The sequence below is a fragment of the Pseudomonas sp. SWRI22 genome, from assembly GCF_014268395.2.
GTDB lineage: Bacteria > Pseudomonadota > Gammaproteobacteria > Pseudomonadales > Pseudomonadaceae > Aquipseudomonas > Aquipseudomonas paracarnis.
In genome coordinates this window covers 2,461,024-2,518,694 of the sequence record NZ_JABWQK020000001.1, presented here as the reverse complement: position 1 = coordinate 2,518,694, position 57,671 = coordinate 2,461,024, and the positions used below count along the sequence as shown (strand labels likewise).

General features: G+C 61.7%; 44 protein-coding genes (2 of these 44 only partly in view). 22 read left to right on the top strand and 22 right to left on the bottom strand.

From position 1 onward, the window contains the following. From HU730_RS11085 to HU730_RS11040, 10 genes are all read right to left on the bottom strand, one after another. A protein-coding gene (locus tag HU730_RS11085) for an acyl-CoA thioesterase (protein ID WP_034125591.1) crosses the window boundary here: on the bottom strand, positions 1-91 show its 5' end (the start). Its footprint begins 335 nt before the window's first position; the window shows 91 of its 426 coding nt (coding positions 1-91); it begins with the start codon at positions 89-91; its stop codon lies off the left edge, out of view. Further along, the gene (locus HU730_RS11080; protein WP_060764889.1) at positions 84-1,625 is read right to left on the bottom strand and encodes an aromatic amino acid ammonia-lyase; all 1,542 of its coding nucleotides are present in this window, start codon (positions 1,623-1,625) and stop codon (positions 84-86) included. Before HU730_RS11080 ends, HU730_RS11085 begins: the two co-directional genes overlap by 8 nt. Continuing rightward, complete coding sequence (locus HU730_RS11075) at positions 1,609-2,544, bottom strand: glycosyl transferase (RefSeq protein ID WP_186526767.1); 936 nt, start codon at positions 2,542-2,544, stop codon at positions 1,609-1,611. The genes HU730_RS11080 and HU730_RS11075 overlap by 17 nt, the downstream gene beginning before the upstream one ends. Then, complete coding sequence (locus tag HU730_RS11070) at positions 2,541-3,275, bottom strand: glycosyltransferase family 2 protein (protein WP_060764890.1); 735 nt, start codon at positions 3,273-3,275, stop codon at positions 2,541-2,543. The genes HU730_RS11075 and HU730_RS11070 overlap by 4 nt, the downstream gene beginning before the upstream one ends. A 161-nt stretch (positions 3,276-3,436) precedes the next feature. After that, positions 3,437-5,107, bottom strand: coding sequence for an AMP-binding protein (locus tag HU730_RS11065; RefSeq protein ID WP_186526768.1), 1,671 nt, complete (start codon positions 5,105-5,107; stop codon positions 3,437-3,439). After that, on the bottom strand, positions 5,104-5,649 hold the full coding sequence (locus HU730_RS11060) for a membrane protein (protein WP_014716602.1): 546 nt from the start codon (positions 5,647-5,649) through the stop codon (positions 5,104-5,106). Before HU730_RS11060 ends, HU730_RS11065 begins: the two co-directional genes overlap by 4 nt. Next, positions 5,646-5,900 (bottom strand): acyl carrier protein, encoded by a 255-nt coding sequence (locus HU730_RS11055; RefSeq protein WP_003187949.1) that lies wholly within the window; start codon positions 5,898-5,900, stop codon positions 5,646-5,648. The genes HU730_RS11060 and HU730_RS11055 overlap by 4 nt, the downstream gene beginning before the upstream one ends. 9 nt (positions 5,901-5,909) lie before the next feature. After that, positions 5,910-6,179: a phosphopantetheine-binding protein gene (locus HU730_RS11050; RefSeq protein WP_034125597.1), complete on the bottom strand. Its 270-nt coding sequence runs from the start codon at positions 6,177-6,179 to the stop codon at positions 5,910-5,912. Further along, entirely contained in the window at positions 6,157-6,969 is an 813-nt protein-coding gene (locus HU730_RS11045) for a lysophospholipid acyltransferase family protein (RefSeq protein WP_054896223.1), read from the bottom strand. The genes HU730_RS11050 and HU730_RS11045 overlap by 23 nt, the downstream gene beginning before the upstream one ends. Beyond that, the gene (locus tag HU730_RS11040) at positions 6,945-7,664 is read right to left on the bottom strand and encodes a beta-ketoacyl synthase chain length factor (RefSeq protein ID WP_060764891.1); all 720 of its coding nucleotides are present in this window, start codon (positions 7,662-7,664) and stop codon (positions 6,945-6,947) included. The genes HU730_RS11045 and HU730_RS11040 overlap by 25 nt, the downstream gene beginning before the upstream one ends. Positions 7,665-7,980: 316 nt before the next feature. Here HU730_RS11040 and HU730_RS11035 point away from each other — a divergent pair, with 316 nt between their 5' ends. Then, positions 7,981-8,751 (top strand): ParA family protein, encoded by a 771-nt coding sequence (locus HU730_RS11035; protein WP_034125599.1) that lies wholly within the window; start codon positions 7,981-7,983, stop codon positions 8,749-8,751. A 204-nt stretch (positions 8,752-8,955) separates the two neighbouring features. On the opposite strand, the gene trxC is transcribed toward HU730_RS11035, so the two are convergent. Further along, on the bottom strand, positions 8,956-9,390 hold the full coding sequence (gene trxC / locus HU730_RS11030; protein ID WP_186526769.1) for a thioredoxin TrxC: 435 nt from the start codon (positions 9,388-9,390) through the stop codon (positions 8,956-8,958). A gap of 217 nt (positions 9,391-9,607) precedes the next feature. Here trxC and HU730_RS11025 point away from each other — a divergent pair, with 217 nt between their 5' ends. Then, positions 9,608-9,904, top strand: coding sequence for a type II toxin-antitoxin system HigB family toxin (locus HU730_RS11025; protein ID WP_003187960.1), 297 nt, complete (start codon positions 9,608-9,610; stop codon positions 9,902-9,904). Beyond that, positions 9,901-10,302: a transcriptional regulator gene (locus HU730_RS11020; protein ID WP_034125602.1), complete on the top strand. Its 402-nt coding sequence runs from the start codon at positions 9,901-9,903 to the stop codon at positions 10,300-10,302. Before HU730_RS11025 ends, HU730_RS11020 begins: the two co-directional genes overlap by 4 nt. Positions 10,303-10,306: 4 nt before the next feature. Here the strand turns inward: HU730_RS11020 and HU730_RS11015 are convergent, their stop codons facing one another. From HU730_RS11015 to HU730_RS11000, 4 genes are all read right to left on the bottom strand, one after another. After that, entirely contained in the window at positions 10,307-11,770 is a 1,464-nt protein-coding gene (locus HU730_RS11015) for a protein adenylyltransferase SelO (protein ID WP_186526770.1), read from the bottom strand. A gap of 48 nt (positions 11,771-11,818) precedes the next feature. Next, positions 11,819-15,202 (bottom strand): mechanosensitive channel MscK, encoded by a 3,384-nt coding sequence (mscK, locus tag HU730_RS11010; protein WP_034125604.1) that lies wholly within the window; start codon positions 15,200-15,202, stop codon positions 11,819-11,821. Between the two features lie 49 nt (positions 15,203-15,251). Next, positions 15,252-16,994, bottom strand: a complete 1,743-nt coding sequence (locus HU730_RS11005; protein ID WP_003187967.1) for a potassium/proton antiporter — start codon at positions 16,992-16,994, stop codon at positions 15,252-15,254. Between the two features lie 242 nt (positions 16,995-17,236). Then, positions 17,237-18,862 carry a methyl-accepting chemotaxis protein gene (locus HU730_RS11000; protein ID WP_034125606.1) on the bottom strand — a complete coding sequence of 542 codons (1,626 nt, stop codon included), beginning with the start codon at positions 18,860-18,862 and terminating at the stop codon, positions 17,237-17,239. A 277-nt stretch (positions 18,863-19,139) separates the two neighbouring features. Here HU730_RS11000 and HU730_RS10995 point away from each other — a divergent pair, with 277 nt between their 5' ends. Continuing rightward, a complete protein-coding gene (locus HU730_RS10995; RefSeq protein WP_003187970.1) occupies positions 19,140-19,370 on the top strand; it encodes a hypothetical protein in 231 nt (76 codons plus the stop codon). Next, positions 19,367-19,660: a cell division protein ZapA gene (locus HU730_RS10990; protein WP_003187971.1), complete on the top strand. Its 294-nt coding sequence runs from the start codon at positions 19,367-19,369 to the stop codon at positions 19,658-19,660. The genes HU730_RS10995 and HU730_RS10990 overlap by 4 nt, the downstream gene beginning before the upstream one ends. A 271-nt stretch (positions 19,661-19,931) precedes the next feature. Here HU730_RS10990 and HU730_RS10985 read toward each other — a convergent pair whose 3' ends face one another. Together HU730_RS10985 and putA are read right to left on the bottom strand one after the other, a co-directional pair. After that, on the bottom strand, positions 19,932-21,734 hold the full coding sequence (locus HU730_RS10985; RefSeq protein ID WP_186526771.1) for an acyl-CoA dehydrogenase: 1,803 nt from the start codon (positions 21,732-21,734) through the stop codon (positions 19,932-19,934). A 231-nt stretch (positions 21,735-21,965) separates the two neighbouring features. Further along, on the bottom strand, positions 21,966-25,919 hold the full coding sequence (putA, locus tag HU730_RS10980; RefSeq protein ID WP_054896231.1) for a trifunctional transcriptional regulator/proline dehydrogenase/L-glutamate gamma-semialdehyde dehydrogenase: 3,954 nt from the start codon (positions 25,917-25,919) through the stop codon (positions 21,966-21,968). 461 nt (positions 25,920-26,380) lie between these two features. On the opposite strand from putA, the gene putP reads away from it, so the two are divergent. The 4 genes from putP to rlmJ all read left to right on the top strand — a co-directional run bounded on the left by putP (position 26,381) and on the right by rlmJ (position 31,763). Beyond that, on the top strand, positions 26,381-27,865 hold the full coding sequence (gene putP / locus HU730_RS10975; RefSeq protein ID WP_034125609.1) for a sodium/proline symporter PutP: 1,485 nt from the start codon (positions 26,381-26,383) through the stop codon (positions 27,863-27,865). Between the two features lie 217 nt (positions 27,866-28,082). Beyond that, positions 28,083-30,104, top strand: a complete 2,022-nt coding sequence (locus tag HU730_RS10970) for a type VI secretion system tip protein VgrG (protein WP_186526772.1) — start codon at positions 28,083-28,085, stop codon at positions 30,102-30,104. Then, entirely contained in the window at positions 30,104-30,829 is a 726-nt protein-coding gene (locus tag HU730_RS10965) for a DUF4123 domain-containing protein (protein ID WP_057975419.1), read from the top strand. Before HU730_RS10970 ends, HU730_RS10965 begins: the two co-directional genes overlap by 1 nt. Positions 30,830-30,926: 97 nt before the next feature. After that, positions 30,927-31,763: a 23S rRNA (adenine(2030)-N(6))-methyltransferase RlmJ gene (gene rlmJ, locus HU730_RS10960; RefSeq protein WP_032893901.1), complete on the top strand. Its 837-nt coding sequence runs from the start codon at positions 30,927-30,929 to the stop codon at positions 31,761-31,763. A gap of 127 nt (positions 31,764-31,890) precedes the next feature. Here rlmJ and msrA read toward each other — a convergent pair whose 3' ends face one another. From msrA to aceE, 4 genes are all read right to left on the bottom strand, one after another. Beyond that, positions 31,891-32,538 (bottom strand): peptide-methionine (S)-S-oxide reductase MsrA, encoded by a 648-nt coding sequence (msrA, locus tag HU730_RS10955; protein WP_186526773.1) that lies wholly within the window; start codon positions 32,536-32,538, stop codon positions 31,891-31,893. Positions 32,539-32,610: 72 nt separating this feature from the next. Beyond that, positions 32,611-35,304 (bottom strand): GGDEF and EAL domain-containing protein, encoded by a 2,694-nt coding sequence (locus HU730_RS10950; RefSeq protein WP_034125612.1) that lies wholly within the window; start codon positions 35,302-35,304, stop codon positions 32,611-32,613. A 416-nt stretch (positions 35,305-35,720) separates the two neighbouring features. Next, positions 35,721-37,373, bottom strand: coding sequence for a dihydrolipoyllysine-residue acetyltransferase (aceF, locus tag HU730_RS10945; RefSeq protein WP_186526774.1), 1,653 nt, complete (start codon positions 37,371-37,373; stop codon positions 35,721-35,723). An 11-nt stretch (positions 37,374-37,384) separates the two neighbouring features. After that, positions 37,385-40,030: a pyruvate dehydrogenase (acetyl-transferring), homodimeric type gene (aceE, locus tag HU730_RS10940; protein WP_186526775.1), complete on the bottom strand. Its 2,646-nt coding sequence runs from the start codon at positions 40,028-40,030 to the stop codon at positions 37,385-37,387. Positions 40,031-40,413: 383 nt separating this feature from the next. Between aceE and glnE the strand changes: the two genes are divergently transcribed. The 8 genes from glnE to HU730_RS10900 all read left to right on the top strand — a co-directional run bounded on the left by glnE (position 40,414) and on the right by HU730_RS10900 (position 50,533). Then, positions 40,414-43,353: a bifunctional [glutamate--ammonia ligase]-adenylyl-L-tyrosine phosphorylase/[glutamate--ammonia-ligase] adenylyltransferase gene (glnE, locus tag HU730_RS10935; protein ID WP_186526776.1), complete on the top strand. Its 2,940-nt coding sequence runs from the start codon at positions 40,414-40,416 to the stop codon at positions 43,351-43,353. Positions 43,354-43,574: 221 nt separating this feature from the next. Further along, entirely contained in the window at positions 43,575-44,609 is a 1,035-nt protein-coding gene (waaF, locus tag HU730_RS10930; RefSeq protein WP_186526777.1) for a lipopolysaccharide heptosyltransferase II, read from the top strand. 1 nt (position 44,610) lies between these two features. Then, positions 44,611-45,672 (top strand): lipopolysaccharide heptosyltransferase I, encoded by a 1,062-nt coding sequence (gene waaC, locus HU730_RS10925; RefSeq protein WP_186526778.1) that lies wholly within the window; start codon positions 44,611-44,613, stop codon positions 45,670-45,672. Beyond that, on the top strand, positions 45,672-46,796 hold the full coding sequence (locus HU730_RS10920; RefSeq protein ID WP_014716627.1) for a glycosyltransferase family 4 protein: 1,125 nt from the start codon (positions 45,672-45,674) through the stop codon (positions 46,794-46,796). Before waaC ends, HU730_RS10920 begins: the two co-directional genes overlap by 1 nt. Continuing rightward, on the top strand, positions 46,793-47,599 hold the full coding sequence (gene rfaP / locus HU730_RS10915) for a lipopolysaccharide core heptose(I) kinase RfaP (protein ID WP_186526779.1): 807 nt from the start codon (positions 46,793-46,795) through the stop codon (positions 47,597-47,599). The genes HU730_RS10920 and rfaP overlap by 4 nt, the downstream gene beginning before the upstream one ends. Beyond that, a complete protein-coding gene (locus tag HU730_RS10910) occupies positions 47,599-48,333 on the top strand; it encodes a lipopolysaccharide kinase InaA family protein (RefSeq protein WP_003187993.1) in 735 nt (244 codons plus the stop codon). Before rfaP ends, HU730_RS10910 begins: the two co-directional genes overlap by 1 nt. Next, the gene (locus tag HU730_RS10905; RefSeq protein ID WP_034125618.1) at positions 48,330-49,082 is read left to right on the top strand and encodes a lipopolysaccharide kinase InaA family protein; all 753 of its coding nucleotides are present in this window, start codon (positions 48,330-48,332) and stop codon (positions 49,080-49,082) included. Before HU730_RS10910 ends, HU730_RS10905 begins: the two co-directional genes overlap by 4 nt. Next, entirely contained in the window at positions 49,082-50,533 is a 1,452-nt protein-coding gene (locus HU730_RS10900) for a lipopolysaccharide kinase InaA family protein (RefSeq protein WP_186526780.1), read from the top strand. The genes HU730_RS10905 and HU730_RS10900 overlap by 1 nt, the downstream gene beginning before the upstream one ends. 98 nt (positions 50,534-50,631) lie before the next feature. Here HU730_RS10900 and HU730_RS10895 read toward each other — a convergent pair whose 3' ends face one another. After that, positions 50,632-52,719 carry a TonB-dependent receptor gene (locus HU730_RS10895; protein ID WP_186526781.1) on the bottom strand — a complete coding sequence of 696 codons (2,088 nt, stop codon included), beginning with the start codon at positions 52,717-52,719 and terminating at the stop codon, positions 50,632-50,634. Between the two features lie 189 nt (positions 52,720-52,908). Here HU730_RS10895 and HU730_RS10890 point away from each other — a divergent pair, with 189 nt between their 5' ends. The 5 genes from HU730_RS10890 to HU730_RS10870 form a co-directional block, all read left to right on the top strand. Continuing rightward, on the top strand, positions 52,909-53,235 hold the full coding sequence (locus HU730_RS10890; protein WP_127880472.1) for a YceK/YidQ family lipoprotein: 327 nt from the start codon (positions 52,909-52,911) through the stop codon (positions 53,233-53,235). Positions 53,236-53,291: 56 nt separating this feature from the next. Beyond that, positions 53,292-53,648 (top strand): YceK/YidQ family lipoprotein, encoded by a 357-nt coding sequence (locus tag HU730_RS10885; protein WP_034125622.1) that lies wholly within the window; start codon positions 53,292-53,294, stop codon positions 53,646-53,648. 142 nt (positions 53,649-53,790) lie between these two features. Further along, positions 53,791-55,548, top strand: coding sequence for a carbamoyltransferase (locus tag HU730_RS10880; RefSeq protein ID WP_014716634.1), 1,758 nt, complete (start codon positions 53,791-53,793; stop codon positions 55,546-55,548). Then, positions 55,549-56,445, top strand: a complete 897-nt coding sequence (locus HU730_RS10875) for a GNAT family N-acetyltransferase (protein ID WP_186526782.1) — start codon at positions 55,549-55,551, stop codon at positions 56,443-56,445. It abuts the gene before it with no gap. Continuing rightward, positions 56,442-57,671: the 5' portion of a PIG-L family deacetylase gene (locus HU730_RS10870; protein ID WP_186526783.1), read on the top strand. 177 nt of this gene lie beyond the right edge of the window; only the first 1,230 of its 1,407 coding nucleotides appear in the window; it begins with the start codon at positions 56,442-56,444; its stop codon lies off the right edge, out of view. The genes HU730_RS10875 and HU730_RS10870 overlap by 4 nt, the downstream gene beginning before the upstream one ends.

Genomic DNA, 57,671 nt, shown 5'->3' with positions numbered 1-57,671 from the left:
AATGCCCGTGCCACACCACGTTCATGGTGTCGATGTCGAAAAAAGGCACAAGGATTTCAGTGTCGCTGTGCAACACGCCGGGGCTACGCATGCAGCCTCCAGTGTTGCGCAGCGATGCGTTGCAGGCACAGGCGCAGTTCGCCTTCCAGGGCGCGGTCTTCGATGACCGGCGCAAAGTCCTGGGCCAGTTCGGCGTGCATCGCGGCCAGTGCCGGTGGCAGTGGGCGGGCATCCTCGGCCTGGGCGCGCAGCCACACGCCTTGGTTGGCGGCGAGCAAGGTCGCGGCGGCAACCTGTTCGGTCAACTCCAGCACGCGGATCGCATCGCGGGCAGCGATGGTGCCCATGCTCACCTTGTCCTGGTTATGGCACTCGGTGGAGCGCGAGAACACGCTGGCCGGCATGGTGTTTTTCAGCGCTTCGGCGGTCCAGGCGCTGGTGCCGATCTGCACGGCCTTGAAGCCGTGGTTGATCATGGCGCGGTCAGCCGGGGCGCCTGAGAGGTTGCTCGGCAGGCCATGGTTGTAGCGCACGTCCACCAACAGTGCGAGCTGGCGGTCGAGCAGGTCGGCAACGTTGGCGACCAGGGTCTTGAGGCTGTCCATGGCGAAGGCGATATGCCCGCCGTAGAAGTGCCCGCCATGCAGCACACGTTCTTCTTCGGCGTCGATGATCGGGTTGTCGTTGGCGCTGTTCAGTTCGATCTCGATGAACGAGCGCAGCCAGTTCAGGCTGTCCGCCAATACACCGAGCACATGGGGCGCGCAGCGCAACGAATAACGGTCTTGCAGGCGATGCAGGGGGGCGGTGGGCGCGTCGATGGCCAGGTCCTTGCGCAGCCACGCGGCGACTTGCATCTGCCCAGGGTGCGGCTTGGCGGCGAACAGGCGTTCGTCGAAGTGTTCCGGGTTACCTTGCAGCGCCACTACGTTGAGCGCGGTGATGCGCGTGGCCAGTTGCAACAGGTAGTCGGCGCGGGCAAAGGCCAGGCAGGCCAGGCCAGTCATCACCGCGGTGCCGTTCATCAGTGCCAGGGCTTCCTTGGGCCGCAATACCAGCGGCTCCCAGCCCAGCTCGCGGTGTACGTCGGCCGCCGGGCGGCGTTTGCCACGGAACAGCACTTCACGTTCGCCGGACAAGGTCGCAGCCACATAGGACAGCGGCGTCAGATCACCACTGGCGCCCACCGAGCCTTCTTCCGGGATCAGTGGCAACACATCGTTTTCGAGGAAGGCATGCAGGCGTTCCAGCAGTTCCACACGCACCCCGGACACGCCATGGCACAGCGACTGCAAACGCGCCGCCAGTACGGCGCGAGTAGCCTGGGCATCAAGCAATTTGCCCAGGCCGCAACCGTGAAAGGTGTACAGATGACGCGGCAAGGCTTCGACGTGCTCCAGCGGCACCGCCACTACGCAGGAGTCGCCGTAGCCGGTGGTCACGCCGTAGATCACGCCTTCCTTGTCCAGCAGCGAGTCGAGGAACTGCGCGCCCTTGGCGATGCGTTGGCGGTACGCGGCATCGTCCTGCAGGCGAGTGGGCACCTGGCGGTTGGCCAGGGCCAGCACGTCTTCGATGCGCAGGGGGCGTTCACCAAAGGTGATGGGCTCAAGAGGCGTCGTCATCGGTCTTCCAGAAAGGGTAAAAGTTGAACCATTGTTGGGGCGCTTGCAGGCAGAACTGGCCCAGGCGTACGGCGTAGCGGGTGGTCCATTCGGCAATGACTTGCTCACGGGTGCTGCGCTTCCATTCGATCAAATCGGCAAAGGGCTCGATAGTCAGGCGATAGCGACCCTGGTGCTTGAGACACATCAGCAGATTGACCGGGCACTTGAGCAAGCCCGCCAGCAGCCATGGGCCTTGGGGAAATGCCGCCGTGTGTCCGAGGAAGTCCACGCGCACCGTGCGCCCGCCGTGCAGCGGGATGCGGTCGCCGGCAATCGCCAGCCACTCGCCATCGTCCAGGCGCTGGCTGAGCAGCAGCATGGTGGCCGGGTCCAATTCGCTGACCTGGATCAGGCGCAAATGGGTCGCGCCGGCCTCGCCCAGCAGACGGTTGAAACGCTCGGCGTGCTTGGTGTGCACCAGCACATTCATGGTGACCTGCTCACCAATCTCCGCGAGGGCGCGGCACACTTCCAGGTTACCCAGGTGCGCACCCACCAGCATCTGCCCGCGCTCGCCACGCAGTTGACTGCGCAACTGCGCCGGGTCGTTGATCTCGATTTGCTCCAGGCGCAGCTTGCCGTTCCACACGTCCAGCTTGTCGAGCAGCGAATCGGCGAAGGCCATGAACTGGGCAAAGACTGTGCGGTGGCTCGGCAGCAAGTCATTGCGCCCGCTCCATTGCGCCAGCCGCTGCTGGTATTGCCAGGCGCTGTGGCGTGCGGTGCGGCCGAACAGGAAGAAGTAAAAGACGATGCTGTAGAGCAACGGGCTCAATAGGCGACGGCCGAGGACTTTGACCGCGACCGCGGTGAATTTCATCAGCCAGAAGCTGCCGCGTTCCTCGCGGTCGGCCCAATGCTTGGTGCTGTCGTTCATGCTTGCCACCGTCGCCACAGGATCATCGGCGCGCGCACGAGCATGCCGAAGAACAATCGCGTGTGCATGGCGCTGATGCGTAGGTTGTCACGCAACAAGCGAAAGTGCGACAGGCCGTCGGTGGGGTAGTGCACCTGGGTGGGCAGCCAGCGCATAGGCTGGTTGCGCCAGGCCAGGCGTACCAGGATGTCCGAGTCGAAATCCATGTGCGTGCCAATGTAGGCCGAGTCCATCAGCGCCAGGGTCGGCGCCAGTGGGTACACGCGAAAGCCGCACATCGAGTCGCGAATCTCAAGCGACAGGGTATTGATCCACACCCACACGTGGGTCAGGTAACGTGCGTACAGGCGACCCTTGGGCACGCTGTCGTCGTATTCGGGGTAGCCGCAGATGACGGCCTCGGGGTGCTGGCGTGAGGTGTGGATAAAGGTCTGGACTTCGCGCAGGTCGTGCTGGCCATCGGCGTCCACTTGCAGGGCGTGGGTATAGCCCTGCCGTGCTGCTTCGCGAAAACCGGCCATCACGGCGGCGCCCTTGCCCTGGTTGCTGGGCAGGGTCAGCAGGGTGACGTTATCCAGCGTCGCCAACTGCGCCAGCACGGCTGCGCACGCGGCGCTGCTGCCATCGTCCACCAAGAGGCAGGGCAGGCCGCTCTTCAGCACACTGTGGACCACGGCCGGCACGGCGGCTTCGTGGTTGTATACTGGGATCAAAGCGCAGGGGTTATGCATATTCAAAGCCTGCGCAAACCCCGTGGCGAGGGAGCTTGCTCCCGCTGGGCTGCGAAGCAGCCCCAATGGAGGCGACCGAGATCATCCTGGGAGTGGGTGATGCCTGGGTTGGGAGCGCTTCGCACTCCAGCGGGAGCAAGCTCCCTCGCCACAAGAACAGGTTATGCATACGCGGCCTCCAGCACGATCCGCCCGCTTGAGCACGCTGCAACCCCATTGCGATAGGCGAAGTACAGTTTGCTACGCTCCCGATCAAAGCGCAGGTGCAGTTCGATGTGATCGCCCGGGCGCACCAGTTGTTGGAACTTGAGCACTTCCATGCCGGCGAACCTGGTTGGCAGGTCAAGCAGTTGCTGGCCCAGGTTGAAGGCCCATTCCACTTGCACCACGCCGGGCAATACCGGCGTGACCGGGAAGTGCCCGCTGAAATAGGCCAGGTCCGGCGGAACGCTCAGTTGCAAGGTCCATTCACCCTCTGTTTCGACTTGCGCCAACACTTCTGGGCTCTTGGGGCGAGGCGCCAGTAGCAGAGCTTCGACATCGGCCTGGGGCAGCTTGCCCTGGCTGTTCAGCGGCAGTTGGCGCAACAAGCGCCAGCGGCGTGGCAAGGCCAGGGCTTCGCAGTGTTGGCTCAGGTGCTGGCGCAGGGTCTGGGTGAGCGTGCGGCGTCCCTGGTTGCGCAGGGCATGCAGCCCCGCGTCGGTGAGCACCACCACGGCACCCAGGGACGCACGGTTTTCCTGCACCACGCCCAGGCGGGTGTCGGCCACCCATTCATGGGCGATCAGCGCTTGTTCCAACATCGGCAGGGAGATGCGTTTTTCTTCCAGCTTGACGATACGGTCCAGGCGGCCCAGCAACTCAAAACGGCCATCGGCATGAATGCGTGCAGCGTCGGCAGTCTGTTCGATGTGCCCTTCGGGCAGGTATTTTGATGCGATACGCAGAGCGCCGTCGGCATCCTGGCTCAGTTGCACATCGGCAAACGGCTGCCAGGGTTGCGCGCCCTGGCGCCAGGCGATGCCGCCGGTTTCCGAGCTGCCGAGGATTTCTGTGGGCCATTGCTGTAAACGGTCGTAGAGGCTGCCGGCCGCATCAACCGGCAACGCGCCACCGGAGGAAAATACCCTTGCAACCTGGCTCAGTGCCGGCCAGTCGAGGTTGCCGCCCATACGCTTGAGCAGCGCCGGGCTGGCCACCCAGGCGAATTGCGGGTGCTCACGGCTGGCGCGCTGCATGTCTTCGGGGAACGCCAGTTGCTTGCGCACAAAGGTGCGGCCGGCACACAGCGGCCACAGCACGCGAAACAACAAGCCGTAGATATGCTGGGTGGCGACACTGCCGATGATGCAGGCGTCCTTGAGGTCTTTGCCCCACAGGGCTTCCAGCGCCTCCACCTCATTGGCCAGCTGGCGCAGGGACTTGTCGATGCGCTTGGGCTCGCCGCTGGAGCCGGAGGTGCAGAGGCTCAGTTGGCAGTTGTCCAGGTTGAGGGCGGCGGCGCTCAAGGGCGTTTGATACAACGCGTCCAGGTCGCTGGCATCGACCAGCCAGGCGTCCACGGCAGTGGCCCAGCGTTGGCGCGTCTGGGGTTGCAGGTCGGCGGGCAGCAGCACGCTCGCACCGGCGCGCCAGGCGCCCAGCAGTGCAATCGCCAGCAGGCCGGCGTCTTCCAGGTGCACGGCCAGGCGCCGGATACCCCGGGCCTTGAGGCCTGCGGCGAGGCTCAGGGAGTGCTCGCACAGTTGCGCGTGATTCATGAGGGGCTCGGCGGTCACCCCGCGATCTTGCAGTGGCTCAAGCAGCAAGTGCTCAAGTTTCAACCCTTTCATACGCGGCCTCGAACCCTTTGTCGTACCAGCCATTCCACGGCAAACAACAGGCCCATCAACCCGTAGGCGATCAGGCCGTTGTACAACGTCCACCAGCTCAGCGGCGCCCACAGGGTGAGCGCGGCGGCGAGCAGGCCATTACAGAGAAAAAACACACTCCACACCAGGGTGACCCGGCGGGTATACACCACCGCGTGGGGCGGCAGGTGCGGGTCGGTCATGCGTGCCAGGCGCTCGACCATCGGCGGGCCGTACTTCAGGCTCAGGCCGAACAGCGCCAGCATGAATCCGCTGACCAGGCTCGGGTACCAGCGCAGCCACTGGGGGTTATCGAACCATGCCAGTGCCAGGCAAAACACGATCACCACCACCGCCATCCAACGGCTGCCCGGGCGCCGCGCAGCGGTGAGCGCGCGCAACAGCCACAGGCTGCCCAGCAGCAAGCCGAACTGCCAAGGTGCAAAGTGCTCGGTGCCGTAATACACCGCGAAGGGGTACAGCAGCCCCGCCAATAACAGGCCAAGGCCGATCAGCCGGCTCATGCGGCGGGCTGGACCAGACGGTACACCGCCTCTACCACGTCGTTCACCGTGCGTACCGCCTTGAACTCTTCGGCGGCGATTTTCTTGCCGGTCTGGCGCTTGATGTGGTCGATCAGGTCCACGGCGTCGATGCTGTCGATTTCCAGGTCCTGGTACAGGTTGGCGTCGAGGGTGACGCGTTCCGGGGGCAGTTCAAACAGTTCCACCAAGGCGTCGCGCAGGGTGTTGAAGATATCGTCACGAGTTTGCATGGTACGGTCTCAAGCTGCCTGTCGGGCCGTGACGAACGCCGCAAGGCTGGCCACGTTGGTGAAGTGATTGCGGGTGTCCTTGGCGTCGGCATCGATTTTGATGCCGTATTTTTTCTGGATCGCCAGGCCCAATTCCAGCGCATCGACCGAATCCAGGCCCAGGCCTTCGCCAAACAGGGTCTGGTCGCTGCCAATATCGTCGGGGCTGATGTCTTCCAGGCCCAGGGCCTCGATGATCAGCGTCTTTATGTCGTGCTCAAGGCGGTGTTGGTCGCTCATCTTCGGCGAGCTCCTTAATGAAATAGTGATGCAGGTGATCGTTGAGCTTGCGTGAAGCCTGGGGCGCGGGCCCGACTGCGGCAAACGCTTGTGGCTCTATATCGGCGCCCACGCGCAAACTGAAGTGAAATCGACGGTGGGGGATGCGATACCAGGGTTCGGCCTTGGTCAGGGTGGTGGGGCTGACCTTGATCACCACTGGCGTGATGATTGTCGCACCGCGCAGCGCAATGGCCGCGCCGCCGCGATGAAAGGCCGGCGCTGCGCCCGGCGTGGTGCGTGTGCCTTCGGGAAAGATGATCAGCGTCTGGCCGGCGCGCAGGGCGTCGGCTGCGGCATCGAGCATGTCGGCACTGCCGTCGTTGCTGATATAGCCGGCATCGCGCACCGGGCTGCGGGTGAACGGGTTCTGGAACAGGCTCTGCTTGACCACGCAGTTGGTCTGGCGCATCAGGCCGATCAGGAACACCACGTCGATCAGTGACGGGTGGTTGGCGACGATCATCTGGCCAGGGCGGCCAAGCTTTTCGGCACCCTCGACGCTGTAGGTGAGAATGCCCAGGCCCTTCATCAGGCGAATGAAAAACCAGAACAGGCAACTGATGGTGTGGCGTGCGCGCCGTTGGTGCTGGGTGGCGTCGCCCGGCAGGCAACTGAGCAGCGGAAACACCAGCAAACGCAGGCACAGCCCGCCGATGCCGAACAGGCAAAAGCTGAGGGCCGTGGCGAACAGGCGCCAATAATAGGCCTGCCGTGGCTTGTGGGTCAGGGCTTGCGTTGCCAGTTCCATACTCGGTTCTTCCAGGCATGTTGGCAGGCGCCCTGTTCGGTCAGCAGGGTGCGCAGCAGGTTCAGGGCGTGGGGCCACTGGGTTTGAGTGAGTTGGACAGTGCTGGTGGTGAGTTCCAGTTGCCACTCGTCGCCCGGCGTGAGCAACAGGCCGAGGGCATAGGGGAAGGGCACATCTGTAATCCAGCTGGCGTAGGCGTGGGGCGGTTGTTCTTCGGTGATCACCAGCAATACGGCGGCGGCGCCTTCGTTGAGCAGAGCGGCGGCTTCGAGCAGGCCGTGTTCGAGGCCATCGCCGGCGGCGGCGAGGGCGGTCATCTCGCTGGTTTCATTGCGCAGGATCGACCACAGGCCAATTACCGCGTTATGCACCGACAGGCTGAACTGAGTCGGCGACAGCGGCTGCTCGTTGGCCAGGTCGCTGAGAATGTCCAAGGTGCGCGGGGTTTCACCGTGGCGGGAAATAAACACCATTGGCAGGTCTTCAAGGCCCTCGGCCAACGGCCAGCCGACGCTGAACGCCATGCGCGCCAGCCGGCTCAGACGACGGCGCTGCATGGCTGGCAAAAATGACACATCGGGGGACGCTTCGCTGACAGGCGGCAACACCGGGTCCCGGCACCAGGCGTACCAGTCGTCCGCACTCGCAAGGCCAGGAGCCCAGGCGCGCCATTGGGCGATGTTGAAGTTGATCACTGAGAAGTTATCCCGCCCCTGCGGGCTTCCATGTGCGGCCAATGGCCCCGGATTCCGGGACAGGGAGCAATGGCCGTATGGCGCGCATTATCCCGGTGCCGTGGGGTTCTAGCAAATAGTGGTGAAAGTTTGTTCACTATTGATCACAAATAAGTTGGAAGAATTTACAGATTATCGGCGAGCGAAGGCCGGACTCGATCGTTGCGCGGTTTCCATTCATTTGTGAGCCAGGCAGCGCGTAAGGATGAACGAGGTAGCTAACCGGCGCTTTTGCGCTCTACACTCGGGGGATTCATTGATACACGGAGGTTTTTCCATGCGGCGCGTGGTGTTCAATCAAAAAGGCGGTGTGGGCAAGTCCAGCATCGCCTGCAACCTGGCGGCGGTCAGCGCCAGCGAAGGTTATCGAACCCTGTTGGTGGACCTCGATGCACAGGCCAACTCAACTCAGTACCTCACCGGGCTGACGGGCGACGACATCCCCATGGGAATCGCGGATTTTTTCAAGCAAACCCTGTCGACGGGGCCGTTTTCGAAGAAAAACAGGGTAGATATCTACGAAACCCCGTTCGATAACCTGCATGTGATCACCGCCACCCCGGAACTGGCCGACCTGCAGCCCAAGCTTGAGGCCAAGCACAAGATCAACAAGTTGCGAAAGCTGCTGGATGAACTGAGCGAAGATTACGACCGAATCTACCTGGATACGCCTCCAGCGCTGAATTTTTACGCGGTTTCAGCGCTGATTGCCGCCGATCGCGTACTGATCCCTTTCGATTGCGACAGCTTTTCCCGCCAGGCCCTGTATGGCCTGCTGGCTGAGATCGAAGAATTGAAGGACGACCATAACGAAGGCCTGGAAGTGGAAGGCATCGTGGTCAACCAATTCCAGGCACGGGCGAGCCTGCCGCAACAGATTCTCGATGAGTTGATTGCCGAAGGGCTCCCGGTACTGCCGGTGTACCTGGCCAGCTCCGTGCGTATGCGCGAGTCGCACCAGGAGAGCAAGCCGCTGATCCACCTGGACCCACGGCATAAGCTGACGCAGCAGTTTGTGGACCTGCATAACCTGCTGGAAAACGCCTGACCCAACAGGCAACACCGAACACTGTGGGAGCTGGCTTGCCGGTTACGGCCTGACAGCCCACGCTGATCGAGATGAGGCACCGCGATCCAAATGTGGGAGCTGGCTTGCCTGCGAAGATATCGACTCGATGTGCCTGAATCACCGAGTCGCCTGAATCGCAGGCAAGCCAGCTCCCACATTGACCGAGTTGATTGAGGGGGATGTTTACACCCCCTGGCTGCTCAACCAACTCATCAACTGAGGCAACGAGAATGCCCCGCTCTGGCGCGCCACTTCGCGGCCGTTCTTGAACAGAATCAAACTGGGAATCGAGCGAATCCCCAACTGCGCCGACAGCTGCTGGTTAGCCTCGCTGTCCAGCTTCGCCAGCCGGCACTTGCCTTCCAACTGCCCGGCTGCCTGTTCGAATACCGGCGCAAACGACTTGCACGGCCCGCACCAGTCGGCCCACACATCGACCAGCAGCGGCAGGTCGCCCTTGATCTGGTTGGCATAGTCACCCTGTTTCAAATCAAAGGGTTTGTTCAGCAACACCGACTGCTTGCAGCGCCCGCACTTGGGCGCATCACCCAGGCGTTCGCCGGGGATGCGGTTGAGGCCGTTGCAATGAGGGCAGGGGATGACAAGAGGTTCGGACATCGGAGGCTCCTGGGGTTTGGCCAGTTGGGTATTTGGTGTCGAGACAGAGGTTTATCAAGGATATAGATACTTATTCGCTAACATTTTCGTCCTCGCCAGCGTGAACGGTGTGGCTAGGCTTTTTGTTGTGCACCACCGGTCTGTTTGCGGCTATAGCAAATTGCGATAGTTCGAATTCAGGTTTAACCTTCATAGCAAGATGCTATAAGGACGTTGCATGCGAGTCATCAGTGAAAGCAGGATCTGGGAAGCAAAAGGAAAATGGCCGCGCTCTGCAACAGCTCTGGATCAGTGGTATCGCGTGATCAAGCGCAACGCCCCCAAGGACTTTGCCGCAATGAAAGCCATGTTTCCCGCTACCGACAAGGTAGGTGAATTTCATGTATTTGATATTGGCGGTAACAAGCTGAGGTTGATTGCGTCGGTGCAGTATCGAATGCAGCGCGTTTACATCAAACACCTGCTTGACCACCGTGATTATGAGAAAAACAAATGGAAGGAAAAAATCAGATGAGCGCACTTATGCGAGTGGCGGCAGAGCACTGGCAGTTCGTTTCGCCTGTGCTGCGCAAGCCGGAAAACGAGGCAGACTACGACGCATTGGTATGCGGTTTGGATGAGCTATTGAGTCTGGTGGGTGAAGACGAGGATAGCCCGCTGATGAGCCTGGTCGACATTCTGAGCGACTGGATCGAAGCTTATGATCGTGAGCATCGCCCAATGCCCGTCGCCAGCGGGGTCGATGTGCTGCGCTACATGATGCGCGAGCACAATCTTACCCAGAGTGACCTTCCTGGCGTTGGGGCGCAATCGGTTGTCTCGGAGATACTGAGCGGAAAACGCCAGCTCAACGTGCGCCAGATTCGTTGGCTGGCCGAGCGTTTCGGTGTGTCGGTGGAGACCTTTATCTAAGGGGTCACGACGAACAACTAATCTCCAAATGCTTACCCCAATCCGGCGGCCGTTGCGCGTACTGCTCCATGCCCGCTTGTTCCTCAAACGGCCTGGTCAGCACGTCATGCAGCCGCCGCACTTCGCTGTAGTCGCCTGATTCGGCGGCGGCGATGGCGTTTTGGGCCAAGTAGTTGCGCAGGATGTACAGCGGGTTGACCGCGTGCATGCGCTCACGGCGCTGTTCCTGGGTGTAATCCCCATCCCGTGCAACACGGGCCTTGTACCGCTCGGCCCAGGCATCAAACCCGGCCATGTCGACAAAGTCATCACGCAACCGCGCCACGGCTAACGTCGCCGATTCGTCGCCCAGGCGGCGGAAGAACAGCGTGTAGTCCACACCGCTGTTCTGCATCAGCTTGAGCAAACCCTCCACCAGCGTCTGGTCGTCTTCTTCGGCGGTGGTCAGCCCCAGCCGGCGGCGCATCAGGTCCAGGTAGTGCGCTTGATACAGCGGCAGGTACAGGCCGAGGGCTTCCTTCAGTGCCTCAACGCTGATGAATGGCGTGAGCGCCTGGGCCAAGGCGCTGAGGTTCCACTGCCCGATCGGCACCTGGTTGCTGAAGGAGTAGCGGCCTTCATGGTCGGAGTGGTTGCAGATGAAGTGCGCGTCAAAATCATCGAGAAACGCGAAGGGTCCGAAGTCGAAGGTAATGCCCAGGATCGACATGTTGTCGGTGTTCATCACGCCGTGGCAAAAACCATAAGCCTGCCATTTGGCGATCATTTCGGCGTTGCGCTCGACGATTTCGCGGAACATCGCCAGGTAAGGCTCGGGTTGCTCGCGGCATTCGAGGTAGTGCAGGTTCAGCACGTGCTCGGCGAGTTCGGCCTGCTGCTCAGGCTTCTTGGTGTAGTAGAAATATTCGAAGTGCCCGAAGCGAATATGGCTGTGGGCCAGGCGTAAAACCATCGCCCCGCGTTCCTGTTTCTCCCGCCATACCGGCGTGCTGGAACCGATCACGCACAGGGCGCGGCTGGTGGGGATGCCTAGCGCATGCAGGGCCTCGGAGGCGAGGAATTCACGAATCGAAGAGCGCAACACGGCACGCCCGTCGCCCATGCGCGAGTAAGGCGTCATCCCGGCGCCCTTGAGGTGTAAATCCCAATGCTCGCCGGCCTCGTTATAGACCTCGCCCAGCAATAACCCGCGGCCATCGCCCAACTGCGGGGTGTAGCCGCCGAATTGATGCCCGGAATACACCATCGCCCGTGGTTCTGCCTCGGCCCACAGCTTGTGGCCGCCGAACAGCTCGGCAAATACCGGGGTTTCGGCCACGGCCGGGTCGAGGTCGAGCAGGGCCATGGCGGCCTTGCTCGCGACGACCAAGCGCGGCTCGTCGAGGGGCTCGGGCAGTACGTGGGTCGAGAATGCGTCGCCCAGGCGTGCGAAGCGGTTGTCGAAGGTCAGTTCGTCGAGGGCTTTCACCGGCCATCTCCAGCAGAATGTCCGAGCATTCTGCTGGGGATAGGGCGTTTAGTCGAGTTTGCTGGGTGGCGGCTCTGGCGCATCCGCCACTTTGCCTGCGGGAGGCTCCGGGGCGTCGGGCTTGTCGATGGGCTCGGCGATGGTCTTGCGCTCGTCTTCGGCCGGCACCAATTTGTATTCCTGGCCGTGAAGATTCTTCAGGTAGATTTCCATCTGCCGGAACGAGATGTTGATGTGCTGTTTCTTGAATTCACGATTGATATAGCGGTTGACCTCGTCCAACACCGGGTTGCGGTCGCCCAGGTCGCGAACATGCATGCGCAGCTCGTGGTCGAGGGTGCTTTCGCCGAAGTTGAGGAAGTACACGTGGGGTTCCGGCTCTTTGAGTACCCGTGGGTTCTCTCGCGCCGCCTTGAGTAGCAATTCCTTCACCAGGTCCAGGTCGGAGCCGTAGTCCACGCCGAGTTTGAGGGTCACCCGAGTGATGGTGTCGGTCAGCGACCAGTTGATCAGTTGCCCGGTGATGAAGGTCTTGTTGGGGACGATGATGTCCTTGTTGTCGAAGTCGGTGATGGTGGTGGCACGAATGCGGATCTTGCTTACCGTACCCGACAGGTTGCCGATGGTAATGGTGTCGCCGATGCGCACCGGGCGTTCGAACAAAATCATGATGCCGGAGATGAAGTTGGCGAAGATCTCCTGCATGCCGAAACCCAGGCCCACCGACAGCGCGGCCACCAGCCATTGCAGTTTGTCCCAGCTCACACCGAGGGTGGAAAGGGTGGTGACAAAGCCCACGCCGGCAATGATGTAGGACAGCAAGGTGGTGGTGGCGTAGGCGCTGCCTTGGGCCAAGTCCAGCTTGGACAGCACCAGCACTTCCAGCAGGCCGGGCAGGTTGCGCGCCAGGGCGAAGGTGATACCGATGATAATCGACGCGCCCAGAAGGTCGCCGATGCTGATGGGCACCATGCTGATATTCGCACCGGTACCGCTGGTGTATTCGTACAGCGTGACGTTGTCCAGGTAGGAAAATACCGAGATCAGGTCCGACCACACCCAATACAACGCCGCGATAAAGCCGCCGAGCAGGGCCAGGCGGATCAGGCGCATGGACTGTTCGTTGACCTGCTCGATGTCCAGGGTCGGCTCTTCGATCACCGCTTCGCCGTCACCGGCCTCCTTGGCTGCCTGGCGTTTGGCCAGGGCGCGGGCGTAGGCCAGGCGCCGTGCGGCAACACCCAGGCCGCGCACGAAGGTGGCTTCGATCACCAGCCAGAACATCAGCAGGTACAGGGTATTGATCAGCCGGTCGCTGAGTTTCAGCGCGGTGTAGTAATAGCCAAAGCACACGGCAATAAACAGAGCGATGGGCAGCGCGGTGAACACCACCCCGATAGCTTTGCGAAACAACGAGGCCTTTTCGTGGGTTGGGCTGTTCAGCAGCAGGCGGCCCAGCAGCCAGGCCATCAGCCCGTAGCAGGTCAGTACCACGGCGATACCCAACACGTCGTCAGCCAGCGCCGCCGGTTGATGTTCGGCAATTGCGACCACGGCCACCAACGCCAGTACCACCAGCCCGAGCTTGCGTATCCAGCCTTGCAGGAATTCGACCTGCGGCCTTTCCCAGCGAAAGTGCAGCTCCGCCACGCCGCCCGGCGCGAGGATGCGGTAGGCGGTGTAGAACACCAGCCAGGCTTGGGCGATCTGCAGCAAGGCCGCGCCCAGGTTGGCGTTTTGCCCGCGGGCGTCGATCTGCAACGCGTAGCCGCACAGCGCCAGGCCAAGGGCCACGGGCATCGCCAGCAGGATGTTGATCAGGATGGCCTGCGGCGTATGCCACTGGCTGTCGCGCTTGAAGTGGCCGATGTCCTGGTGAACCTTTTTCAGGCGCACATACAGCGCATTGCGTCGCCACAACAGCGCGCCGATCAGCAACAGCAACGGCAGGAACAGCAGTGGGCGTTGGGTCAGGCCGTCATACAGCTCACTGACGCTGGACGCCCAAGGCAGGGTGGTGACCTGTTTGCTCAGATGCGCCGGTACGGTTTCCAGCCATTCAGTGTCCAGCGGCTTGTTGCTGGGGATCCAGAACATTTGCTCGTCGAGCGTGGCCCGCAGGGTGCTGGCGGTGCTGAGCAGTTGTTTCTGGTTCAGTTGCAGGGTGATGGATTCGTTGAGCAGTGCACTCAGCTCGCGGCTCAGACGCTCCAACAGGTCGCTGCGGGTGATCGCCACTTCCAGCAAGGTGCGGCGCAGTTGCGGGGTGACCTCATCCGGTGGCTGGTTCGCCAGCAGGTTGTCCACATAGGCGCTTGGGGAACTGATCAGCTCACGCTGTTGGTTGACCTCGAACTGATACAGGCGAATGTTGGCGATGTCGTCGGCCAGGTCTTTGTCCACGGTGAGACGCGGCAGGGCCTGCTTTTGTTTATAGAGAATCTTGGACAGCAGCAGGCTGCCCTTGAGCACGTTGATCTGCTCGTCCAGGGCCGAATCGCTTTGGGTCACGGTGTCCAGTTGCTGCTTGGTCTGCAGGTTTTTCTGGGTCAGGTCGTTGAGGCGGTCGGTGCTTTTGAGCAGGTAGTCGGACAGCTTCAGGTTGTCTGCGCTTTCCTTGGCAAGGATGCTACTGCCGCCGGCTTTCTGCGCTTCGATGGACTGTTGGGTCACCGTCTGCTGGGACTGGGCCAGGCGTTTCTGGTTGATCAGGGTTTGCAGGTCCTGAATTTCTTGCTCCAGGCGTGCGGTTTTTTCCTGGATCAGGTCGTGCTGGCTGTTGCCCAGGTCTTGCAGCTGGCTGTTGCCGGCCAATTCCTGGCGGCGCAGGGGAATCAAGGCATTCAGGGCCGCCAGTTCGGCGTTGAGCTGGTTGCGCTGGTCGCCGCTGAGAGGTTTGCCATTGTCTTTGCCAAGCTTGAGCGTCGCGTTGATTTGCTGGATGCGCGTCTGGCTGCTGCTGATCTCGGTCTGGGCGCGCTCGGGGCGGGTCTGGGCGGCGATGGTCAGGCTGTTGGCGTCGGCCAGTTCTTTTTGCAGGTCGCCTTGCTGGGTGCTGCGTTGCACCAATAACTGCTCAAGCTGCGGCACCGGCAGGCTGGCGTAGCGTTGGGCCACCGGAATGATTTTGGTGGCCTTGAGGCGCGCCAGCTCACGCTGGTTCTCATTGGTCTGGCGCGGGGCCTCTTCCAGCTGGCGCTTGAGGTCGGCCAGGCGCTGCTCGTAGTCCTGCTGATTGCCCAGGTAGGTCAGGGTCTGTTGCAGGGTCGCCTGCAGCGCCTTCATGTCGGCGTCAGGCAGCTTGCGGTCGGGCAGTTTATCCAGGCTTTGCTGGACGGCTTCGGCGCTGGGCGGGTCGGCGGCGTATACGCTGCCAACACAAAGGGTCAGGCCCAGCAGGGCAGTGGCGAGAAAAGTACGCAGGGTTGGCATAGAGACCGGTCTTGCAAAGTGAAGAATCGGGGCGTCGTTGTCCCGCAGTTTAGAGGAAGAGTCCGGGGCCCGGGCGACTTCCTTCGGGGAATCTGACGCCGACTTTGCCAATCTTGTTCCCGTCCATGACGGCGACGGTCCAGATGGTGTTGTTCCACTCCACCTGGTCGCCGACTACCGGTGCACCGCCAACCTTTTGGGTAATGAAGCGGCTCAATGGCATGTCCGGGTCGATACCTTCAAGCTTGAGCCCGTACAAGGCGGAAACCGCGCCCAGCTGGGCGTCGCCTTCGAGTACGAAGTCGCCGAAGAAGCGCAAATCGAGTCCCCGTTGCGGCGCCTGGCTGAACAATTTGCCCAGGGCCGGCAGGTTGTGTTCGTGGCCGATCACACAGAGCAAATCGCCGACTTCCAGCACCGTACTACCCGACGGATGGAGCAGTTGCTGGCCACGAAACAGCGCGGCGATGCGCGTGCCTTCGGGCATTTTCAGCTCGCGCAGGGCCGCGCCGATGCACCATTTTTCGGCGCCCAGGCGGTAGACGAACAGCTCCCACTCGCTGGTAACGTGCACTTCCAGGGCCGCGCGGGAGATCGGTGCCGGGTCTGGCGGTACGGTGACTTTGAGCAATTTGGCCACCCACGGCAGGCTGGTGCCCTGCACCAACAGCGAGACCAGCACGATAAAGAATGCCAGGTTGAAGTACAGCTGCGCATGGGGCAGGCCGGCCATCAGCGGGAACACCGCGAGGATGATCGGTACCGCGCCGCGCAGGCCCACCCAGGCTATAAAGGCTTTTTCGCGACCGTGGAACGCCTTGAATGGCAGCAGGCCAACCATCACCGACAGCGGTCGGGCAAACAGGATCATCCACAGCGCCAGGCCCAGGGCGGGCACGGCGATGGGCAGCAAATCGTGAGGCGTGACCAGCAGGCCCAGCACCAAAAACATCCCGATCTGCGCCAGCCAGGCCATGCCGTCGAGCATATGCAAAATGCCATGGCGGCTGCGCACCGGGCGGTTGCCGATCACCAGCCCGCACAGGTACACGGCGAGGAAGCCGCTGCCGTGCAGGGCGTTGGTCAGGGCGAATACGAACAGGCCACCGGCGATCACCAGGATCGGGTACAGGCCGTTGGCCAGGTTGATGCGGTTGACCAGTTGCAGCATCAGCCAGCCGCCGCCCAGGCCTACCAGGCCACCGATGCCGAATTCGCGGATCAGGTGCGTGAGCAGGCTCCAGTGCAGGCCGGTCTGGCCGCTGGCGAGCATGTCGATCAGGGTGACGGTGAGGAACACCGCCATCGGATCGTTGCTGCCGGATTCGATTTCCAGGCTGGCGCTGACCCGTTCGTTGAGGCCCTTGCCGCCAAGCAGCGAGAACACCGCTGCGGCGTCCGTGGAGCCGACGATGGCACCGATCAGCAAGCCTTGGATGATGTTGAGGTTAAACAGCCAGGCCGCGGCCATCCCCGTGAGGCCGGTGGTAATCAACACCCCCACCGTGGCCAGGGACAAGGCCGGCCACAGCGCCACGCGGAAACTCGCCACCCGGGTGCGCAAACCGCCGTCGAGCAGGATCACGGCGAGGGCGAGGTTGCCCACCAGGTAGGCGGTCGGGTAGTTATCGAAAATGATGCCACCGCCATCGACACCGGCGGTCATGCCCACGGCCAGGATAATCACCAGGATGGGGATACCCAGGCGTGACGAAAGCGAACTCACCAGAATGCTCGCAGTCACCAGCAACGCGCCGATCAAGAACAGGCTGTTGATGGTCGTCGCATTCAAAGGCAGTACTCCAGGGCAGGGGGAAGACAGGACGCAAACTGACCATGCAGTCTGCGTGCCAGGGATTCTAACCTGTTGAATTGCTGCGCTGTCAAAAAGCTTTTGTGGCTGCACATCGCTCAAATGTAGGAGCTGGCTTGCCTGCGATTGCGGTGTGCCAGGCGCTATGGGCGTTAGCTGACAGATTGCTATCGCAGGCAAGCCAGCTCCCACAAGCTATGCGGTGTGAGCAAAGGCTTATGTCAGAGGCGGAACCTTCCGACCATCCCATTCAGATCCACCGCCAAGCGCGACAACTCACCGCTCGCCGCACTGGTCTGGCTAGCGCCCGTGGCCGATTGCACCGACAGGTCACGGATATTCACCAGGTTGCGGTCCACTTCCCGCGCCACCTGGGCCTGTTCTTCCGCCGCACTGGCGATCACCAGGTTGCGCTCGTTGATCTCCACAATCGCCGTGTTGATAGTGTCCAGCGACAGGCCCGCGCCTCGGGCGATGTTGAGTGTCGATTCGGCGCGCTCGGTGCTGTTGCGCATCGAATCCACCGCGTGTTCAGTGCCTGTCTGGATGCTGCCGATCATGCGCTCGATTTCGCTGGTGGACTGCTGGGTGCGATGGGCCAGCGCCCGCACTTCATCGGCCACCACGGCGAAACCACGCCCGGCTTCCCCGGCTCGAGCTGCTTCGATCGCGGCGTTCAGGGCCAGCAGGTTGGTCTGGTCAGCCAGGCCACGGATCACGTCCAGCACTTTACCGATATCCCGCGATTCATTGGCCAGGTCGCCAATCAGGGAAGCGGTGGCCTGCACGTCGGTACTCATGCGTTCGATAGCGCTAACGGTTTCCTGCACCAGGTCGCGACCGTCACCGGCAGAGGTGGTGGCATTGCGCGAGGCTTCGGAGGTGCTCACCGCGTTGCGTGCGACTTCTTCTACCGCACTGGTCATCTCGTTGACGGCAGTGGCGGCCTGTTCGATTTCGTTGTTCTGCTGGGTCAGGCCACGGGCGCTTTCGTCGGTGACCGCATTCAGCTCTTCAGCGGCAGACGCCAGCTGGGTAGCGGAGCCGGCGATACGTTGCAGGGTGTCGCGCAGTTTGTGTTGCATCTTGGCCATGGCCGCGAGCAGGCGCCCGGCTTCGTCGTTGCCGTCCACACTGATCGGGCGCGTCAGGTTGCCTTCGGCCACTTCTTCGGCGGCTTCTAGCGCCTGGGCGATGGGCAGGGTGATGCTGCGGGTCAGCAACCAGGCAAACAGCAAGGTCAGCGCCGTGGCAATCACCAGCAGGCCTACCACCAGGTCAAAGGCCATGTCGTATTGGTCTTTGGCGCGCTGGTTGGTGGCGTTGGCGTCGTCGTTATTGATATCCAGCAAGCGGGTCAAGACCGCATTGACCTGCTCGGAGTTGTCCAGCAACTCGGTGTTGAGCAGGCTGCGCAGCTCGTTGACCTGATTGGCGCGAGACAGGCTCTTCATGCGCTCTTCAATCTGGCGGTACTGGCCCAGCAAGCGGACGTACTCGTTGTAGACGTTGCGCTCTTCGGTGCTGGTGATCAGTTTTTCGTAGATGTCCTGGGCTGTGCGAATCTGCTGATTGCGCAGTTCAAAGGCTTCCAGGGTCTTTTGCTGTACATCCGGCTCGCGGTTGGTCAGCAAGCGGTACGACAGCACGCGCAGGCGCAGGGTCAGTTGGGTGAATTCATCCAGGGCGCGAATGCTGGGCACGCTGGCCGAGGTGATGTCTTCGGTGGCTGCACGAATTTTGCTCATCTGGTTCAGAGCGAACACACCGAGCAACAACATCAAGGCGCCAATAAACGCGAAGCCGAGGAAGGCCCTCGGGGCGATATTCATATTACGAAGAGACATGCTGGAGTCCTGGGGGAGGCGCTATCCATGCGGCCATGAGACGAGGTGTGCCCGCCTTATCGGCCATGCGACTAAAGTCTTAAGGGGGCGCGCGCTTTTGTCGCATCGGACCAGGGGATGGGTGAGTTCAGGAACCAGATCGGGTAAATGCAGTCACTAAGGCTCGAAAGTGCGGCCCGGCCTTGCATCATCTGGCTGCGCGGCCAGGGATAACCCTGGCATCCGAGGTGAATTTTCTTTATCGTCACCGCCCTTTTTAAAAGCCCGAGAAATCAAAATGTTAGAAGCATCCCTCAGCCAATTGGAACAACTGGTCAGCGACCTCGTACAGCAGAATCAAGAATTGCTGGGCAGCAACGAATCCCTCAAGGCCGAGTTGGCCCGCGCCAAGGACGAAAACGACAGCCTGCAACTGAACCTGATGGAACAGGAAGAAAAGCACGGCGCCACCGCCGCCCGCATCCAGGCGCTGGTTGAGCGTGTAAGTGCAGGGCCTGTCAGCGCATGAGTGAGGGCATAAAGGTCGTTTCGATTCTCGGAGAGGATTACTCGATCAAGGCACCGGCCGGCGAAGATCAGACCTTGATGCATGCCGTGACCATGCTCAAGGCCTCCCTGGCGGTTACCAAGAAAAAGTACCCGACCCTGATCGGTGACAAACTATTGGTACTGGCCGCGCTGAACCTGTGCGCCGAGCAGATTGAAATGCAACAGGCTCACCAGCAGGAACTCGACCGTTACCAAGAGCAAGTCAGCGCCACGGTCGATGTGATCTCCAAGGTGATCGGTCAGCCCTGAGGGCTAGGGGGCGCTCTCAATTAGTTTCCCCACCGCGTTGTCGCCTTAAAGCGGGCCAGGCAAGGCGCAGGCCGCTGGGAATGGTTGTTCCCTTTCCAAGGCCTGCAACGCAGCATGGCCCGCTTTAAGGCACAACCCGAAGGGCCGGGCCTGCTGCTGTGCAGGGCTGCGTTGCTCGAAGCTTATTTGGAATGACCAAACCACGCTTCTCGCGCCTTGCCCTGCACAGCAGCAGACCCGGCGCGGTGGGGAAACTAATTGAGAACGCCCCCTAGAACCACTCGTCTTGCATGCCCAGGCACGTATCGTCGCGTGCCTCCAGAATCGCCAGTTCATGATGGCAGCTCGGTACTTCCCAGGTCAGGAAGTACCGGGCGGCCTGGAGCTTGCCCTTATAAAAGGCCGCGTCAGCCGCGTCACCCTTGGCCAGCCCTTCTTCGGCGCGGATCGCCTGTTCCAGCCAGCGCCAGCCAATCACCGTGTGCCCGAACACTTTCAAGTACAGCGCCGAGTTCGCCAGGCTGCTGTTGACCTTGCCTTGGGCGAGATCGGTCAGCAGGCCAATCGTGACGCTTTGCAGCCGGTTTACCAGTTGCTCCAGAGGCTCTCGCAGTGCCGTGAGTGAAGGGTGCTTTTGCGCCCGGGCTCCGGTTTCGGCGATCAGGCGGATCAATTGCTTTAAGCCGGCGCCGCCGTTCTGCGCCAATTTGCGCCCGAGCAGGTCCAGGGACTGGATGCCGTGGGTGCCTTCATGGATGGGGTTCAGGCGGTTGTCGCGGTAGTACTGCTCCACCGGGTATTCGCGGGTGTAGCCGTGGCCGCCGAGAATCTGGATCGCCAGCTCGTTGGCCTTGAGGCAGAACTCCGACGGCCAGGATTTGACGATGGGCGTGAGCAGGTCGAGCAGTTCGTGGGCTTGCTTGCGCTCGGTGTCGGTTTGCAGGGTGGTGGTGTCGTCGAATAGCCGCGCCGCGTAGAGGCCGAGGTCAAAGGCGCCTTCCACATAGGCTTTCTGGGTCAGCAGCATGCGCTTGATGTCGGCATGCTGGATGATCGCCACCGGTGCGGTGCTCGGGTCTTTGCTATCCGGCAGGCGCCCCTGGGGCCGTTCGCGGGCGTAGTCCAGCGAGTAAAGGTAGCCGGCGTAACCGAGCATCACCGCGCCCATGCCTACGCCGATGCGTGCCTCGTTCATCATCTGGAACATGCAGCTCAGCCCCTGGTGCGGCTTGCCCACCAGGTAGCCGACACAGTTGCCGTTATCGCCAAAGTTAAGCGCCGTGGACGTGGTGCCGCGCCAGCCCATCTTGTGGAACAGCCCCGCCAGCAGCACATCGTTGCGAGCGCCCAGGCTGCCGTCATCGTTGACCAGGAACTTGGGCACGATAAACAGCGAAATGCCCTTCACGCCTGCGGGAGCGTCCGGCAATTTGGCCAGCACCATGTGCACGATGTTTTCCGACAGCGAATGGTCGCCACCGGAGATAAAGATCTTGTTGCCCTTGAGCCGATAACTGCCGTCAGCCGCGGGTTCTGCACGGGTCCGAATGTCCGACAGGGAGGAACCGGCATGGGGCTCGGTCAGGGCCATGGTGCCGAAGAAGCGCCCGTCGATCATTGGCTGCAGGAAGCGTTGTTTCTGCTCCTCGGTGCCGAAGCTCTCAATGAGGTTGGCGGCGCCCATGGTCAGGAACGGGTAGGACGTCGAGGCGGCGTTGGCCGATTGGAAGTGCGCGAAACAAGCCTGGGACAACAGGGTCGGCAGTTGCATGCCGCCTGCTTCAAAGCTACGTGCTGCGTTGAGGAAGCCGGCTTCAAGGAAGGCGTCCACGGCGGGTTTGACCTCCGGGATCAGGATCGCCTGGCCGTTTTCATAGCGTGGCTCGTTTTCGTCGTTCTTGCGGTTGTGAGGGGCGAAGTACTTTTCTGCGATGTTGCGCGCCGTGCTGATCGCGGCATCGAAGGTTTCGCGGTTGTGTTCGGTAAACCGCTCGCGCTGGGTCAGGCCCTCGGCATCGAGGACTTCGTACAGCTCGAAAGCCAGATTGCGGGAACTGAGCAGCGTCTCGGACATGGCGGCGTACCTTTGAAGGAATTGGCCTGAGTCTAAGTCCGCGAATGGATGGTGGATAGCAAGATTGATTTAAGTGATAGAAGGGCAGAACGCTGGCGAGGCATCGAGATCGTTCCCACGCTCTGCATGGGAACGCCTCTTTTGACGCTCCGCGTCACGCTTCTGGACGCAGAGCGTCCTTGAGCTGCATTCCCACGCGGAGCGTGGGAACGATCAGCCGCGTTGTATCAGTTAGCCGATGGTCATCAGGCTGGCGTTACCACCCGCTGCAGCGGTGTTGACGCTCAACGCACGCTCGATCACCAGACGCTCCAGCGCAATCGCCGTTTCGCCTTGCGACATGCCATGCACCCCAACAATCGCCCCACCGCGCTGCGCCACTTGCTGGCACACCGCACGCAGTTGGTCGGAATCACCGTGATGCAGCACAGCGTCAAACACCACGTCGTCCTTGGACCAGTCGGCCACGCGCTTGATCTTCGCCTGAATCTCTTTAGGCAGGCGTGGGAACAAGGCCTTGGTCAGCTCGGTTTCCGGCCATACCGCCGAACCACCGACGGCCAATACCGCCGCCAGTTGGGTCAGCAGGTCGCCTTCCACTTCGGCCAGGCACAGCACGTGCTCGCGCGGCAGGATGGCGTAGCTGTTGCGCTCGCCGGTCGGGCCGGCCAGTTGGCGGGTGATACCGCTCTGCGATTGGGCGGCGAACTGCGTGCACAACGCGCTCAGTTCGCTGAACTTATTGCCGTCGGCCCAGGTTTTCAGGGCGGTCAGCGATTGGCTCATGGCATCACGCAGGCGCACGTCCGGCGCGGCCAGCTTGTCGCCCCGTACGAAGGATTGCTCGATCGCATCGGTAGGACGAGTCGACAGCAAGCGGTACAGGTACAGCGGGCCACCGGCTTTGGGGCCAGTGCCGGACAGGCCTTCACCGCCGAACGGCTGCACGCCGACCACGGCGCCAACAATGTTGCGGTTGACGTAGACGTTACCGGCATTGACGTTGTCGATCACCTTGGCGATGGTCTCGTCGATGCGGGTGTGCACGCCCAGGGTCAGGCCGTAGCCGGAAGCGTTGATCTGGCCGATGAGCTGGTCGATCTCTTTGCGCTTGTAGCGCACTACGTGCAATACCGGGCCGAAGATCTCGCGTTGCAGCTCGTCGAAGCTTTCCAGCTCGATCAGGGTCGGCATCACGAAGGTGCCGCGCTTGATCTCTTCACCGTCGGCAATCGCCACCTGGTAAACGTTGCGGCCTTTGTCACGCATGGCCTGGATGTGTTTCTCGATGCCGGCCTTGGCTTCGGCGTCGATCACCGGGCCGATGTCGACCGACAGGCGTTCCGGGTTACCCAGGCGGCATTCAGCCATGGCACCCTTGAGCATTTCGACCACACGGTCTGCCGAATCTTCCTGCAGGCACAGTACGCGCAGGGCCGAGCAACGTTGACCGGCGCTGTCGAAGGCCGACGATACGACGTCGATCACCACTTGTTCGGTCAGCGCCGAGGAATCGACGATCATCGCGTTCTGGCCACCGGTTTCGGCGATCAGCGGAATCGGGCGACCCTGGGCATCCAGGCGACCGGCGACATTGCGTTGCAGCAGGCGCGCCACTTCGGTGGAGCCGGTGAACATCACGCCTTTGACGCGATCATCACCCACCAGACGGGCACCGACGCTTTCGCCCTGGCCTGGCAGCAATTGCAGCACACCTTCCGGAATGCCGGCTTCAAGCAGGATGCGTACGGCCTGGGCAGCCACCAGCGGCGTCTGCTCGGCAGGCTTGGCCAACACCGGGTTACCGGCAGCCAGCGCTGCAGCTACCTGGCCGCTGAAGATGGCGAGCGGGAAGTTCCACGGGCTGATGCACACCACCGGGCCCAATGGGCGGTGGGCGTCATTGGTGAAGTCGTTGCGCGCCTGCACTGCGTAGTAGCGCAGGAAGTCCACGGCTTCACGCACTTCGGCGATGGCGTTGGCGAAGGTCTTGCCTGCTTCGCGGGCCAGCAGGCCCATCAGCGGCTGGATCTCGCCTTCCATCAGGTCGGCGGCGCGTTCGAGGATGGCAGCGCGTTCGGCGGGCGGGGTGGCCTGCCAGATCGGTGCGGCGCTGATGGCGCACTGGATGGCGTTGTCGACGTCTTCGACGGTGGCTTCCTGTACCTGGCCGACCACATCACGCAGGTCGGACGGGTTCAGCACCGGTTGAGCCGCTTCATTGCTGGCGGCGCAACCGAGCATCGGTGCGGCTTTCCAGTTGTTGTGAGCAGTGGCGAGCAGGGCGCAGGACAGCGAGGCCAGACGATGTTCGTTGGCCAGGTCGATACCGGCCGAGTTGGCGCGGTCGCTGCCGTACAGGTCACGCGGCAAAGGGATGCGCGGGTGCGGCAGGCCGAAACCGCCTTCCTGGGTTGCCATTTGCTCGATACTGGCCACCGGGTCGGCTACCAATTCCTGGATCGAGATGGACTGGTCAGCGATACGGTTGACGAACGAGGTGTTGGCGCCGTTTTCCAGCAGGCGGCGTACCAGATAGGCCAGCAGTGTTTCGTGGGTACCAACCGGTGCGTATACACGGCACGGACGGTTCAGCTTGCCTTCGGAAACCTTGCCTACAACCTGTTCGTACAGCGGTTCACCCATGCCGTGCAGGCACTGGAACTCGTACTGGCCGGGGTAATAGTTCTGACCGGCGATGTGGTAGATAGCCGACAGGGTGTGGGCGTTGTGCGTGGCGAACTGCGGGTAGATGACTTCCGGCACCGACAGCAGTTTGCGTGCGCAGGCAATGTAGGAAACGTCGGTGTATACCTTGCGGGTGTAGACCGGGTAGCCTTCCAGGCCTTCGACCTGGGCGCGCTTGATTTCGCTGTCCCAGTACGCGCCTTTTACCAGGCGGATCATCAGGCGATGGCGGCTGCGGCGGGCCAGGTCGATGACGTAGTCGATCACATACGGGCAACGCTTCTGGTACGCCTGGATCACAAAGCCGATGCCGTTCCAGCCAGTCAATTGCGGCTCGAAGCACAGGCGCTCGAGCAGGTCCAGGGACAGCTCCAGGCGGTCGGCTTCTTCGGCGTCGATGTTCAGGCCGATGTCGTACTGCTTGGCCAGCAAAGTCAGCGACAGCAGGCGCGGGTACAGCTCATCCATCACACGCTCGTACTGCGCACGGCTGTAGCGCGGGTGCAGGGCGGAGAGTTTGATGGAGATGCCCGGGCCTTCATAGATCCCACGGCCATGGGAGGCTTTGCCGATGGAATGAATGGCTTGTTCGTACGAGGCCAGGTACTTCTGGGCGTCGTGTTCGGTGAGTGCGGCTTCACCGAGCATGTCGTAGGAATAGCGGAAGCCCTTGGCTTCGAATTTGCTCGCATTGGCCAAGGCTTCGGCGATGGTTTCGCCGGTGACGAACTGCTCGCCCATCAGGCGCATGGCCATGTCGACGCCCTTGCGGATCATCGGCTCGCCGCTCTTGCCGATGATGCGGCTCAGGGACGAGGTCAGGCCTGCTTCGTTGTGGGTGGACACCAGCTTGCCAGTCAGCAGCAGGCCCCAGGTAGCGGCGTTGACGAACAGCGATGGGCTGTTGCCCAGGTGGGGCTGCCAGTTGCCGGTGCTGATCTTGTCGCGGATCAGCGCATCGCGGGTGCCTTTGTCCGGGATACGCAGCAGCGCTTCGGCCAGGCACATCAGCGCCACGCCTTCCTGGGACGACAAGGAGAATTCTTGCAGCAGGCCCTGAACAATACCGGCACGGCCGCCGGCACTCTTCTGATTGCGCAGTTTTTCGGCAATGCTCGCGGCCAGCTTGTTGGTGGCTTCGGCCATCGGTGCCGGCAGGCGCGCCTGTTCGATCAGCATCGGTACCACTTCCGGCTCGGGGCGGCGGTAAGCGGCGGTGATTGCGGCACGCAATACCGATTGCGGCAGGATGCTCTCGGCGAACTCAAGGAAGCACTGATGGGCGTGGTCGGCCTGGACCTCGCCGGCATCATCGGCCTCCTTGGTGCTCAAGCCATTGAGCTCGGACAGGGTTGCACCACCCTCGAGTTTCTCCAGGTAATTGAAAATCGCCTGCTTGATCAGCCAGTGCGGCGTGCGATCAATGGAGGTCGCGGCGGCCTTCAGGCGTTCGCGGGTCGGGTCGTCGAGTTTGACCCCAAGGGTGGTCGTTGCCATTTTTTTATCCTCATGGGTGCCACTACCGAGTGGCATCTGCTGGCGGCAAGATTAGCTTTGCCCATCCTGAGGTGCAACCGGGTGCAACCCTTTTGTTGGTTAAATATTCGACGCTTGATCGGAAAAAAATAAACACACGACCGAATCCGCTTCGCGTTGGTGCATTTGCTTCTGAGATCGGCTGTTCTTGCTCCGAAAAGGAGCAAAAAAAGCGCGTTTGTCCTAAAACATACTTGGGTGCAACTTAAACGGCAGAAACTGGTTGCACCTTATTTGCTTTGTTGAATAGCATTCGCGCACCAAGGTGCAACCAACCCTCTGGGTGGGTTCATCGGCTGGCGGCTTTCCTGGGGAAACGCCAGTCATAAATGCGCGGCATGCAGGTTCGTCTATCCGGTTATCCACGGGTGGCCGTCCCCATGACCGTCGCTACATAAAAACAAAGCCAGGGCGTCACTCCTATGAGCGTTAGTAATCCAACCCTGATCACGTTCGTGATCTACATCGCAGCAATGGTGCTGATCGGCCTTATGGCCTATCGCTCTACCAACAACCTTTCCGATTACATCCTGGGCGGTCGCAGCCTCGGTAGCGTGGTGACAGCCTTGTCCGCCGGTGCTTCCGACATGAGCGGCTGGCTGTTGATGGGCTTGCCGGGCGCGATCTACATGTCCGGTCTGTCGGAAAGCTGGATTGCCATCGGCCTGATCGTCGGTGCCTACCTCAACTGGTTGTTCGTGGCCGGTCGCCTGCGCGTGCAGACCGAACACAACGGCGACGCCCTGACCCTGCCGGATTACTTCTCCAGCCGCTTCGAAGATAAAAGCGGCCTGCTGCGGATCATCTCCGCCGTGGTGATCCTGGTGTTCTTCACCATCTACTGCGCCTCCGGCATCGTCGCCGGCGCCCGCCTGTTCGAAAGCACCTTCGGCATGTCCTACGAGACCGCGCTGTGGGCCGGTGCTGCGGCGACTATTGCCTACACCTTCATCGGTGGTTTCCTGGCAGTCAGCTGGACCGACACCGTGCAAGCCACGCTGATGATCTTCGCGCTGATCCTCACGCCGATTATCGTGCTGCTGGCCACCGGCGGCGTAGACACCACCTTCCTGGCCATTGAAGCCAAGGACCCGACCAGCTTCGACATGCTGAAAAACACCACCTTCATCGGCGTTATCTCGTTGATGGGCTGGGGCCTGGGCTACTTCGGCCAGCCGCACATCCTCGCGCGCTTCATGGCGGCGGACTCGGTTAAGTCGATCGCCAAGGCGCGTCGCATCTCCATGACCTGGATGATCCTGTGCCTGGGCGGCACCGTGGCGGTGGGCTTCTTCGGTATCGCTTACTTCTCGGCGCACCCGGAAGTGGCAGGCCCGGTGACTGAAAACCCAGAGCGTGTGTTTATCGAGCTGGCCAAAATCCTGTTCAACCCATGGGTTGCTGGTGTGTTGCTGTCGGCCATTCTGGCGGCTGTGATGAGCACCCTGAGCTGCCAACTGCTGGTGTGCTCCAGCGCCCTGACCGAAGACTTCTACAAGGCGTTCCTGCGCAAAGGCGCTTCCCAGCTTGAGCTGGTATGGGTCGGTCGCATCATGGTGCTGGTAGTGGCCTTGATCGCCATCGCCATGGCCGCCAACCCAGAAAACCGTGTACTGGGCCTGGTCAGCTACGCCTGGGCCGGTTTCGGTGCAGCCTTCGGCCCTGTGGTACTGATCTCGGTCATCTGGAAACACATGACCCGCAATGGCGCCCTGGCCGGCATCCTGGTCGGCGCGATCACCGTGATCGTGTGGAAGCACTTCGAATTGCTGGGCCTGTACGAAATCATCCCAGGCTTCATCTTCGCCAGCCTGGCGATCTACTTCGTGAGCAAGATGGGCGCACCGACGGTGGGCATGGTCGAGCGTTTTGATGCTGCGGAAAAAGATTACAACTTGAACAAGTAATTCGCTGGGCGTTTAACGCCTACTGAACGAACAAGAAAGGCCCACGTCCGAAGGACACTGGGCCTTTTTTTGTGTGGGCTGATTGGTGCAATTGCCGTCGATGCCCGTGGGTTCCAGCGGCGCTCACGTAGGACCTTACTTATTTGCCGAGGCAGCGCTCGGCGAGGCGAACGGCTGGTGCAGAATCGACCGCCCACCCTTCGCAGAGAAACACCGGATGTTCGCTCCTGCCAACCAACCTGCATTTACCCTGGCCCTGGATGGGGCGCCGAGTGATTTCGAGGTGTTCGCGTTCGACGGCACCGAGGCCATCAGCCAGCCCTATCGTTTTGAACTTGAGTTGGTCAGCGAGCAGCCGGATATCGACCTGGAGGGCTTGCTGCATCGCCAGGTGTACTTGGGCTTCGACGATCAGGGGCATGGCGTTCACGGCCTGGTGTATCGGGTTGCCCAGGGCGACTCGGGCCGGCGCCTGACGCGCTACCAGCTCAGCCTTGCGCCGCATCTGGCGTACCTGGCACACAGCAGCCACCAGCGCATTTTTCAGCATAAGACGGTGCCGCAGATTGTTGCCCAAGTGCTGGCCGGGCAGGGGATTCACAGTGACCGCTTCGAGTTCCGGTTGAGCGGTGATTACCCTGAGCGTGAATATTGCGTGCAGTTCGGCGAGAGCGACCTGGCGTTCATCCAGCGCCTGTGTGCCGAGCTGGGGATTCACTATCACTTCCAGCATTCCCCCGCAGGGCACCTGCTGGTGTTTGGCGATGACCAGACCGTATTTGCCCAGGCAGATCAGCCCACGCCGTACCGGCCTGGTTCGGGAATGGTTGCTGCTACCACTGCGATCAAGCGCTTCACCTTGCAATTGGCGACCTGCACCACGGCGTTGAATCTTCGCGATTACGACTTTCGCAAACCCCATGTCGAGCTGGAAAGCGCAGCCGTCGACAAGTCATTGCCCAAGCTTGAAGCGCAGCACTACCCCGGCAACTTTTCCGACCGAGCCCAAGGCAGATGCCTCGCCCAGCGTGGCCTGGAGCGGTACCGCAGCGACTATCGTAGTGCCCATGGCCAGGGCGATGAGCCGGCGTTGGCCAGTGGCCGGTTTCTGCAGTTGCGTGAGCACCCCCGCGAGGACTGGAACGACCTGTGGCTGGTGACGCAGGTGCGCCATGAAGGCAAGCAGCCTCAGGTGCTGGAGGAGGCGGTCACCGAGGAGGACGGAGGGGAACTGCGCCAAGGGTATCGCAACGCATTTGTCGCCGCGCCATGGGATGCGGTGTTTCGTCCGCCCTTGCCGGAGCAGCCGCGCCCGACGGTATCGGGATATCAAAGTGCAGTGGTCACCGGCCCGGTTGACAGTGAGGTTCACTGTGACGAATACGGCCGGGTCAAGGTGCAACTGGCCTGGGATCGTGTCGGCGAGCACAACGACCATTCCAGTTGCTGGCTGCGGGTCGCCAGTGGCTGGGCCCATGACCGTTATGGCGTGGTGCTGATACCCCGGGTGGGCATGGAAGTGCTGGTGGGGTTCGTCAATGGCGACATGGATATGCCGCTGGTGGTGGGGTGCCTGCCCAACGCCGCCACGCCTGTGCCCCTCGACCTGCCCGCGGACAAGACCCGTAGTCTCTGGCGTAGCCAGAGCAGCCCTGGCGGTGGTGGCTACAACGAACTGCGTATCGAGGACCGCAAGGGCGCCGAAGAAATCTACCTGCGCGCCCAGCGGGACTGGACCCAGCATGTGCTGCATGATCAACAGGTACAGGTCGATAACCAGCGTCGCGTGCAGGTGGGCGGCGAGTCGCGCCATGAGTTGCAGGGCCAGGAGCAGCGCATCACCCACGGCAACCGTTTGACCGAGCTCAAGCAGGATGACCATCTGGTGGTTGGCGGTTCGCAGCACATGCGTGCCGGGCAAATCATTGCGCTGGGGGCCGGGCAAAGCATCATCATTGATGCGGGTGCCAGCGTGACGATCCAGGCGGGCGGGCAGTCGATCACATTGTCAGCGGGCGGGATTTTCAGCAGTGTGCCGATCCAGCTCGGCAGCGCGCCTGCCCCGACGCCGGCGCCGTTAATGCCTGGGTTGAAAGAGGCTGTATTGGCAGCGGTTCCCGCGCCGTTAAGCCGTGCACAAGTGTTCAGCCTCAAACGCAGCGCGCCGTTCTGCGAAGAATGCGAGCGCTGCAAGAACGGCCAGTGCGACATCGACGCCCATACACGGAGTGCGTCCTGATGCCCGCGCTCTTGACGCCCAATGCCTGGCTGGCGCAATACCCGTTGCAGCCTGATGAACAGCTGTACGCCGTGCTGGGCAATGCCAGCGACGCCAAGCCGCTCGCCGCCTGGCAAGCCACGGCCGCTGCAAAGATGCCGCGACCGATCTGGGCGGGCACGGCCTACGCTGACTGGGATGAGGTCATGCCCTACGTTGGCGTCGTTGAGCCGAGCAGTGCCTTTCTCGATTGGATAGCCACCACCCAAGCGTCGGATTGGGGCTGGCTGGCGGTCTCGTCCAGCCCGCTGGAGGTGGTGATCGCGCATTTTAAGGGTTTGACCCAGGTGTACCTCTCTGAAAACCAGCCGGTGTTTTTGCGTTTCTGGGATGGCGCGCACCTTTTGCCGATGTTGCAGTCATTAGGCGACGAGGCCGGGCGCGTGTTGCCAGTGTTCCAGCGCTACTTGATCAACGGCCAGCCGCTGTCGGTGGCGGCCAAACCAGTCACTGCGGCCCCAGCCAGCCCCTGGTGGCAGGTGCCGGAATCGTTGCTCAAGCATATGGCGCAGCAGTCACCGCAGGTGCTGGTCGACAACCTGCTGCAATGGCTCCAAGAGCAGCGTCCTGACCTCTATACCGCGTTTACGCCAGCAACCTTGCAGCATAAAGTCGCCTACTTCGCACGCAGGCCGCAAATCAGCCATGGTGCACTGGCTGATTACCTTGCCTCGCAGCTCAGTTGAGCCCCTGGCGATAGCGTCACTTCCGTGCCGCCCGCCATGCGGCCCTGCACCTTTGCATCGGTAGAAGGTAAACTTCGCCCCCTGCGCAGGAGCAACCATGAATTATCGTCACGCCTTTCACGCCGGCAACCATGCCGATGTCTTCAAACACCTGACCTTGACCCGCCTCATCGCCCTGATGTCGCGCAAGGAACAGCCGTTCGCCTACCTCGACACTCACGCAGGCATTGGCTTGTATGACTTGCAGGGCGACCAGGCCAACCGCACCGGTGAGTACCTGGAAGGCATCGCCCGCCTGTGGGGCGCAAGCGACCTGCCGCCGCTCACCGCCGACTACATGCGCGTGTTGCACGAGATGAACCCGGATGGCCAGTTACGCTACTACCCGGGCTCGCCGGAACTGGCGCGCCGCCTCACGCGGCCCCAGGACCGTGTGTTGCTCAACGAGAAGCACCCTGAAGATGGCGTGCTGCTCAAGGACAACATGAAGGGTGATCGCCGCGTCAAAGTGCACCTGGGCGAAGGCTGGCACGTGCCACGGGCCTTGCTGCCGGTACCGGAAAAGCGCGCGCTGATGCTGATCGACCCGCCGTTTGAAAAACTCGACGAAATGCAGCGTTGCGCCGCGTCCCTCAAGGAGGCTGTTAGCCGTATGCGCCAGACGGTGGCGGCGATCTGGTACCCGGTGAAAGACCAGCGCATGTTGCGCCGTTTCTACCAGGACCTGGCCGGTACCGGTGCGCCGAAGCTGCTGCGTGTGGAGTTGCTGGTGCATCCGCTGGACACGCCCAATACCCTCACCGGCTCGGGCCTGGCGATTGCCAACCCGCCGTGGGGCCTGGAAGAGGAATTGCGTGAGTTGCTGCCATGGTTGTCCAAGCAACTGGGCCAGACCCAGGGTGGCTGGCAGATGGATTGGCTGATCGCCGAGTAACCGATCGTTCCCGCGCTCCGCGTGGTAACGCAGCCTGTGACGCTCCGCGTCACGATGTTAAAAGCGGACGCGGAGCGTCCAGTACGGCATTCCCACGCGGAGCGTGGGAATGATCATGGCACAAGGGTCAGATCGGGCAGGTCACGCCCGTGCCGCCGATCCCGCAGTAGCCCTGGGGGTTCTTCGCCAGGTACTGCTGGTGATACGCCTCGGCGAAGTACACCGTCGGGGCCTCTTCGATTTCCGTGGTGATCTCACTCAGGCCGGCCTTGCTCAGCTCTTGCTGATACGCCTCGGCACTGGCCTTGGCTGCCGCCAGTTGCTCAGGCGTGGTGGCGTAGATCACCGAACGGTACTGGCTGCCGATGTCGTTGCCCTGGCGCATGCCCTGGGTCGGGTTGTGTAGTTCCCAGAACATTTTCAGCAGGTCTTCGTATTTCACCTTGGCCTGGTCATACACCACCAGCACCACTTCGCTATGGCCGGTCAGGCCCGAGCAGACTTCTTCATAAGTGGGGTTAGGCGTAAAGCCGCCAGCGTAGCCGACCACGGTGCTGACCACGCCGTCGCGCTGCCAGAACTTGCGTTCTGCGCCCCAGAAGCAGCCCAGGCCGAAGATCGCAAAGCCGACGTCATCCAGGAACGGGCCCAGCAGTGGGTTGCCGTTGACGAAGTGCGTTTCCGGTAACTTCATCGGGGTTTCACGACCAGGCAACGCTTGTTCTTGAGTAGGCAGCACGTTTTTGTTCACCAGAATTTCCGAGCGCAAGACCATGATCAGTCCTCTCGTCAGGTTGAGTAACAGTAAATTGTCAGACAGCCAGTGTGCCCGAGTGTTACAGCGCTGTCAGGCGATTGGCCCGCGCGGGTAGCGTTTAAGCCTCTGCATCAGCTCGGCACCCGGGATCGGGCGGTCGAACAGGTAGCCCTGGCCCACGTCGCAACGGTGCCGGCGCAGGAACGCCAACTGCTCAGCGGTTTCGATGCCTTCGGCCACGACCTTGAGTTTGAGGTTGTGGGCCATGGCGATCACCGCCGAGGTGATTTCCATGTCGTCCTGGTTGTCCGGGATTTCATGGATAAAGCTGCGATCAATCTTAATGATGTCGATGGGGAATTTTTTCAAGTAGCTCAGCGACGAGTAACCGGTGCCGAAGTCGTCCATCGCCAGGGTCAGGCCAAAGCTCTTGAGCTGGTCCAGTTGCAGGCGCGTATCTTCAGTGGCTTCCAGCAGCAAGCCTTCGGTCAGCTCCAGCTCCAGCAGGTTGGCCGGCAGCTGTTCCTCCTTGAGGATGGTGGCAATCGAGGCCACCAGGTCCGGGTCGGAAAATTGCTTGGGCGACAGGTTGATGGCCACCTGCAAGTTGCCCAGGCCTGCGGCCGTCAATTGCCGGCTCATGCGGCAGGCCTGGCGCGCGATCCATTTGCCGATGGGGATAATCAGCCCGGTTTCTTCAGCCACGCTGATGAACTGGTCGGGGCGGATCATGCCTTTTTCCGGGTGGTTCCAGCGCAACAGCGCTTCCATGCCCAGCAGACGACCGCTGCGCAGGCATAGCTTGGGCTGGTAGAACACGTCCAGCTCGTTCTGGGTCAGGGCACGGCGCAGGTTGTTTTCCACGAACAGCTTGTAGCTGGCCTCGGCATTCAGCGCTTCGGTAAACACTTGCACCTGGTGCTTACCGTTGGCTTTGGCCTTGTGCAGGGCCAGGCCTGCGTTGCGCATCAGGGTCTGCGGGTCGCGGCCATGCAGCGGCGCGCAGGCCAGGCCCACGGAACCGGTGACGCTGATCAACTGGTTGTCGACGAACATCGGCTTGTCGAGGGTGGTCAGCAACTGGCTGGCCACCTGCTGGCCGGTCTCAAGGTCGGCATCGTCCAACAGCACCGCGAATTCGTTACTGGCAAAACGCGCCAGGCTGCCGCCGCTGCTCAAGCTGTTGCGCAGGCGGCGCGCCAGGCTGATCAGCAACTTGTCGCCAGTCTGGTGGCCGAGGCTGTCGTTGATGCGCTTGAAGTTGTCGATGTCCACCAACAGCAGGCTGATCGGGCTGTCGCTGTCGCGGGCAAAGCGCTCGTCGAGGTTGCGAATGAACGCCGGGCGATTGCCCAGGTTGGTCAGGTTGTCGGTGTAGGCCAGGCGTTCGATGCGCTGTTGCGCCAGCTTGGTCTGGGTGATGTCTTCGTAGATGCCGATGTAGTGGGTCAGCTCGCGGTTGTCGCCATACACCTTGGAAATCGACAGCTGGCCCCAGTACGGTTCCAGGTTCTTGCGGCGGCTCTTGAACTCGCCTTGCCAGCTGTTGCTTTTGGCCAAGGCCGAAGGCGCGTCGAACAGCAATTCGCTGAGGTTTTCCAGGGCTGGCAGTTGGGCCAGGCGATGGCCGTGGACTTCTTCGGCGCTGTACTGGGTGATCGCGGTGAAGCTGGGGTTGACGTACTCCACCACGCCGTCGCAATTGACCAGCAAGAACGCGTTGGCGCTTTGCTCCACGGCGCGCTGGAACAGGTGCAGGGCGCTGGTGGCAGTGCGGCGGTTGTGGTTGTTGATGACTTGGGCGAACTGGTCTGCCAGCTCGCCGGCGAACGCGATTTCATCGGACTGCCAGGCGCGTGGGCTGCCACCTTGCTCCAGGCACAGCACGCCGACGACCTGGCCGTCGACACGGATGCTGGCGTCGAGCATCGCGTGGATGTCCTTGGCGCGCAGGCTTTCGGCCATTTCCCGGGTGCGTGGGTCGCGCAGGGCGTGGGTGGCGTCGATGGCGCGGCTGGAGTGCAGGGCCTCCAGATAATCCGGGAAGCCGCTGGCATCAATGGCTTCAGGCAGATGGTGTTGTTGATCGGCGCGGTGATAGGCGGAGATCGGTACCAGATGATGGCCTTCGAGGTTCCAGATGCTGGCGCAGTCGATCTGGTAAATGTCGCAGGCGCTGCGCGTGATCAGTTCAGCGGCTTCTTGCAGGGAATTTGGCGTTGTGTAGCGTTGGCGCGCCAGCAGCAGGATCAATTCCTGCTGGGCGCGCACTCGTTCCAGATGTTGCAACTGCTCCTGCTGCGCTCGCTGGTTGAGCTCCAGGGCGATTTGCAGGCGGCTGTTCTGGTTTTCCAGGTCGACCGTCGGGGCGGGTGCGCTGGTCTCGCTGAACAGCCCCTCGACCACCATCAGGTAGCCGCGCACCAGGTGGCGGTTATGTTGTTTGTAGGCCTCGCCCATCTCCAGCACGCTCAGCGGGCCGTCATGGGTGTGCAGGTTGTAGCGCACCAGATAATGGGGGCTGTGGGCCAGTTGCTGCTGGATCGCATCGTGCAACTGGTAGCGCGCCTGGGGTTCCATCAGGCTGGCGTAGGGCGTGCCGATCAAGGCGCAGAGTTCAACCGCCGGCAGGCCGAACTGGCGTTCGCAATTGGGATCGAGGTAGAGCAGGGCCCAGCTTGCCTCATTAAGCCGCTCGAAACGCAGCATACCGAGGCGCGAAGGCACCGGTAATTGCGTCACTACCTCGGCCGCCATACGGGCGACATCGGGTTGGCTTTTCATGGGGAAACTCGCTTGGGAAAATGCGCACTGCGCTGGGCTCACGCCCTCTTGACTGTCGACTGCGGCAAGGTTGCATCATGCAGGACGCAGTGACAAGAGAGGATGAAGGCTAAGTGCTATAAGCCTGTTATCGGCCGCGCGAGGGATTTCTGTAATTGGGGTGATCGATGGTGCGTTGACGCAGGTAGGGTGCTTGCGTGTGGCGAGCAAGCTTGCTTGCGCTGGGCTGCGCAGCGGCCCCAAAATCTTGGGAGCGCTTCGCACTCCAGCGGGAGCAAGCTCCCTCGCCACAGCAAGCTCGCTCCTACAAAATACAGGCAAAAAAAGCCCCGCCAAGTGGCGGGGTTGAGGTACGAGCGTGGCGCTCGGAAATCGGTGTGGCAAGGGCCTTCCAGGTAAAAGGAAGGCCCTGCGACTTACAGCAGGATGGTGCGGATGTCGTTCAGCAGCTGGCTCAGGCGCTGGGTGAAGCGCGCAGCCGCAGCACCGTTGATCACACGGTGATCGTAGGACAGCGACAGTGGCAGCATCAGCTTGGGTTGGAACGCTTTACCGTCCCACACAGGCTGGATGGTGCCCTTGGACACACCCAGGATCGCCACTTCCGGCGCGTTGACGATTGGCGTGAAGCCAGTGCCGCCAATGTGGCCGAGGCTGGAGATGGTGAAGCAGGCGCCCTGCATGTCGTCCGGGGTGAGCTTCTTGTCGCGGGCCTTGGCAGCCAGCGCAGCCGCTTCGCCAGCGAGTTGCAGGAGGCTCTTCTGATCGACGTTCTTGATGACCGGTACCAGCAGGCCATCCGGGGTGTCGACCGCAAAGCCGATGTGCACGTACTTCTTGCGAATGATCGCCTTGCCGCTTGGCGCCAGCGAGCTGTTGAAGTCCGGCAGTTCCTTGAGCAGGTGCGCGCAGGCCTTGAGCAGCAGTGGCAGCACGGTCAGCTTCACGCCGGCCTTCTCGGCCACGGCTTTCTGCGCAACGCGGAACGCTTCCAGGTCGGTGATATCGGCCTGGTCGAATTGAGTCACGTGCGGGATGTTCAGCCAGCTGGCGTGCAGGCCTGCCGCGCCGATTTGCATCAGGCGGGTCATCGGCACTTCTTCGATTTCGCCGAAGCGGCTGAAATCTACGGTACGGATCGGCGGAATGCCCGAACCACCGGTAGCGCCGCCGGCAGCCGGAGCTTCCTTGGCTTTTTGCATCATGGCTTTGACGTAAACCTGCACGTCTTCCTTCAGCACACGGCCGTGAGGGCCGCTGGCTGCAACAGCGCTCAGCTCGACGCCAAATTCACGGGCCAGCTGACGCACGGCTGGGCCGGCGTGAACCTTGGCACCGCTTGGCGCAGGTGCGGCAGCCGCAGGGGCGGGCGCAGCTTCGGCTTTTGCGGCCGGTGCAGGGGTAGCAGCGGCAGGTGCCGCTTCAGCCTTGGCAGCCGGAGCAGCAGCCGGTGCTGGTGCTGGTGCGGCGGCTGGCGCAGCACCTTGTACTTTAAGCTTGAGGATGAAGTCACCGGTGCCGACTTCGTCTTCCAGCTTGACCGCGATGCTTTCCACCACGCCGGCAGCCGGCGACGGGATTTCCATGGAAGCCTTGTCGGACTCCAGGGTGATCAGCGACTGGTCGGCTTCGACGGTGTCGCCGACCTTGACCAGCAGCTCGATGATCTTGGCCTTGCCCGACGAACCGATGTCCGGGACGTGAATGTCCTGGACGGTCGCGGCGGCCGGTGCAGCGGCCGGGGCTGGAGCAGCCTCGGCAGCGGCAGGCTTTTCAGCAGCAGGTGCAGGTGCAGCGGCGGCCGGAGCAGCGGCCGCAGGGGCTGCATCAGCAGCGCCTTCGATTTCCAGCTCCAGCAGTTCGTCGCCTTCCTTCAGACGGTCGCCCAGCTTCACTTTCAGGCTTTTGACCACGCCGGCCTTGGGAGCAGGGATTTCCATGCTCGCCTTGTCCGACTCGAGGGTCAGGATGCTCTGGTCGGCTTCGACGGTGTCGCCGACCTTCACAAACAGCTCGATTACTTCACCTTCACCGCTGCCGATGTCAGGTACGCGAATGAGTTCGCTCACAAAAAATCTCCTCAGCAGTCCAGTGGGTTGCGTTTTTCCGGGTTGATCCCGAACTTGACGATAGCGTCAGCCACCACCTTGGGTTCGATCTCACCACGGTCAGCCAAGGCTTCCAGGGCTGCCAACACCACGAAGTGACGGTCGACTTCGAAGAAGTGACGCAGCTTCTTGCGGCTGTCACTGCGGCCGAAACCATCGGTGCCCAGGACTTTGAATTCCTTGGACGGGACCCACTGGCGAATTTGTTCAGCAAACAGTTTCATGTAGTCGGTAGAGGCAATGACTGGACCCTTACGGCCGGCCAGGCACTCTTCGACGTAGCTCTTGGCTGGTTTCTGGCCAGGGTGCAGGCGGTTGCTGCGCTCCACGGCCAGGCCGTCGCGGCGCAGTTCGTTGAAGCTGGTAACGCTCCACACGTCGGCACCGACGTTGAACTCGTCGCGCAGGATCTTCGCCGCTTCACGCACTTCACGCAGGATGGTGCCGGAGCCCATCAGCTGTACGTGGTGCGCCGCTTCCTTGGTGTCTTCTTCGAGCAGGTACATGCCCTTGATGATGCCTTCTTCCACACCGGCCGGCATGGCTGGCTGCTGGTAGGACTCGTTCATCACGGTGATGTAGTAGAAAACGTCCTGCTGCTCTTCGGTCATCTTCTTCATGCCGTCCTGGATGATCACCGCCAGCTCATAGCCGTAGGTTGGATCAAAGGTGCGGCAGTTCGGGATGGTGGCAGCCAGGATGTGGCTGTGACCGTCTTCGTGTTGCAGGCCTTCGCCGTTCAGCGTGGTGCGGCCGGCGGTGCCGCCGATCAGGAAGCCACGGGTGCGGCTGTCGCCAGCGGCCCAGGCCAGGTCGCCGATACGCTGGAAGCCGAACATCGAGTAGAAGATGTAGAACGGCAGCATTGGCTGGTTGTGGCTGGAGTACGAAGTACCGGCAGCGATGAAGGAGCTCATGGCGCCCGCTTCGTTGATGCCTTCTTCGAGGATCTGGCCCTTCTTGTCTTCCTTGTAGAACATCACCTGGTCTTTATCGACTGGCTCGTAGAGCTGGCCGACGGAGGAGTAGATGCCCAACTGACGGAACATGCCTTCCATACCGAAGGTACGGGCTTCGTCCGGAATGATCGGGACGATGCGCGGGCCGATGTCCTTGTCCTTGACCAGCTGCGCCAGGATGCGCACGAAGGCCATGGTGGTGGAGATTTCACGGTCGCCCGAGCCGTCAAGGATAGCCTTGAGGGTGCTCAGGTCTGGCGTCGGTACGCTGAAGCTGTTGGCGCGGCGCTGTGGTACGAAACCGCCCAGTGCGCTGCGACGCTCGCTCAGGTAGCGGGCTTCGGCGCTGTTTGACTCTGGCTTGAAGAACGGCAGGTTCTCCAGCTCTTCGTCCTTGACCGGGATGTCGAAGCGGTCGCGGAACAACTTCAGGCTGTCGACATCGACTTTCTTGGTGTTGTGCGCGGTGTTCTTCGCTTCGCCGGCACCGGTGCCATAACCCTTGATGGTCTTGGCCAGGATGACGGTGGGTTGTTCTTTGTGGTTGACCGCTTCGTGGTACGCCGCGTAGACCTTGTACGGGTCGTGGCCGCCACGGTTGAGCTTCCAGATCTCGTCGTCGGACAGGTCGGCAACCATGGCCTTGAGTTCAGGCGTGTTGAAAAAGTGCTCGCGAACGAACGCGCCGTCTTTGGCCTTGTAGTTCTGGTACTCGCCGTCGATGACTTCGTCCATGCGACGTTGCAGGATACCGTCGACGTCCTTGGCCAGCAGTGGGTCCCAGAAACGGCCCCAGATGACTTTGGTCACGTTCCACTGAGCACCGCGGAACACGCCTTCGAGTTCCTGGATGATCTTGCCGTTGCCGCGAACCGGGCCGTCGAGGCGCTGCAGGTTGCAGTTGATGACGAAGATCAGGTTGTCGAGCTTCTCGCGGCCGGCCAGGGAGATGGCGCCCAGGGATTCCGGTTCGTCGCACTCGCCGTCGCCGAGGAAGCACCAGACTTTCTGCTTGCCTTCAGGGATGAAGCCACGGGCTTCCAGGTACTTCATGAAGCGTGCCTGGTAGATCGCCTGGATCGGGCCAAGGCCCATGGAAACGGTCGGGAACTGCCAGAAATCAGGCATCAGCCAAGGGTGCGGGTAGGACGACAGGCCCTGACCGTCGACTTCCTGGCGGAAGTTGTTCATTTGTTCTTCGCTGATGCGACCTTCCATGAACGCACGGGCGTAGACGCCTGGCGAGGTGTGGCCCTGGAAGTAGATCAGGTCGCCGCCGTGTTCGTCGGTCGGGGCCTGGAAGAAGTAGTTGAAGCCGATGTCATACAGGGTTGCGCTGGAAGCGAAGCTGGAGATGTGACCGCCCAGGTCCGAATCTTTCAAGTTCGTGCGCATTACCATCGCCATGGCGTTCCAACGTACCAGCGAGCGAATGCGGCGTTCCATGAACAGGTCGCCAGGCATGCGTGCTTCGTGGGTAACGGGGATGGTGTTGCGGTATGGCGTAGTGATGGCGTAAGGCAGTTGCGAGCCGCTGCGGGTCGCGAGTTCGCCCATACGGGTCATCAGGTAGTGAGCACGGTCTTCGCCTTCTTTGTCGAGAACCGATTCCAGGGCGTCCAGCCATTCCTGGGTTTCGACGGGATCGAGGTCTTGCATGGCTTGCTCCAGGGCGGAAAGGCTACCAGAATCGGTTGCCTGAAGTTTGCGACTGGCCTTGTGGGCAGACGACATAAATTCTTGGATGGCCGAAGGTTGCTTCGGCGTCCTGTAGTTTTACTACAAATCGTCGGCCATTTCAGCCTTTCGAATGTATATACGAGTAGTAAAACTACACAAGACTGAGCGTATGGCTCGGTCTTGCTGGTGAGCATAATCGTTATTGTTGGTCTATTGCGAACAAGAAAAGGTGAAACTTTGATGTTGCCTGCCAAGATTAATTTAATTTCAGCTATTTCTAACCTTTGTTCGACAGTCCTTCACCGGGCATGGCTCTTGCCTTCACAACTACACGCCATTTACACGCCGATCAAGGATAGACCATGAGCCTTCCAACGCTGGCCGAACTGCCGGCCATTCTGTTGCCTTACGCCAACCGGGCCGAGCAGTCATTTCGTGACGCGGTGGCCGCGCTGGATGACGATCATGGCCTTTCTGCGTGGGCGCCGCAACGGTGGGCCGACTTCGCCCGCGTGTGCGCCGCCAGTGATTTCGTCATTGAACAGAGTGTTCGTGACCCTTTGATGTTGCTGGAGCTGGTGGCCTGGGGCGAGCTGGACCGCGGCTTTGCGCCCGGCGAGCTATGCAGCCAGATAGCCGGTGCCGTGCAACAGGCCGAAACAGAAGATGAACTGGGCCGCGTGCTGCGCCGCCAACGCACGCGCCAGCAGGTGCGCATCATCTGGCGCGATCTCACACGCCAGGCCGACTTGGTGCAAACCTGTCGCGATCTGTCCGACATGGCCGACGCCTGCATCGACCAGGCCTATCAATGGCTGTACCAGCGCCACTGCGCCCAGTTCGGCACGCCGACCGGCGCACGCAGCGGCGAGGCGCAGCACATGGTCATCCTCGGCATGGGCAAGCTCGGTGCAGTGGAGCTGAACCTGTCGTCGGATATCGACCTGATCTTCGCCTACCCCGAGGGCGGCGAGACGGTGGGCGTGAAGCGCGCCCTGGATAATCAGGAGTTCTTTATTCGCCTGGGTCAAAAACTGATCAAGGCCCTGGACCCGATGACCGTCGACGGTTTTGTCTTCCGCGTCGACATGCGCCTGCGCCCCTACGGTTCGGCCGGCGCCCTGGTGCTGAGCTTCAACGCGCTGGAGCAGTACTACCAGGACCAGGGCCGGGACTGGGAGCGCTACGCCATGATCAAGGCGCGGGTGGTGGCCGGCGACCAGGCGGCTGGCGCGCAACTGCTCGACATGCTGCGCCCGTTTGTCTACCGCCGTTATCTGGACTTCTCGGCCATCGAAGCGCTGCGCACCATGAAGCAACTGATCCAGCAGGAAGTACGGCGCAAGGGCATGGCCGACAATATCAAGCTGGGCGCGGGCGGCATTCGTGAGGTGGAATTTATCGCGCAGGCATTCCAGCTGATCCATGGCGGCCGCGACCTCAGCCTGCAGCAACGCCCGCTGTTGAACGTGCTGGGCACGCTGGAAGGCCAGGGTTATTTGCCCGCAGCGGTGATCAGCGAGCTGCGCAGCGGTTACGAGTTCCTGCGCTACACCGAGCATGCGATCCAGGCGATTGCCGACCGCCAGACGCAAATGCTGCCGGACAGCCCCGAAGACCAGGCGCGCATTGCCTTTATGCTTGGCTTCAGTGACTGGGCCGCGTTCCACGAGCGCCTGATGTACTGGCGTGGTCGCGTGGACTGGCACTTTCGCCAGGTGATTGCCGACCCTGATGAGGAAGAAGGCGAAGAAAGCGAATTGGTGGTCGGTGGTGAATGGTTGCCACTGTGGGAGGAATCCCAGGATGACGACGCGGCGTGCCGTCAACTGAGTGAAGGTGGTTTCACCGATGCCCCCAAGGCCCTCAAGGCGTTGGCCAGCCTGCGTGCCAGCCCGCAGTTGCGCGCCATGCAGCGCCTGGGGCGTGAGCGCCTGGATGCGTTTATCCCGCGCCTGCTGGCCCAGGCCGTTGAACATGCCAACCCCGACCTGGTACTGGAGCGCGTGTTGCCGCTGGTGGAAGCCGTGGCCCGGCGTTCGGCCTACCTGGTGTTGCTGACCGAGAACCCCGACGCCTTGCGCCGCCTGTTGACCTTGTGTGCAGCCAGCCCGTGGATCGCCGAGCAGATCACCCGTTTCCCGCTGTTGCTGGATGAATTGCTCAACGAAGGCCGCTTGTTCAAGCCGCCGCTGGCGCCGGAGCTGGCCGCTGAGTTGCGCGAGCGCCTCACGCGCATTCCAGAAGATGACCTTGAGCAACAGATGGAGGCCTTGCGCCATTTCAAACTGGCGCACCGCCTGCGGGTGGCCGCCTCGGAAATCGCCGGCAGCCTGCCGTTGATGAAGGTCAGCGACTACCTCACCTGGCTGGCCGAAGCGATTCTTGAACAAGTGCTGGCCTTGGCCTGGCGCCAGACGGTCGCCCGTCACGGCTCGCCGCAGCGACTGGACGGCACCCTGTGCGATCCTGGGTTCATCATTGTCGGTTATGGGAAAGTGGGCGGCATCGAACTGGGGCATGGTTCGGACCTGGACCTGGTGTTTATCCATGACGGCGACCCCCAGGCCGAGACGGACGGTGCCAAGCCGATCGATGGCGCGCAATTCTTTACACGCCTGGGCCAGCGCATCATTCACCTGCTGACCACCCAGACCAACTCCGGCCAGCTGTATGAAGTGGACATGCGCCTGCGACCTTCCGGCGCATCGGGCTTGTTGGTGAGTTCCCTGGGGGCGTTTGATCGGTATCAACAAAATGAAGCCTGGACCTGGGAACATCAGGCCCTGATCCGCGCGCGGGTACTGGTGGGCAGCCAGGATGTGGGCCAGGCGTTCGAGCAGGTACGGGCTAACGTGTTGGGGCGTGAGCGGGACTTGGAGAAGCTGCGCCAGGAGGTCAGCGAGATGCGTGCCAAGATGCGTGACAACCTGGGCACCAAGGCCACGACGGCCGGCAGGGGCGCCAATGCCTTCGAGGCCACGGCGCTGTTCGACCTCAAGCAGGACGCCGGAGGTATCGTCGATATTGAATTTATGGTGCAATACGCGGCTTTGGCGTGGTCTGCGCAACATCCATCGTTGCTGCGCTACACCGACAATATCCGCATTCTGGAGGGCCTGGAGCAGGTCGGGCTGATGCCCGCCGCCGATGCCCATTTGCTGCGAGAAGTGTACAAGGCTTACCGCTCAGCCGCGCACCGCCAGGCTTTGCAGAACGAGGCCGGTACGGTAGCCGGGGACCAGTTCGCCGACGAGCGGCGACAGGTGATGCGAATCTGGCAGGCGCTGGGCTTAAATTGAAACTCGACTGATTGGCGACGCCGATTTTTATATGGGATGCGGATTGATGTGGGAGCCGGGCTTGCCCGCGATGCAGGCGCCTCGGTTTATCAGGGATACCGAGGTGATGCGATCGCAGGCAAGCCAGCTCCCACATAAAGATGCTCCCTGGCGCACCGCGATCTACAGTCATTATCGAGGCGGGGAGGCATAGGCCTCCCCGCATCGTTTGTGGAAACTACATGAATATTCTGATCGTTGGGCCCAGTTGGGTCGGTGACATGGTGATGGCACAGACACTGTTTCAGTGCCTGCGTCTGCGCTATCCAGACTGCCAGATCGACGTGCTCGCCCCTGAGTGGAGCCGGCCGATCCTTGAGCGCATGCCCGAGGTGCGCAAGGCCTTGAGCTTCCCGCTCGGCCACGGTGCCCTGGAGTTGGCGACCCGCCGACGCATCGGCAAATCCATGGCGGGCCAGTACGACCAGGCGATCCTGCTGCCTAACTCGCTGAAGTCGGCGCTGGTGCCGTACTTTGCCGGTATTCCCAAGCGCACCGGCTGGCGCGGCGAGTTTCGCTATGTGCTGCTCAATGACGTACGCACCCTGGATAAAGTCCGTTACCCGTTGATGATCGAACGCTTTATGGCTTTGGCCTACGAGCCGGGTGCTGAACTGCCCAAGCCGTACCCACGCCCCAGCTTGCAGATCGACCCGGTGACCCGCGACGCGGCGCTGGCCAAGTTCGGCCTCACCCTGGATCGGCCCGTATTGGCCTTGTGCCCGGGCGCCGAGTTTGGCGAGTCCAAGCGCTGGCCGTCGGAGCATTACGCCAAAGTCGCTGAAACCAAGATCCGCGAAGGCTGGCAGGTGTGGTTGTTCGGTTCCAAGAACGATCATTCGGTGGGCGAAGACATTCGCCAGCGCCTTATACCCGGCCTGCGTGAAGAAGCGGTGAACCTCAGTGGCGACACGTCCCTGGCTGAGGCCATCGACCTGTTGTCGTGCGCCGACTCGGTGGTGTCCAACGATTCCGGCCTGATGCATGTGGCGGCGGCGCTGAACCGTCCGCTGGTGGCCGTATACGGCTCCACATCCCCAGGCTTCACTCCGCCGTTGGCCGACAAGGTCGAAGTGGTACGCCTGGGCCTGGATTGCAGTCCGTGCTTTGAGCGTACCTGCCGTTTCGGCCACTACAACTGCCTGCGCCAGTTGCTGCCCCAGGCGGTAACCGATGCCTTGCAGCGTTTGCAGGGCGACGTGGTCGAGGTTCACTGAGTTGCGGGTTCTGGTAATCAAGACCTCATCCCTGGGCGACGTGATCCATGCCTTGCCGGCCCTCACTGATGCAGCACGGGCGATTCCCGGCATTCGGTTCGACTGGGTGTTGGAAGAAGGCTTTGCCGAAATCCCAACCTGGCACCCGGCGGTCGATAAGGTGATTCCGGTGGCGATTCGCCGCTGGCGCAAGAACCTCTGGCAAACCGTCAAGAGCGGCGAATGGCGGCGCTTCAAGCAGGCGGTGCAGTCGACTAAATACGACCTGGTGATCGACGCCCAGGGCTTGCTCAAAAGCGCCTGGCTGACGCGCTATGTGCGGGCGCCCATCGCTGGCTTCGACAAAGATTCTGCGCGTGAACCCCTGGCTGCGCGCTTTTACTCCCGGCGCCTGGCCGTGGCCCGTGGGCAGCATGCGGTGGAGCGCTTGCGCCAGCTGTTCGCCGTCGCGCTGGGCTACGACCTGCCCCAACGCCTGGGCGACTACGGCCTGAGCGTTGAAAAGCTGCTCGGCCTGCCGCCGAAAAAACCGTTCGTATTGCTGCTGCACGGTACTACCTGGGACACCAAGCACTGGCCCGAAGCCTATTGGCGCGAGCTGGCCGAACGCATGGGCCGCCTGGGCGTGGACGTAAAGCTGCCGTGGGGCAACGCCGCCGAAAAGGCGCGGGCCGAACGCCTGGCCCTCGGCCTGCCCAACGCCGAAGTGTTGCCCAAGCTCAACCTGGCGGGCGTTGCCCGTGTCTTGGCGAGCGCCCGTGCCTGCGTGGCCGTCGACACCGGCCTTGGCCACTTGGCGGCGGCATTGGACGTGCCGACCATTTCCCTGTTCGGCCCCACCAACCCAGGCCTCACCGGTGCCTACGGCAAGGGCCAGATTCACTTGGCCAGCGACTGGCCGTGTGCGCCTTGCCTGCAAAAACAGTGCACTTATCAACCCACTGCCGGCGACCTGCGGCGGTTCGACATCGCCCGCGAGTCGCCCCTGTGCTTCACGCGCTTGAACCCTGAGCGTGTCGCAAGCCGGCTGAGCACGTTGTTACTGGCCGAGGAGCAGCACTGATGCAACTGGCTTTTGTTCTGTACAAGTACTTTCCTTTCGGTGGCTTGCAGCGCGACTTCATGCGCATCGCCCTGGAATGCCAGCAGCGCGGCCACAGCATTCGGGTGTACACCCTGATCTGGGAAGGTGATATCCCGCCAGGCTTTGAGGTGCTGGTGGCGCCGGTCAAGGCCTTGGTCAACCACCGCCGCAACGAAAAGCTCTACGCCTGGATCCAGGCCGACCTGGCCAAGCGCCCAGTGGACCGCGTGGTGGGCTTCAACAAGATGCCGGGGCTGGACCTGTACTTTGCCGCCGACGGTGTGTTCGAGGACAAGGCCCAGACCCTGCGCAACCCGATGTATCGCTGGTTCGGGCGTTACAAGCACTTTGCCGAATACGAGCGCGCCGTGTTCGATAAAAACGCCAAGACGCAGATCATGGTGTTGTCCGAGCATCAGCAACAGCTGTTTACCCAGTATTACGGCACCCAGGCCGAGCGTTTTCACCTGTTGCCACCGGGTATTGCCCGCGACCGCCGCGCCCCGCCGAACGCCGCCGAGATCCGCGCCGAGTTCCGCGCTGAATTCGGCTTGGCCGAAGACGATTTGCTGTTGGTGCAAATCGGTTCGGGGTTCAAGACCAAGGGCGTCGACCGCAGCCTCAAGGCGCTGGCCGCACTGCCTTCGCGGCTGAAGAAACGTACCCGGCTATTTGTAATCGGCCAGGACGACCCCAAAGTATTCCAATTGCAGAGCGCGGCGCTGGGCCTGGGCGACCAGGTGCAGTTCTTCAAGGGCCGCAATGATATTCCGCGTTTCCTGCTGGGGGCGGACCTGTTGATTCACCCCGCGTACAACGAGGCGGCCGGCATGGTGCTGGTCGAAGCGGTGGTCGCCGGCCTCCCGGTACTGGTGAGCCAGGTGTGCGGCTATGCGTTCTACATCGACAAGGCCCAGAGCGGCCGGGTGTTGGACGAGCCGTTCGAGCAAACCCAGCTCAACCAGTATCTGGTCGATATGCTCGACGACCCACAAGCGCGTGCGACCTGGAGTCGCAATGGTCTGGCCTTCGCCGAGACGGCCGACCTCTTTAGCATGCCGCAGTACGCTGCGGACCTGATTCTGGCGGAGCCAAACCGATGAAGTTGATTCTAGCCGAACCCTTCAAGACCCTTTGGGCCGGACGCGATGCGTTCGCCGAGGTCGAGAAGCTGGAAGGCCTGGTGTTCCGCGAGCTGGCCGCTCGCCGTACGTTGCGTACGGTGGTCGAGGGCCAGCCTTATTTTGTGAAGATCCACCGTGGGATCGGCTGGGGCGAAATCCTCAAGAACCTGGTTACTGCCAAATTGCCGGTGTTGGGCGCGGGCCAGGAGTGGGTGGCGATCCAGCGCTTGCAGGCGCTTGGTGTACCGACCATGACCGCCGTGGCGTTCGGTGAAAAAGGCAGCAACCCGGCCGACCAGCACTCGTTCATCATCACCCAGGAACTGACCCCCATCATCAGCCTGGAAGACCTGACCCTCGACTGGGTCAAGCAACCGCCCGTGCCGGCGATCAAGCATGCCTTGACCCTTGAGCTGGCGCGTACCGTGGGCGCGATGCACCGCGGTGGCGTCAACCACCGTGACTGCTACCTCTGCCATTTCCTGCTGCACACCGACCGGCCCATCAGTGTCGACAACCTCAAGCTGTCGGTGATCGACCTGCACCGTGCCCAGGTGCGTGCGACGATCCCGGTGCGCTGGCGCAACAAAGACTTGGCCGGCCTGTATTACTCCGCGTTGGAGATCGGCTTGACCCAGCGCGACAAGCTGCGTTTTCTCAAGGCCTATTTCCAGCAGCCGCTGCGCCAGATCCTGGCGGAGCAAACCGCGCTGTTGTCTGCGCTGGAACGCATGGCAGCAAAGCTGTATGCGCGTAAACAACGATACGGGGATGCAATCTGATGGCGGGTTGGAATCTGGAACCTGCCTACGCCGCCCTGGCGGATGACTTTGGAAGCCTGGACGCGGTGTTCGCCTTGCAAGGCGAGCGGCTGACCCGCGACCCGTTGTCGGAAGTGATTCGGGTGGAGCGTGGCGGGGTCAATTATTACGTCAAGCGCTACGTAGGTGCCGGCAAGGGCCTGCGTCGTTACCTGGGTCGGCCGCGGGTGAAGTCCGAATGGCAGAACCTCAAGCGTTTCGCCAAGTGGGGCATCCCCACCGCCGACGTGGTGGCCTGGGGCCTGGACCGCAAGGGCCTGGCCTATAACCGTGGCGCCATGATCACCCGTGAACTGCCCAAGACCGAAGATCTGTCGGTGCTGGCCGAGCGTCACGATGAGCGCCTCAAAGACCCCCGGTGGGTCGATGGCATCAGCCGCCAGCTCGCCGAATACACGCGCACCATGCACGATCACCGCTTCACCCATAACGACTTGAAGTGGCGCAACCTGCTGGTGGACGATCAGCGCACCCTGTACCTGATCGACTGCCCCAACGGTGATTTCTGGCGCGGCTTCTGGCTCAAGTACCGCATCACCAAGGACTTGGCCTGCCTGGACAAAGTCGCCAAGTATCACTTGTCGGCCACCCAGCGCCTGCGTTTCTACCTGCAATATCGCCAGCGCGCGCACCTGACCGCGTCGGACAAACAGCGAATTCGCCATGTGGTGAAGTTTTTCGAGGGACGCGAATGAGTGACTTCCTGGCGGCTGAAGACCGCGCTCTGCTTGAGCGCAACGGCCTGGCGACCTTCGACGCCCTGTGGGCCAAGCAACTGGATGCGGTGGACGAGCCGAACACCAGCGGCGACGGTTGGAGCAGCGTGTATCGCCTGGAGCTTGAGGGGCAAGGCTACTACCTCAAGCGCCAGAGCAACTACCTCACACGCACCTTGCACCGGCCGTTTGGCGAGCCGAGTTTTGCCCGCGAGTTTCGCAACATCAGCCTGTATCGAAAGCTCGGCATCCCGGCCCTGCAAGCGGCGTTCTTCGGAGAGCGCAAGGTCAAGGGTGAGCGCCGGGCGATGCTGCTCACCCGTGCGCTGGATGGCTGGAATGACCTGGATTCGTTGCTGGAGCAGTGGGCGCAATTGAGCGCAGCCCAGCACAGTGCGATCCTGTTGGCCTGCGGCAAGCTGGCGCGTCATCTGCACAGCGTCGGGCAGGTGCATGGCTGTTTTTACCCCAAGCATATTTTCCTGCAGCCTGCCGGTGAGGGGTATGCCGCACAGTTGATCGACCTGGAGAAAACCCGCCCGCTGTTGTTTGGCTGGCGTGACCGGGTCAAGGACCTGGAACCGCTGCTGCGCCGTGCGCCGCAATGGTCGGATGCGCAGGTGCGCCAACTGCTGGCGGCGTACCTTGAGCAGCCCGAGGACGGTGCCCTGGTGTCCACTTGGCACCAGCGCCTGACCGCGCGCCGCAGCCACAAGGAGAACCGCTGATGCGTTTATCCGAGCTGAAATCGGCTGGGCGTACCCCCAGCCTGCCACTGACCCTCGACCTGGCGGATGCCGCCGGCCCTGGGCAATTGCAATTGTTGAGCCTGCTGCGGGTGTTGCCGGGGCAGCGCTACGTGGGTGCCGCCGTGTGGCGTGGTCGCCCGGTGTTGGCCAAGTTATTGGTGGGCAGCAAGGCGGCGCGGCATTTTCAGCGTGAGCTCACGGGTGTGCGTCTGTTGGCTGAGCAAGGCCTGACCACGCCGTTGCTGCTGGCCGATGGCTTGCAGGACGGCGAGGGTGGTTGGCTGCTGTTTGAATTTATCGAGGGGGCCCAAAGCCTGTCCGACGCTTGGCTCGCCGTCGAAAACCTGCCGCCGTTGGCGGACGAACAAACCGCTGTGCTCGCCGAAGCGCTGGGCGCGATCGCCCAGATGCATGCCAAGGGCCTGTGGCAAGAAGACCTGCACCTGGACAACTTGCTACGCAAGGATGGCAAGCTGTATCTGATCGATGGCGCCGGCATTCGTGTCGAAGAGGCGGGCAAGGCGCTATCGCGCAATCGAGTGCTGGAGAACCTCGGTGTGTTCTTCGCCCAACTGCCGAAAAACCTCGAGCCCTTTACCGAGGAGTTGCTGGTGTATTACTTGCTGGCCAACGGCGAACACGCCTTGCCAATGCAAGCCCTGGAAAAACAGGTGCGTAAAGTCAGCGCCTGGCGCTTGAGAGACTACCTGGACAAGACCGGCCGCGAATGCACGCTGTTCAGTGTGGTGCGCGGCCCTTTTGGCTTGCGTGCGATCCGCCGCGAAGAAGAAGCCGCGATGGTGCCGGTGCTGGAGCAGGCCGATGCGTTGCTCGACCAGGGTCACCTGTACAAGACCGGTGGCGCGGCGAGCGTGGCCAAGGTCGACGTGGCCGGCCGGCCGCTGGTGATCAAGCGCTACAACATCAAGAGTTTTGCCCATTGGCTCAAGCGCTTCTGGCGCCCGAGCCGCGCCTGGCACTCCTGGCGCGAAGGCAACCGCCTGGCCTTCTTGGGCTTCGCCACACCCAAGCCGCTGGCGGTGCTGGAGAAACGGTTCCTGTGGTTGCGCAGCCGCGCCTATCTGGTCACCGAATACCTGCCTGGGCCGGACATCATCGAGCGCTTTGCGCCGTATGTGGAGAGCGGCGAGGCGCCCGAGAGCGAGTTGCAGGCGCTGGACCAGCTGTTTGCCGACTTGATCCGCGAGCGCATCAGCCATGGGGATTTCAAAGGCCATAACCTGTTCTGGAGCGACGGGCGCTGGGCGATGATTGATCTGGATGCGATGTGTCAGCACTCTTCCGCTGCCAGCTTTGCGCCGGCCTATGCCAAAGACCGTGCAAGGTTTATGCGTAACTGGCCGCAAGGCAGTGCGTTGTATCGCGTGATTGATCAGCGGTTGCCCAAAGAGGCGGGTGTCGGCAGTTAAACCTATCGCGGGCAAGCCCGCTCCCACACTTGATCTGTGAACGCGGTCAAAATGTGGGAGCGGGCTTGCCCGCGATGGCGCCCGTCCAGGCGCTGCATTCAGAACTGGTACTGCGCTCCAGCCCCCGCATACCACGAGCGCCCCGGCGCCGCTTCGTAATAGCGGCTATTGCCATCCCCCACAATCACCGACCCCACGTACTGACGATCCAGCAGATTATCCAGGCGCAGGGTCTGGTGAAAGGTCCAGTGCTCTACCTTCTGCTCAAACCGTGCGCGCCAGTTGAAGACGCTGTAGGCCGGCGCGGCGTGTTGTTGGTTGGTGTCTTCTACGTAGACCTTGCTGCGGTACATGCCTTCGATGGCGGTGCTGACCCAGTCCCGTGGTTTCCAGTTCAGTTCGGCGAACAGGGTGGTTTGTGGCACGCCGGGGAGGTAGTTGCCTTTGTCGATGGTGTTGGCGCCGCTGGTAAAGTCGCTGTCGTAGGTTGCGTGCAGGCGGGTGTAGGCCAGGCTGGTGCTCCAATGGTCGCTCAGCTGGCTTTCAACACCCAGTTCGAAGCCGCGGCGCAACGTGCGACCGGCGTTCTGGTAGCTGGTACGGCCACCGATGGATTGCTGCACCACCAGTTCGTCCTCGGTGGTGATCTGGAAAATGGCGGCGTTGATCCGTGTGTTGTTCAGTTGCGCTTTCACGCCCATTTCATATTGCGTGCTTTCAGACGGCTTCAAGCCGAAGTTGAAGCCCTCGGCGTTGCCCGGTGCATAGGCCAGCTCGGCCTGAGTCGGGGTTTCAAAGCCTTTGCCTGCGCTGATGTAGGCGTGCAAGTCGGGGGTGAGCGCGTACATCACGCTCATCGAAGGGGTGTTTTTCTGGTAGGTCTTGTTGCCGCTGGCGTCGCCATTGCTCAGGAACTGATCGTCAACGTCCATTTGCATCGTGCTGTGGCGCACGCCGGCTTGCAGGGTCCAGCGGTCGAGGGCCCAGTTGGCTTGGATATACGGGTCGAGGCTGCGAGCCGTGTCGATTTCGTCGCGGCGTAGTTGGCCTTTCACGCCGAGGGTGTTGCCGCTGTAGTTCTGATAGCCATGGCGGCTGTCTTCGCTTTGGTCGAAGTCCAGGCCGGTAATGATCGTCAGCTCGCCAGGCGCGCTTTCGATGGGCTGCAGCCAGCGCACGCTGCCGCCGTAGAACTTTCGATCAAATTGCACTACGCCACCGCCGCGTTCGTTGGCGGGCGTGCCCTTGGGGATCGACAGGTACTGAATCACACTGCGCCGCCCGGTGTAGGCATTGACCTGCAAGGTCGCGCCACCGAAATACCGCTCGTAATTCATCCCCAATTGCTGGTGATCGATACTTTTACGCGTGTTGTAGTTCAGCGCATTGGCGCTTACCGAGCGCGGGTCTGCCTTGTACGCTGCCCAGGTCTGCCCCAGCGGATCCTGCGTACCGTTCTGCTCCAGGCTGCTGTAGATCAATGCCAGCTTGCTGTCGTCATCGGGCTCGACATTGAGCTTGGCGAAGGTCTGGTCGCGGCGCGCGCTGCTGTGATCGCGGTAGCCGTTGGTGTCCATGCGCGAGGCATCGAGCACAAACCCGGCGCCATTCACCGCGCCCTCGGCGCTGAGGTGGTTCTTGTTCAGGCCGTCGCTGCCCACCAGGGTTTCGGCGCCGATACGCGGCGGGCCCTCGCCGTCGCGGGAGAACATCTGGATCACGCCCCCGGCGTTGCTGCCATACAGCGTCGCCGCCGGGCCGCGCAGCACTTCGATGCGCTCGGCCGTGTCGAGGTTGAACGTCGCGGCCTGGCCCTGGCCATCCGGGGTACTGGCGGGGATGCCGTCGGCGATCAGCTTGATGCCGCGCACGCCGAATGCTGAACGGGCGCCGAAGCCTCGGGACGAGATCTGCAGGTCTTGCGCGTAATTCTGACGGTTCTGCACCACCAGGCCGGGCACGCGGGACAGGGCTTCGGAGGCGTTGATGCCGAGCTGGCCGTCACTGATCTGCTCGCGGTTGATGCCGTCCACGGAATAGGGCAAATCGAACGTCGGGCTGGCGCTGCGCGAGCCGCTGACGACGGTGGGGGCGAGGGTTAGTGGCGAGTCATCGCCTTGCACTGTGCTGCTCAAGGCCAGCAGGCCAGGCAGCAAGAGGAAAAAGCGAGCGTGCGTTTTTTTCATGAGGCAGCCAGAGTCTTGGGCACGCATAGCGAAGGCGCGCAAAAAGTGCGCAAGTTTAAACAGTCAGGTAGGTTTTATCATTTCGGATTTTTCTTACGCAATGCGGCGGCGCTTCTCAGATGAATGAGCCAATCTCTCGGTGCTAGCTTGGCTGACCGTTTGCGAGGCTAGGATATGACAAGAAAAATAATGGCTGCGCTGTGTATAAGCGTCGCTGCGCTGTTATTAAGCGGCTGTGGAACGGTTAATAGCGTCATGCGCAAAGAGGGCGACACGGCGCGTGAGCTCAGGCTCGTAAAAACCTATTGCCAATCCATTCCCCGCGCGTACAGCGGTGTGGCCTTTGATTTTTGCATGCTGCACGCGGCCCCGGACCCCACCGGGTTCCTCATACCATTCGTGCTCGTGGATATTGCGGTGTCCGCGGTTGCCGATACGGTGGTTTTACCCTATACGATTTATCGACAATCGGCCGACGGTAATATCAGCATCTATTGGCGTCCAGGCCGTTCATAAGCCTATGGATATAAGAGCACGTGCCCAGCCCATCTATTTAGTGAAAGGAGTTGTTCGTGAGTCGTGGTTTCAGAGTCCTGCTGGTTTCAACCTTGTTATTGGCCTCCGGTTGCGGAACGATCAATACCGTCTTCCGTCCGGATGCCGTGGCCAGCCAGAATCTCAAGGAGTCGCGCAGCCACTGCGAAAACGTGCCGCGTATCTACAGTGGGGTGATCTACGGCTTTTGTACCCTCAATGGCGAGCCCGCACCGGATAAAAGCCTGAAGGACCAAAACCTGCTGGATCGCCAAGGCAATGCCTTCCCGATCATCGCGATTGAATTTGTCGCCTCTGGTGTCATGGACACCCTGATGCTGCCTTATACGATCTACCGCCAGAACAAGGACGGCAGCATCGAGATCTTCCGCTAGCCCCTCTCGGCGCTTGTCGCTAACAGCTTCCCTCTGCTTTTAAGCTATAATCCCGCCCTTTAGCTGTTTCCCGCCCCGGCGGGAAACACACTTTTTTCAGGCGCGATGCGCCTGCATGCAGACTAAAAGAGGCTAGACCCCAGTGGCATTGACGATTCTTGGCCTGTCCGGCGCCCTTAGCCATGATCCTTCCGCAGCCCTGTATATCGACGGCAAGCTGATTGCGGCCGCCGAAGAAGAGCGCTTCGTACGCGACAAACATGCAAAGAACCGCATGCCCTACGAGTCGGCGAAGTTCTGCCTGGAGCAGGCTGGCATCAAGCCTTCGGACGTTGACGTGGTGGCGATCCCGTTCGCCCCGATAAGCCTGTTCGGCGAGGCGCGCTGGCACTACGCCAAGCGTTACTGGTACGCCCCGGACCGCGCCCTTGACGCGATCCTGATGGGCAACCGTCGCTACAAGCGCTATCGCAACAAGATCGTCTGGTGCCTGGAGCAACTGGGCTTCGATCCGAAGAAAATCAAGATTGAACCGGTAGAACACCACCTGGCTCACGCATCCAGCGCCTACCACTGCTCGGGCTTCCAGGAAAAAACCGCGATCCTGGGCATTGACGGCAAGGGTGAGTACGCCACTACCTTCTTTGGCTACGGCGAAAACGGCAAGATCCACAAGATCAAGGAATTCTACGATCCGGACTCCCTCGGCGGCCTGTACGGCGCAATCACCGAGTTCCTCGGTTTCGAGATGCTCGATGGTGAGTTCAAGGTCATGGGCATGGCGCCGTACGGCGATGCCAGCAAATACGACTTCTCGCGCCTGGCCTCCTTTGAAAACGGCGAGCTGGTGATCAACACCGACTACGCCAACGTCATCGGCCTGCGCCGCTACAAAGAGAAGGGCAAGGGGTTCTACTTCTCGCCAAAACTGATCGAGTGGCTGGGGCCGAAACGCGAAGGCGACATCGCCGACGAACCGTACATCCACTATGCAGCCAGCATGCAGGCGCTGTTCGAAAAACTGGCCTTGCAGATGATCGACCACTACCTGGGCGACATCCTCAAGGACACCGGCAAGCTGGCCTTCGCCGGCGGCTGTGCGCTGAACGTCAAGCTGAACCAGAAAATCATTGCCCGTGACGACGTCAAAGAGCTGTTCGTACAGCCGGCTTCCGGCGATGCCGGCACCGCCGTCGGTGCGGCGGCCTACGTGTCCCATGCTCGTGGCGTACCGGTCGAGAAGATGGAACACGTCTACCTCGGCCCGTCCTACAGCAACGAAGACGTGATCGCCGCGTGCGCCAAGCACGAGAGCAAGCCGAACTGGCGCAAGATCGAGAACATGCCTAAGCGCATTGCCAAGATCATGGTCGACGGCAATCCGGTAGCCTGGTTCCAGGGCCGCATGGAGTTTGGCCCGCGTGCCTTGGGCGGTCGTTCGATCATCGGTTGCCCGAGTGCGACCGGCGTGGCGGATCGCATCAACCACCAGATCAAGTTCCGCGAGCGTTGGAGGCCTTTCTGCCCGTCGATGCTCGACACCGTTGCCCCGCAGATGATCAAGGTCGATCATCCTGCGCCGTTCATGACCTTCACCTTCGAAGTCGCCGAAGAGTGGAAGACCCGTGTACCGGAAGTGGTGCACGAAGACGGTACTTCCCGCGCCCAGGTGCTCAAGCGCGAGTACAACCCGCGCTACTACGACATGATGAAAGAGCTGGAAGTGCTGACCGGTAACGGCGTGTCCCTGAACACCTCGCTCAACCGTCGTGGCGAAGCGATGATCTGCTCGCCGACCGACGCGCTGAACATGTTCTTCGGCTCGGACCTGCAGTACCTGATCATGGAAGACATCCTGGTGGTCAAGGATGGCGTGGACCCTTATGACGCCGTGGTTTAAATGCTGAACCGCTTCCAGGGCTGGCGTGAACGTGGCTGGGCGCCTGTCGAGGCCGAGGTTTACGCCCAGGCCTGGCAGCGTTACGGCGGCAGTGTGGCGACCCATCCCCAGGTGATCGAACGGTTGGCCGGGCTGGCGCAGATACCTGTGCGCTACCTGGGCTGGGAGCACGGTGGTGAACTCAAGGGGGCGATCGCCACCTGGGGGCGCGACCTGGCGCTGTCCAAGGATGTGCTTAAGCGCAGCGGCAAGAAAGGCCTGTTTGACCTTGGCAACGCCGAGATCATCCTGCCGATTGCTGCCGATGCGCAGGTGCCGTTGCGGCATCGTGCGCGCTACCTGTCGACGCTCAATCAAGGGCGCGTGAGCACCCTCAAGCCCCAGGCCGAGCAATTGGCCATGGCGCGTACTCCCGAAGACCTGTCGAAGAAGTTTCGCTACAACCAGCGGCGTGAACTGCGCCTGTTGGAAGAGGCGGGCGGCTTGGTAAGGGCGGTCAGTGAGTTTTCCAGCGTAGAACTGGCGGCGATCTATTGCGACCTGTTCCAGCGTCGTTGGGGCTTCCCGGCGGCGGGCGCGGCGCGTCTGGCCGAGGTGCTGGAGTTGCTCAAGGAATTCCTGTTCGGCTCGGTGCTGTTTCTGAACGACGCGCCGATTGCAGTGCAATTGGTGTATCAGGTGCAGTCCAACGAATGGTTCAGTGCCGAGTATGTCAATGGCGGCGTCGACCCTGAAACCCGTGCATTCAGCCCTGGCAGTGTGCTGAGTTTTCTCAATACCCAAGGTGCCTGGGAGCAGGCGCGGGTGGCGAACAAGTCGCTGCGCTTCTCCTTCGGGCGTTCCGACCGTGAATACAAGGAGCGCTGGTGCAACCCGGTGCCGGTGTTCAGTGTATGAGCCGTAAACAGCAACTGCTCAAGCGCCATCGGCGTAACAAGCGTATTGCGCTATTGATCGGCGTGCTGGTGTTGGTCGCCACCGGCGTACTGGTCGCCTGGTGGTTGCCGCTGATCCTTGCGGTGCTGCTGTGGGCCGCCCATGAAGCCTGGTTTGCCGATCACCTGTTTTACTCGCCCAAAGACAGCTATGAGTACGCGTTCCCGGCCGGCAACGAACAGCCCGGCTTGCGCCTGGAGGCGGGCCGGCTGTTGCTGGATGCGCAGTTGGCGGCGGATGAAACCCTGATCGTCGGCATTGAGTTGAAAAGTACCTGGCTGGGGCGTTTCTTCGACCCTGCGGTGGACCTGTTGGGCCTGCAAAGCCCGGACCGGCAAGCCTTCGAGCGCGGCGTCGCTGGGCGGCGTTATCTGAACCTGACCGGCGCCGCCGAAGCCTTGGCCGCGGGCAAGCTCGAATTGCGCGGGCGTTTTTGCCGGATAAAGGGGCAGCCGACGCTGTGGCGCTTTCGCCAGCCGGACTATCGCCAGCAACGTGTGATGGTGATCGCGCCCCATGCCGACGATGCCGAGCTGGCTGCGTTCAGCCTTTACAGCCAGGCGACTGAAAGCTGGATCGTCACGCTGACGGCCGGTGAAATCGAAGCTGAGCATTATCAGCACATGGGCCTGCCCAAGGCTGAAGCTGCGCGCCTCAAGGGCCGTTTGCGGGCCTGGGACAGCGTCGCCGTGCCCCGCTGGGCGGGCGTGCCCGAGGCGCAGTGCGTGCAGTTGGGGTACTTCTGCATGCAATTGCAAGCCATGCAGGCCGCGCCAGATCAGCCTCAAGCCTCCCGCGAAGCCGGTTTGGCCGATACGCGGCTGTTCCGCCAGTTCAATGGTTTTGCCCTGCCTGGCGATGCTGATGGTGCACCGACCTGGCATAACCTGATCGCCGACCTGCGGGCGCTGCTGCTCAAGGCGCGGCCCCAGGTCATCGTCTTGCCCACGCCGTTGCTTGACCCTCACGCCGACCATATCTGCGCCCACGCGGCAGTGCTGGAAGCCTTGCAGGGCCTGGAGTGGCAGCCCGACACATTGCTCGGCTACGCCAATCACCTGCATGATAACGACCGCTGGCCAATGGGCGATTCCGGCGCTGGCGTGGCGCTGCCGCCACGTTTCGATGGTGCTGTGGAGCTGGTGCCGTGCAGTTTCGCCCTCGCCTTGAGCCAGCAGCAGGACAAG

Bases quoted from the DNA above. Each gene is read 5' to 3' on its own strand.
- HU730_RS11045 (WP_054896223.1), bottom strand. From the start codon at position 6,969: ATGGAACTGGCAACGCAAGCCCTGACCCACAAGCCACGGCAGGCCTAT.
- waaF (WP_186526777.1), top strand. From the start codon at position 43,575: ATGAATATTCTGATCGTTGGGCCCAGTTGGGTCGGTGACATGGTGATG.
- HU730_RS10970 (WP_186526772.1), top strand. From the start codon at position 28,083: ATGTTCGCTCCTGCCAACCAACCTGCATTTACCCTGGCCCTGGATGGG.
- putP (WP_034125609.1), top strand. From the start codon at position 26,381: ATGAGCGTTAGTAATCCAACCCTGATCACGTTCGTGATCTACATCGCA.
- HU730_RS10905 (WP_034125618.1), top strand. From the start codon at position 48,330: ATGAGTGACTTCCTGGCGGCTGAAGACCGCGCTCTGCTTGAGCGCAAC.
- HU730_RS10985 (WP_186526771.1), bottom strand. From the start codon at position 21,734: ATGTCCGAGACGCTGCTCAGTTCCCGCAATCTGGCTTTCGAGCTGTAC.
- putA (WP_054896231.1), bottom strand. From the start codon at position 25,919: ATGGCAACGACCACCCTTGGGGTCAAACTCGACGACCCGACCCGCGAA.
- HU730_RS10920 (WP_014716627.1), top strand. From the start codon at position 45,672: ATGCAACTGGCTTTTGTTCTGTACAAGTACTTTCCTTTCGGTGGCTTG.
- HU730_RS11080 (WP_060764889.1), bottom strand. From the start codon at position 1,625: ATGACGACGCCTCTTGAGCCCATCACCTTTGGTGAACGCCCCCTGCGC.
- HU730_RS11070 (WP_060764890.1), bottom strand. From the start codon at position 3,275: ATGCATAACCCCTGCGCTTTGATCCCAGTATACAACCACGAAGCCGCC.
- HU730_RS10950 (WP_034125612.1), bottom strand. From the start codon at position 35,304: ATGAAAAGCCAACCCGATGTCGCCCGTATGGCGGCCGAGGTAGTGACG.
- mscK (WP_034125604.1), bottom strand. From the start codon at position 15,202: ATGCCAACCCTGCGTACTTTTCTCGCCACTGCCCTGCTGGGCCTGACC.
- rlmJ (WP_032893901.1), top strand. From the start codon at position 30,927: ATGAATTATCGTCACGCCTTTCACGCCGGCAACCATGCCGATGTCTTC.
- HU730_RS11060 (WP_014716602.1), bottom strand. From the start codon at position 5,649: ATGAGCCGGCTGATCGGCCTTGGCCTGTTATTGGCGGGGCTGCTGTAC.
- HU730_RS11035 (WP_034125599.1), top strand. From the start codon at position 7,981: ATGCGGCGCGTGGTGTTCAATCAAAAAGGCGGTGTGGGCAAGTCCAGC.
- msrA (WP_186526773.1), bottom strand. From the start codon at position 32,538: ATGGTCTTGCGCTCGGAAATTCTGGTGAACAAAAACGTGCTGCCTACT.
- HU730_RS10995 (WP_003187970.1), top strand. From the start codon at position 19,140: ATGTTAGAAGCATCCCTCAGCCAATTGGAACAACTGGTCAGCGACCTC.
- HU730_RS11055 (WP_003187949.1), bottom strand. From the start codon at position 5,900: ATGCAAACTCGTGACGATATCTTCAACACCCTGCGCGACGCCTTGGTG.
- HU730_RS11020 (WP_034125602.1), top strand. From the start codon at position 9,901: ATGAGCGCACTTATGCGAGTGGCGGCAGAGCACTGGCAGTTCGTTTCG.
- HU730_RS10965 (WP_057975419.1), top strand. From the start codon at position 30,104: ATGCCCGCGCTCTTGACGCCCAATGCCTGGCTGGCGCAATACCCGTTG.
- trxC (WP_186526769.1), bottom strand. From the start codon at position 9,390: ATGTCCGAACCTCTTGTCATCCCCTGCCCTCATTGCAACGGCCTCAAC.
- HU730_RS10890 (WP_127880472.1), top strand. From the start codon at position 52,909: ATGGCTGCGCTGTGTATAAGCGTCGCTGCGCTGTTATTAAGCGGCTGT.
- HU730_RS11050 (WP_034125597.1), bottom strand. From the start codon at position 6,179: ATGAGCGACCAACACCGCCTTGAGCACGACATAAAGACGCTGATCATC.
- aceE (WP_186526775.1), bottom strand. From the start codon at position 40,030: ATGCAAGACCTCGATCCCGTCGAAACCCAGGAATGGCTGGACGCCCTG.
- HU730_RS11000 (WP_034125606.1), bottom strand. From the start codon at position 18,862: ATGTCTCTTCGTAATATGAATATCGCCCCGAGGGCCTTCCTCGGCTTC.
- HU730_RS10910 (WP_003187993.1), top strand. From the start codon at position 47,599: ATGGCGGGTTGGAATCTGGAACCTGCCTACGCCGCCCTGGCGGATGAC.
- HU730_RS11075 (WP_186526767.1), bottom strand. From the start codon at position 2,544: ATGAACGACAGCACCAAGCATTGGGCCGACCGCGAGGAACGCGGCAGC.
- HU730_RS10875 (WP_186526782.1), top strand. From the start codon at position 55,549: ATGCTGAACCGCTTCCAGGGCTGGCGTGAACGTGGCTGGGCGCCTGTC.
- HU730_RS10900 (WP_186526780.1), top strand. From the start codon at position 49,082: ATGCGTTTATCCGAGCTGAAATCGGCTGGGCGTACCCCCAGCCTGCCA.
- HU730_RS11065 (WP_186526768.1), bottom strand. From the start codon at position 5,107: ATGAAAGGGTTGAAACTTGAGCACTTGCTGCTTGAGCCACTGCAAGAT.
- HU730_RS10990 (WP_003187971.1), top strand. From the start codon at position 19,367: ATGAGTGAGGGCATAAAGGTCGTTTCGATTCTCGGAGAGGATTACTCG.
- rfaP (WP_186526779.1), top strand. From the start codon at position 46,793: ATGAAGTTGATTCTAGCCGAACCCTTCAAGACCCTTTGGGCCGGACGC.
- glnE (WP_186526776.1), top strand. From the start codon at position 40,414: ATGAGCCTTCCAACGCTGGCCGAACTGCCGGCCATTCTGTTGCCTTAC.
- HU730_RS10895 (WP_186526781.1), bottom strand. From the start codon at position 52,719: ATGAAAAAAACGCACGCTCGCTTTTTCCTCTTGCTGCCTGGCCTGCTG.
- HU730_RS11025 (WP_003187960.1), top strand. From the start codon at position 9,608: ATGCGAGTCATCAGTGAAAGCAGGATCTGGGAAGCAAAAGGAAAATGG.